This window comes from Chryseosolibacter indicum, assembly GCF_018598585.1.
Lineage (GTDB): Bacteria > Bacteroidota > Bacteroidia > Cytophagales > Cyclobacteriaceae > Chryseosolibacter > Chryseosolibacter indicus.
Genome location: NZ_JAHESD010000031.1, coordinates 1 through 57,671 on the forward strand (window position 1 = coordinate 1; position 57,671 = coordinate 57,671).

Annotated in this window: 50 protein-coding genes (1 of these 50 running past the window's edge); 21 read left to right on the plus strand and 29 right to left on the minus strand. The window is 40.2% G+C overall.

Annotation, left to right across the window (positions count from 1 at the left end; translation table 11 throughout):
* Positions 1 to 560: 560 nt before the first annotated feature.
* Positions 561 to 1,799: a nucleoside permease gene (locus tag KK060_RS13980; protein WP_254154373.1), complete on the plus strand. Its 1,239-nt coding sequence runs from the start codon at positions 561 to 563 to the stop codon at positions 1,797 to 1,799.
* A 92-nt stretch (positions 1,800 to 1,891) separates the two neighbouring features.
* Here the strand turns inward: KK060_RS13980 and KK060_RS13985 are convergent, their stop codons facing one another.
* Complete coding sequence (locus KK060_RS13985; protein WP_254154374.1) at positions 1,892 to 4,867, minus strand: ELWxxDGT repeat protein; 2,976 nt, start codon at positions 4,865 to 4,867, stop codon at positions 1,892 to 1,894.
* Between the two features lie 322 nt (positions 4,868 to 5,189).
* Here KK060_RS13985 and KK060_RS13990 point away from each other — a divergent pair, with 322 nt between their 5' ends.
* A complete protein-coding gene (locus KK060_RS13990) occupies positions 5,190 to 7,742 on the plus strand; it encodes a cation-translocating P-type ATPase (RefSeq protein WP_254154375.1) in 2,553 nt (850 codons plus the stop codon).
* A 73-nt stretch (positions 7,743 to 7,815) separates the two neighbouring features.
* Here KK060_RS13990 and KK060_RS13995 read toward each other — a convergent pair whose 3' ends face one another.
* From KK060_RS13995 to KK060_RS25355, 9 genes are all read right to left on the minus strand, one after another.
* On the minus strand, positions 7,816 to 9,762 hold the full coding sequence (locus KK060_RS13995) for a KUP/HAK/KT family potassium transporter (protein ID WP_254154376.1): 1,947 nt from the start codon (positions 9,760 to 9,762) through the stop codon (positions 7,816 to 7,818).
* A 14-nt stretch (positions 9,763 to 9,776) separates the two neighbouring features.
* On the minus strand, positions 9,777 to 10,472 hold the full coding sequence (locus tag KK060_RS14000) for a response regulator (protein WP_254154377.1): 696 nt from the start codon (positions 10,470 to 10,472) through the stop codon (positions 9,777 to 9,779).
* A complete protein-coding gene (locus tag KK060_RS14005) occupies positions 10,465 to 11,544 on the minus strand; it encodes a sensor histidine kinase (protein ID WP_254154378.1) in 1,080 nt (359 codons plus the stop codon). Before KK060_RS14005 ends, KK060_RS14000 begins: the two co-directional genes overlap by 8 nt.
* A gap of 106 nt (positions 11,545 to 11,650) precedes the next feature.
* Entirely contained in the window at positions 11,651 to 12,016 is a 366-nt protein-coding gene (locus tag KK060_RS14010) for a DUF4180 domain-containing protein (RefSeq protein ID WP_254154379.1), read from the minus strand.
* A gap of 337 nt (positions 12,017 to 12,353) precedes the next feature.
* On the minus strand, positions 12,354 to 13,256 hold the full coding sequence (locus KK060_RS14015; RefSeq protein ID WP_254154380.1) for a transporter family protein: 903 nt from the start codon (positions 13,254 to 13,256) through the stop codon (positions 12,354 to 12,356).
* A gap of 2 nt (positions 13,257 to 13,258) precedes the next feature.
* Positions 13,259 to 14,347, minus strand: coding sequence for a cytochrome-c peroxidase (locus KK060_RS14020; protein ID WP_254154381.1), 1,089 nt, complete (start codon positions 14,345 to 14,347; stop codon positions 13,259 to 13,261).
* Positions 14,328 to 15,110, minus strand: a complete 783-nt coding sequence (locus tag KK060_RS14025; protein ID WP_254154382.1) for an MbnP family protein — start codon at positions 15,108 to 15,110, stop codon at positions 14,328 to 14,330. The genes KK060_RS14020 and KK060_RS14025 overlap by 20 nt, the downstream gene beginning before the upstream one ends.
* A gap of 112 nt (positions 15,111 to 15,222) precedes the next feature.
* Positions 15,223 to 15,603: a hypothetical protein gene (locus KK060_RS14030; protein WP_254154383.1), complete on the minus strand. Its 381-nt coding sequence runs from the start codon at positions 15,601 to 15,603 to the stop codon at positions 15,223 to 15,225.
* A gap of 556 nt (positions 15,604 to 16,159) precedes the next feature.
* Positions 16,160 to 16,861, minus strand: a complete 702-nt coding sequence (locus KK060_RS25355) for a DUF8692 domain-containing protein (protein WP_496196142.1) — start codon at positions 16,859 to 16,861, stop codon at positions 16,160 to 16,162.
* A gap of 250 nt (positions 16,862 to 17,111) precedes the next feature.
* On the opposite strand from KK060_RS25355, the gene KK060_RS14040 reads away from it, so the two are divergent.
* Entirely contained in the window at positions 17,112 to 18,038 is a 927-nt protein-coding gene (locus tag KK060_RS14040) for a ribose-phosphate diphosphokinase (protein WP_254154385.1), read from the plus strand.
* 647 nt (positions 18,039 to 18,685) lie between these two features.
* Here the strand turns inward: KK060_RS14040 and KK060_RS14045 are convergent.
* On the minus strand, positions 18,686 to 18,892 hold the full coding sequence (locus tag KK060_RS14045; RefSeq protein WP_254154386.1) for a hypothetical protein: 207 nt from the start codon (positions 18,890 to 18,892) through the stop codon (positions 18,686 to 18,688).
* 336 nt (positions 18,893 to 19,228) lie between these two features.
* Here KK060_RS14045 and KK060_RS14050 point away from each other — a divergent pair, with 336 nt between their 5' ends.
* Positions 19,229 to 19,663, plus strand: a complete 435-nt coding sequence (locus KK060_RS14050; protein WP_254154387.1) for a LytR/AlgR family response regulator transcription factor — start codon at positions 19,229 to 19,231, stop codon at positions 19,661 to 19,663.
* A 51-nt stretch (positions 19,664 to 19,714) separates the two neighbouring features.
* Here the strand turns inward: KK060_RS14050 and KK060_RS14055 are convergent, their stop codons facing one another.
* Both KK060_RS14055 and KK060_RS14060 read right to left on the minus strand, forming a co-directional pair.
* A complete protein-coding gene (locus KK060_RS14055) occupies positions 19,715 to 20,620 on the minus strand; it encodes a CE1 family esterase (RefSeq protein ID WP_254154388.1) in 906 nt (301 codons plus the stop codon).
* A 7-nt stretch (positions 20,621 to 20,627) separates the two neighbouring features.
* Positions 20,628 to 21,002: a hypothetical protein gene (locus KK060_RS14060; protein ID WP_254154389.1), complete on the minus strand. Its 375-nt coding sequence runs from the start codon at positions 21,000 to 21,002 to the stop codon at positions 20,628 to 20,630.
* A 236-nt stretch (positions 21,003 to 21,238) separates the two neighbouring features.
* Between KK060_RS14060 and KK060_RS14065 the strand changes: the two genes are divergently transcribed.
* Together KK060_RS14065 and KK060_RS14070 are read left to right on the plus strand one after the other, a co-directional pair.
* Positions 21,239 to 22,216, plus strand: coding sequence for a hypothetical protein (locus KK060_RS14065; RefSeq protein WP_254154390.1), 978 nt, complete (start codon positions 21,239 to 21,241; stop codon positions 22,214 to 22,216).
* 434 nt (positions 22,217 to 22,650) lie between these two features.
* Positions 22,651 to 23,580, plus strand: a complete 930-nt coding sequence (locus tag KK060_RS14070) for an SDR family NAD(P)-dependent oxidoreductase (protein WP_254154391.1) — start codon at positions 22,651 to 22,653, stop codon at positions 23,578 to 23,580.
* 53 nt (positions 23,581 to 23,633) lie between these two features.
* Here the strand turns inward: KK060_RS14070 and KK060_RS14075 are convergent, their stop codons facing one another.
* Entirely contained in the window at positions 23,634 to 24,788 is a 1,155-nt protein-coding gene (locus KK060_RS14075; RefSeq protein ID WP_254154392.1) for a sensor histidine kinase, read from the minus strand.
* Positions 24,789 to 25,425: 637 nt separating this feature from the next.
* Between KK060_RS14075 and KK060_RS14080 the strand changes: the two genes are divergently transcribed.
* Positions 25,426 to 26,154 carry a YoaK family protein gene (locus tag KK060_RS14080; RefSeq protein ID WP_254154393.1) on the plus strand — a complete coding sequence of 243 codons (729 nt, stop codon included), beginning with the start codon at positions 25,426 to 25,428 and terminating at the stop codon, positions 26,152 to 26,154.
* 545 nt (positions 26,155 to 26,699) lie between these two features.
* On the plus strand, positions 26,700 to 29,669 hold the full coding sequence (locus KK060_RS14085) for a GAF and PAS domain-containing protein (protein ID WP_254154394.1): 2,970 nt from the start codon (positions 26,700 to 26,702) through the stop codon (positions 29,667 to 29,669).
* A gap of 1,062 nt (positions 29,670 to 30,731) precedes the next feature.
* Here the strand turns inward: KK060_RS14085 and KK060_RS14090 are convergent.
* The gene (locus KK060_RS14090; RefSeq protein WP_254154395.1) at positions 30,732 to 31,115 is read right to left on the minus strand and encodes a winged helix-turn-helix transcriptional regulator; all 384 of its coding nucleotides are present in this window, start codon (positions 31,113 to 31,115) and stop codon (positions 30,732 to 30,734) included.
* Between the two features lie 138 nt (positions 31,116 to 31,253).
* Here KK060_RS14090 and KK060_RS14095 point away from each other — a divergent pair, with 138 nt between their 5' ends.
* Genes KK060_RS14095 through KK060_RS14105 form a run of 3 tightly spaced genes read left to right on the plus strand, consistent with a single transcriptional unit; the run spans position 31,254 to position 32,981 of the window.
* Positions 31,254 to 32,039 carry an SDR family oxidoreductase gene (locus KK060_RS14095; protein ID WP_254154396.1) on the plus strand — a complete coding sequence of 262 codons (786 nt, stop codon included), beginning with the start codon at positions 31,254 to 31,256 and terminating at the stop codon, positions 32,037 to 32,039.
* A gap of 37 nt (positions 32,040 to 32,076) precedes the next feature.
* Positions 32,077 to 32,400 (plus strand): nuclear transport factor 2 family protein, encoded by a 324-nt coding sequence (locus KK060_RS14100; protein ID WP_254154397.1) that lies wholly within the window; start codon positions 32,077 to 32,079, stop codon positions 32,398 to 32,400.
* A 32-nt stretch (positions 32,401 to 32,432) separates the two neighbouring features.
* Positions 32,433 to 32,981 (plus strand): DNA-3-methyladenine glycosylase I, encoded by a 549-nt coding sequence (locus KK060_RS14105; RefSeq protein WP_254154398.1) that lies wholly within the window; start codon positions 32,433 to 32,435, stop codon positions 32,979 to 32,981.
* 532 nt (positions 32,982 to 33,513) lie between these two features.
* On the opposite strand, the gene KK060_RS14110 is transcribed toward KK060_RS14105, so the two are convergent.
* The 3 genes from KK060_RS14110 to KK060_RS14120 all read right to left on the minus strand — a co-directional run bounded on the left by KK060_RS14110 (position 33,514) and on the right by KK060_RS14120 (position 35,803).
* Positions 33,514 to 34,329, minus strand: coding sequence for an AraC family transcriptional regulator (locus tag KK060_RS14110; protein WP_367397490.1), 816 nt, complete (start codon positions 34,327 to 34,329; stop codon positions 33,514 to 33,516).
* 108 nt (positions 34,330 to 34,437) lie between these two features.
* Positions 34,438 to 34,893 carry a RidA family protein gene (locus tag KK060_RS14115; protein ID WP_254154400.1) on the minus strand — a complete coding sequence of 152 codons (456 nt, stop codon included), beginning with the start codon at positions 34,891 to 34,893 and terminating at the stop codon, positions 34,438 to 34,440.
* Positions 34,894 to 34,903: 10 nt separating this feature from the next.
* Entirely contained in the window at positions 34,904 to 35,803 is a 900-nt protein-coding gene (locus KK060_RS14120; protein ID WP_254154401.1) for a hypothetical protein, read from the minus strand.
* 172 nt (positions 35,804 to 35,975) lie between these two features.
* On the opposite strand from KK060_RS14120, the gene KK060_RS14125 reads away from it, so the two are divergent.
* Positions 35,976 to 36,824, plus strand: a complete 849-nt coding sequence (locus tag KK060_RS14125; protein ID WP_254154402.1) for a helix-turn-helix transcriptional regulator — start codon at positions 35,976 to 35,978, stop codon at positions 36,822 to 36,824.
* A gap of 664 nt (positions 36,825 to 37,488) precedes the next feature.
* Here KK060_RS14125 and KK060_RS14130 read toward each other — a convergent pair.
* Positions 37,489 to 37,674 carry a hypothetical protein gene (locus tag KK060_RS14130; RefSeq protein ID WP_254154403.1) on the minus strand — a complete coding sequence of 62 codons (186 nt, stop codon included), beginning with the start codon at positions 37,672 to 37,674 and terminating at the stop codon, positions 37,489 to 37,491.
* A 426-nt stretch (positions 37,675 to 38,100) separates the two neighbouring features.
* On the opposite strand from KK060_RS14130, the gene KK060_RS14135 reads away from it, so the two are divergent.
* On the plus strand, positions 38,101 to 40,968 hold the full coding sequence (locus KK060_RS14135; RefSeq protein ID WP_254154404.1) for an NACHT domain-containing protein: 2,868 nt from the start codon (positions 38,101 to 38,103) through the stop codon (positions 40,966 to 40,968).
* 238 nt (positions 40,969 to 41,206) lie between these two features.
* Here KK060_RS14135 and KK060_RS14140 read toward each other — a convergent pair whose 3' ends face one another.
* The 3 genes from KK060_RS14140 to KK060_RS14150 form a co-directional block, all read right to left on the minus strand.
* Positions 41,207 to 41,482, minus strand: coding sequence for a hypothetical protein (locus tag KK060_RS14140; RefSeq protein WP_254154405.1), 276 nt, complete (start codon positions 41,480 to 41,482; stop codon positions 41,207 to 41,209).
* Between the two features lie 43 nt (positions 41,483 to 41,525).
* Positions 41,526 to 41,798 (minus strand): hypothetical protein, encoded by a 273-nt coding sequence (locus KK060_RS14145; RefSeq protein WP_254154406.1) that lies wholly within the window; start codon positions 41,796 to 41,798, stop codon positions 41,526 to 41,528.
* Between the two features lie 82 nt (positions 41,799 to 41,880).
* A complete protein-coding gene (locus KK060_RS14150) occupies positions 41,881 to 42,447 on the minus strand; it encodes an RNA polymerase sigma factor (RefSeq protein ID WP_254154407.1) in 567 nt (188 codons plus the stop codon).
* 371 nt (positions 42,448 to 42,818) lie between these two features.
* On the opposite strand from KK060_RS14150, the gene KK060_RS14155 reads away from it, so the two are divergent.
* Positions 42,819 to 43,073, plus strand: coding sequence for a helix-turn-helix transcriptional regulator (locus KK060_RS14155; RefSeq protein ID WP_254154408.1), 255 nt, complete (start codon positions 42,819 to 42,821; stop codon positions 43,071 to 43,073).
* Between the two features lie 7 nt (positions 43,074 to 43,080).
* Here the strand turns inward: KK060_RS14155 and KK060_RS14160 are convergent, their stop codons facing one another.
* The gene (locus KK060_RS14160) at positions 43,081 to 43,938 is read right to left on the minus strand and encodes a HEPN domain-containing protein (RefSeq protein ID WP_254154409.1); all 858 of its coding nucleotides are present in this window, start codon (positions 43,936 to 43,938) and stop codon (positions 43,081 to 43,083) included.
* Positions 43,939 to 44,201: 263 nt separating this feature from the next.
* Between KK060_RS14160 and KK060_RS14165 the strand changes: the two genes are divergently transcribed.
* From KK060_RS14165 to KK060_RS14175, 3 genes are read left to right on the plus strand one after another with little or no spacing between them, the layout of a single operon-like run.
* A complete protein-coding gene (locus KK060_RS14165; RefSeq protein ID WP_254154410.1) occupies positions 44,202 to 44,384 on the plus strand; it encodes a hypothetical protein in 183 nt (60 codons plus the stop codon).
* Positions 44,385 to 44,391: 7 nt separating this feature from the next.
* Positions 44,392 to 45,087: a DUF3800 domain-containing protein gene (locus KK060_RS14170; RefSeq protein ID WP_254154411.1), complete on the plus strand. Its 696-nt coding sequence runs from the start codon at positions 44,392 to 44,394 to the stop codon at positions 45,085 to 45,087.
* 29 nt (positions 45,088 to 45,116) lie between these two features.
* Positions 45,117 to 45,563, plus strand: a complete 447-nt coding sequence (locus tag KK060_RS14175) for a hypothetical protein (protein WP_254154412.1) — start codon at positions 45,117 to 45,119, stop codon at positions 45,561 to 45,563.
* Between the two features lie 1,325 nt (positions 45,564 to 46,888).
* Here KK060_RS14175 and KK060_RS14180 read toward each other — a convergent pair.
* From KK060_RS14180 to KK060_RS14190, 3 genes are all read right to left on the minus strand, one after another.
* Positions 46,889 to 47,347, minus strand: coding sequence for a thioesterase domain-containing protein (locus tag KK060_RS14180; RefSeq protein ID WP_254154413.1), 459 nt, complete (start codon positions 47,345 to 47,347; stop codon positions 46,889 to 46,891).
* A gap of 92 nt (positions 47,348 to 47,439) precedes the next feature.
* Positions 47,440 to 47,739 carry an RHS repeat domain-containing protein gene (locus KK060_RS14185; RefSeq protein ID WP_254154414.1) on the minus strand — a complete coding sequence of 100 codons (300 nt, stop codon included), beginning with the start codon at positions 47,737 to 47,739 and terminating at the stop codon, positions 47,440 to 47,442.
* Between the two features lie 340 nt (positions 47,740 to 48,079).
* Positions 48,080 to 48,298, minus strand: a complete 219-nt coding sequence (locus tag KK060_RS14190; RefSeq protein ID WP_254154415.1) for a hypothetical protein — start codon at positions 48,296 to 48,298, stop codon at positions 48,080 to 48,082.
* Positions 48,299 to 48,446: 148 nt separating this feature from the next.
* On the opposite strand from KK060_RS14190, the gene KK060_RS14195 reads away from it, so the two are divergent.
* From KK060_RS14195 to KK060_RS14210, 4 genes are all read left to right on the plus strand, one after another.
* Positions 48,447 to 49,385 carry a FecR family protein gene (locus KK060_RS14195; protein WP_254154416.1) on the plus strand — a complete coding sequence of 313 codons (939 nt, stop codon included), beginning with the start codon at positions 48,447 to 48,449 and terminating at the stop codon, positions 49,383 to 49,385.
* Positions 49,386 to 49,573: 188 nt separating this feature from the next.
* Positions 49,574 to 52,945 (plus strand): SusC/RagA family TonB-linked outer membrane protein, encoded by a 3,372-nt coding sequence (locus KK060_RS14200; protein WP_254154417.1) that lies wholly within the window; start codon positions 49,574 to 49,576, stop codon positions 52,943 to 52,945.
* A 10-nt stretch (positions 52,946 to 52,955) separates the two neighbouring features.
* Positions 52,956 to 54,362, plus strand: a complete 1,407-nt coding sequence (locus KK060_RS14205; protein WP_254154418.1) for a RagB/SusD family nutrient uptake outer membrane protein — start codon at positions 52,956 to 52,958, stop codon at positions 54,360 to 54,362.
* Positions 54,363 to 54,425: 63 nt separating this feature from the next.
* Positions 54,426 to 55,916: a redoxin domain-containing protein gene (locus KK060_RS14210; RefSeq protein ID WP_254154419.1), complete on the plus strand. Its 1,491-nt coding sequence runs from the start codon at positions 54,426 to 54,428 to the stop codon at positions 55,914 to 55,916.
* Here the strand turns inward: KK060_RS14210 and KK060_RS14215 are convergent.
* The 3 genes from KK060_RS14215 to KK060_RS25205 form a co-directional block, all read right to left on the minus strand.
* Positions 55,876 to 56,958 (minus strand): hypothetical protein, encoded by a 1,083-nt coding sequence (locus KK060_RS14215; protein WP_254154420.1) that lies wholly within the window; start codon positions 56,956 to 56,958, stop codon positions 55,876 to 55,878. The genes KK060_RS14210 and KK060_RS14215 overlap by 41 nt on opposite strands.
* Positions 56,959 to 57,006: 48 nt before the next feature.
* A complete protein-coding gene (locus KK060_RS14220; protein ID WP_254154421.1) occupies positions 57,007 to 57,282 on the minus strand; it encodes a DUF6520 family protein in 276 nt (91 codons plus the stop codon).
* Positions 57,283 to 57,437: 155 nt separating this feature from the next.
* Positions 57,438 to 57,671, minus strand: partial view of a MauE/DoxX family redox-associated membrane protein gene (locus KK060_RS25205; protein ID WP_367397489.1) — the 3' portion only. It continues 129 nt past the right edge of the window; 234 of the gene's 363 nt are visible here — the last part of the coding sequence; its start codon lies beyond the right edge, outside the window; it ends in the stop codon at positions 57,438 to 57,440.

Below are 57,671 nucleotides of genomic sequence, written 5' to 3' on the forward strand. Positions count from 1 at the left end.
GTAAGGGAAATTTACAGTTTTTTTCATACCGCAACTTTACAAATCTGGTTTTTAAGTTGAAAGCAGATTGCCATTAAAGGATGATTAAAGAATCCTTTTTCAGCCGACTACAAGCAATCAACAAGTCATCGGTAAGAACGGATCTGATATCTGTCAAACTGTCACCGAAATAATTTGAAGAAATTATTGAAGAAAAAGAAGGCCTGCAGTTTACTCTCTGCACCAACCTCGTTTTGACTTAAATCTCTTACAGCGATTGTAAGTTTAAAATTGATTTAATTCAAAAAGGGGAATTGATAAAGGAAACTCTCTCACGGAGAGATTTGGTGGAAGAATTGGAAAGGACCTGCTTATGTGAAGACGAGTCGTGTATGCTTAGTCCCTCTCCTGAACAGAGAAGGACTTTTTTATTTTACGAATCAGCATTGCTCGACAAGATTGCTTTCTATAATCTGGTTGCCGGCACTTTAATGTATTACTAAAATAAAAAAACTAAGAAAGTAAGTGTTATTTTGCTGCAATATGCAGAACGCATAGACTTACAATCCTAAACCAAATACATGAGTAATCTGAAGATACGCCTTACCGTAATGAATTTTCTTGAATTCTTCGTTTGGGGAGCGTGGTTGATTTCGTTAGGCGGCTATATGATCGTAACACTGAAGTTTTCAGGATCTGAAGTGGGTAGTATTTATGCTACCATGGGTGTAGCTTCGTTGTTTATGCCCCCTGTAATGGGCATTATAGCAGACCGGTGGATGAATGCAGAAAGGGTTTTGGGTATTTGTCATATTATAGGCGCAATTCTCTTGCTTTTCGCTGCCCAGGTAAAGGATTATCCAACAATGTATCTGGTGATGTTGCTTAACTCCATGTTTTATATGCCGACGATTGCGTTAAACAATTCAGTTTCGTACGCTGTACTTCACAGCCAGCAAATAGATGTAGTTAAGTTTTTTCCTGGAATCCGCGTTTGGGGAACCGTGGGATTTGTTGCAGCCATGTGGGTGATTGACCTGGGAAAATGGACCCTTAGTCCCGTTCAATTGTACGTGAGTGCTGCAGCGGGCCTTGTACTGGGATTCTACGCTTTTACATTGCCGGCATGTCCTCCATCTAAAGTAAGAGGAGCAGGTTCCTTTTCTGCAAGACTTGGGTTGGACGCTTTTGTTCTTTTCAAAAGAAGCAGGATGGCGGTATTCTTTATTTTTGCGATGTTCCTTGGAGCTGCACTTCAGATCACCAATACTTTTGGCGAAGCCTTTTTACATGACTTCGCTTCTTCTTACCCTGATTCATTTGCCGTTAAACATCCAAGTATATTAATGTCCGTTTCACAGATTTCGGAGACACTGTTTATTCTTACGATACCGTTTTTTCTGAAGCGCTTCGGTATTAAACAGGTGATGTTGATGAGTATGGTTGCGTGGGTGTTACGATTCGGACTCTTTGCTTTTGGCAATCCAGGAGAAGGATTCGTGCTGTTGGTGATGTCAATGATCATCTATGGTATGGCCTTCGACTTTTTTAATATCTCTGGATCACTGTTTGTGAGACAGGAAGCACATGGTTCTATTCTTTCAAGCGCACAAGGTTTGTTTATGCTGATGACCAATGGTATTGGAGCATTTGTAGGTGGCACCATCAGTGGCTGGGTTGTAGATTACTTTACTACAGGAGGGGCCAGGGACTGGCAGAATATCTGGCTTTCTTTTGCAGGTTATGCACTGATACTGGCACTTGTTTTCCCTTTTGTTTTCAGGTACAAGGAAAAGGAAACCCTGGCGAGTACTATTTGATCTACTTAAGAGGCTGTCACAAAAGTCTAAAAAGTACTGCAATGACAATAGACCTTTGAGACAGCTTCTTGCATAGAGCGGATTGGGTAGTTTTATTTCTTAACTATCGTATGGGAGGAAATCGTGCCCCCCTTATTGATCTTTACAATATACATCCCCTTCGGCCAGTTGGCCCCTATATCGGTATATTCAGTGTTCGTTCTGATATCCTTTAGTTGATCTACCGGAAGACCTGTAGCACTATATACCTGAATTTCTGCCACCTCATCATCCTTGCCTTCTATGCGCAATGTAAACTGATTGGTAAAAGGATTAGGATAAGGGGTAAAGATTGGAGATGTTGTTGCCTCTTGTTGTAGCGTAACATCCATTAGAGCAAGCGTTTCAGTACAAGGTGAACTGGTGGGAATATTCTCATATATGTATGGCTCATAACCTGTATAATTATCTCGGGAACCGAATATGAGATGATTACCTAATGGCGCCATACCAAAAGCAACCACCTTACCTGTAGGAACTGGTTCGGCACAAATACCATCGGTTTTCCATAAGCTACTTGAGTATTCGGACCCAAAGAACATTGCATCGCCGATGATGGCATATGCGATTGGTGTCTCCCAAAACTGACCGAAATTCAAATACATCAAATTCATTTGTACTGTGCCATTTTCAGTTCCATCTGTTGACCAAACTTCGTGGTAGTTGTTGTATTCATTTGCAAAAGGAAATACAATAAGCCTTCCGTTGTGCTCCACCATTAAATCGGGCTTGCCGTTGAAGTTATAAAAGCGTTCGAGTGTTGCACTACCCGTTGCTTTGTATAGTGTGCCCGTTCCCATATTGTTACCTGACCCTACATATAACTGACCCTGGTAGGAGCCCATCTTATGGACATCTAAAACACCCAGCTCACCTTCACTAAGGTTGGTCATTTTAAAAGTGCCGGAAGCAGTACCATCGCTTCTCCATACTTCATCGCCGCCAATAGAAGGATTGCTTAATGTAAAATATGAGATATTGCCAATACTCGTAGCAGGTATAACGCCTGCACGCACACTGCCGGGCAGTGTTTTTACTTTTACCACAGTTGTTGGCGTGGTTTTCCAAAGTTCCAATCGGCCGGCATTGGTAACAATGAGAAAGGCTGTACCCCCAGCGTTATTGATATCATGTACCTGGTCAAATTTCCTCAACCTGCCTGTAATATGTCCTTCTCCCTGTGCTTCGCTCTTCCAAATTCCTCCTTCGTTGTCGTGATAGAATAGGGCATTTCCGACAGCGGTCATATCACGGGGGAAGTTTAAAACTATTCCTCCGTTATCATCTATCACTACCTTAGTCGTAGCTTGTGTCCCTTTTGTTTTCCATAGCTGCCAGCTCCAATGTCCGTTTACAAATCCCAGCGCAGTATAGTAGAGCAAATCACCAACTATAGCCCACTCGTGTTCGTAATCCGTCTGCGCAAGCTCACGTGTTCCGGCAGTTGTTCCATCGGTTGCCCAGATATGTTTTACATCAGACATGTAACCAGCCCCCTTTATAAAAACATATTTATTACTAAGAGAAACCATTTCTCTGGGATCGCTTCCAAAAGTAGAGACAAAGGCATCTTTAAGAATAACAGTACCTTCTGATGTTCCATCTGACTTTATTAATTTGTACACGTTCTCTTCGCCTGACTCTTCATCATATAGCCTGCCATAAGTATACAGCGAATTGTTGAAGGCGATCATTTCCTGGTGGTAGTTGGTGTAATAGTCATCAGATAGTAAAAATCTTTTTATTCTAATTGGCGTAGTTCCGTTGTAGTCCATTGACATCAGGTAAAAATCATGATAGTCATTACTCATCTGATTCATGAAGTACACTTTTCCGTTGAGATAGGTGAAGTCAGGATCTGGTGGGTTGATGTTAGCACCTCGGGCAATAGTTATAGGAAAGGTACCCGCTTCTGTGCCATCGCTGCGGTAGATATAGTCAGTATTTCCCTTAGAGGCTATGAAATATAGTATTCCATTAATGTTCTTGAATTTACCCATAGGCAGATTAAAGGGATCTGTGCTGTTACTCCCACCTCTGCCGGGGTTCATATCTTTTACCAGAACAGTGCCTTGGTCCGTTCCATCACTTTTCCAAAGCTCTTCGCCGGTGATCCCATCACTGGCCGTAAAGAACAGTGTTCCGTTAACGTCGGTCGTATTCCTGATGCCAGAACTGGTGGCTCCTGAGCGGATATCTTTAACGCGAACAGTACCTGCCGCCGTCCCATTGCTTTTCCAAAGCTCGCTACCCGAAGAATTGTCTGTAGCAGCAAAGAACAAAGTACCGTTTACGTTAACAAAATTGTGAGGGGAACTGCTAACCTTGTGACCTGTTCTTATATCTTTTACCATCACAGTACCCGCGGCTGTGCCATTAGACTTCCAAAGTTCGTAGCCATTTTGCCCATCGCTTGCTGAAAAATAAATGGTACCGTTTACATTGGTCAGATTTTCCGGCTTACTACTTCCTGATACTTTCAGAATATCTTTAACCAATACAGTTCCGGCGGCTGTTCCATTGCTTTTCCAAAGCTCATTCCCATTGACATTGTTATTGGCAACAAAGAAAAGAATACCATCGGCAGCCGTGAGGTTGTAGGGCGATGAACTGCCAGCACCGGGAACAATATCTCTTATTCGTACGGTACTGGAAGGTGTGCCATCACTTCTCCATAGTTCTGTACCACTGCTCCCGTCGTCTGCAATAAAGTAAACCCTGTTACCTACAGCAGTAAGCTTAGCAATGGAGTTGAATTTCTTTAATGCCTGTGTGTTAGCAGTAGTGCCATCACTTTTCCAAAGCTCGTTATGGCTGATGAAGTAGAAGAGGTTGTTTGTCTTGATTATTTCGGAATACTCGTTGTAGTAAGGCTCTTCAAAAACGCCTAGGTTCTTCAGCAATTTCGCTTGGGCAATTACATCAGCAGATAAGAATGAAATGAGAATGATGCTTAAGACAGTTACGCGCGCAAAACCTTTCAATGGACTAGCAACATTGAAATTGAGAGAGAGTAGTTTTTTTCTCATAATAAGTAATTTGAGTTTTAAGAGTACCTTCTTATCAATTGTTTAAATCAGTCTCGTGCTGATAATACCTAAAGAGGGGTGAAGATCGGCTCGCATAATTTAATGGTTGATAAAAAGAGGACTGACTCAAGTACAGCCGAAAAAGTGCATGCCATTCGACGATATAAAACGCACATTATCCTTATATAAATCAGTTCGTCTATAAGTGTAGGTTGCCGGTAGGGCTAGTGCCATGCGGGTATTATAATTAGTCAAAATAACTAATGAGAAGAGCAATTATAGTTGGTACCTTATATCGAGAGACCGTTTAAACTTATAGTACATGAGATGGTGGCAATTGGAAACAGATAATATCTTACAAAAGTTAGAATCAACGAATGATGGCTTGAGTGAAGAGTTTGCAAGGCGAAAGCTTCGTGAGGTTGGTGCTAATGAACTGGAGGAAAAGAAGAGGAAAACACAGGTAGAAATCTTCTTTAATCAGTTTAAGGATTTTATGATTGTTGTTCTTCTGGTTGCTGCTGTTATTGCAGGTGTTGCAGGAGATTTAACAGATACAATTATCATTGCTGTAATTGTTGTACTCAACGCAGTTGTTGGCTTTGTTCAGGAGAATAAGGCTGAGAAAGCGATGGAAGCCCTGAAGAAAATTTCTGCTTTGCAGGCGCATGTAAGGAGAGACGGAAAGCTTATTACCCTTCCTTCATCAGAGTTGGTACCCGGCGACATTATTGAACTTGAAGCTGGCAACGTTGTGCCTGCAGATATCAGGGTGTTGGAGGCGCATTCCCTTAAAGTAAATGAATCTGCATTAACAGGCGAATCAGTACCTGCAGAAAAAACACAGAAATCTTTAATGCAGGAGGAGCTTGCGCTGGGCGACAGGGCGAACATGGCTTTTAAAAGTACGCTCATTACCAATGGACGTGCAAAGGGAATTGTGGTAGCTACGGGAATGGGAACAGAGATTGGCGCCATTGCTAAAATGCTCCAACAGCAGGATGAGACCACTCCTTTGCAAAGGCGCATGGCTGATTTTGGCAGGAAGCTTTCTTACCTGGTAATTCTTATCTGTATCCTGTTTTTTGCAGTTGGATATTTAATGAAAGAAGAGCCGCTGAATCTCCTGCTTACATCCATTTCGTTGGCGGTTGCTGCCATTCCCGAAGCATTGCCTGCTCTGATAACAGTGGCGCTCGCTGCAGGAGCCAAGCGCCTCGTGCGTAAAAATGCGTTGATCAGAAAATTATCTGCAGTGGAGACATTAGGATCTGTAACTTTTATTTGTTCTGATAAGACAGGAACCCTCACGCTGAATAAAATGAAAGTGGTGCGCTCCCAGTCTTATCGCACCGGTTTAATTAATGATCTCGATGCGCTTGAATGCTGTATCGCTTTAAATCATGATATTAAAAGATCACACGAAAGGAAGTTAATCGGTGATCCTACTGAAATTGCACTGATCGAATATTTCATAGAGAAATCGTCAGATAATAATCTGGCTCAATTGCAAAATCAATTGCCAAGAATAGCAGAACTTCCTTTTGACTCCGAGCGGAAGTTAATGACTACTGTTCACAGGTTGGATAACCGGTTTTTGATAACGTGTAAAGGCGCGATAGAATCAATAACTAATATTCTTGCCGATCGGCGTGATGCTAACCTGATGCTTGCACAGGCAGATGACATGGCGAAAGAGGGAATGCGCGTACTGGCTTATGGCTATAAGATTGTCTCCATTATGCCTGATCCTTTTACGATAGAAGCAGTTGAAACAGATTTGGTGTTTGCAGGGTTGGTGGGCATGATCGATCCCCCGCGAGAGGAGGTAAAAGTTGCTATCGCGGAATGTAAGACCGCCGGAATTACTACGGTAATGATTACAGGAGATCATCCGGCAACAGCTTCCGCAATAGCAAAGGAACTGGGGATTCTGTCTCATGGTGATATGGTAGTAACGGGAAAGGAACTTCAGTCCATGAGCGATGATGAATTTCAAAAAGACGTAGAAAAGATTCGTGTATATGCTAGGGTTTCACCTGAGCAGAAGTTAAAAATTGTAAAGGCATTGCAGGCAAAGGGCCACTTTGTATCCATGACAGGTGATGGTGTAAATGATGCACCTTCACTAAAGGCATCAGATATTGGCGTAGCCATGGGCATAACCGGTACTGATGTAAGTAAGGAGTCTTCTGACATGATATTGCTTGACGACAACTTTGCGACGATAGTAAAGGCTGTAAAAGAAGGAAGGCACATCTATGATAACATACGCAAGTTCGTCAAGTACATTATGACTTGCAACAGTGCGGAGATTCTGACTATGTTTCTTGCGCCTATCCTGGGGCTGCCTATACCTCTTTTACCGATTCACATTCTCTGGATCAATCTTGTTACAGATGGCTTACCGGGCTTAGCGTTGGGAAGCGAACGTGCTGAAGAAGACATCATGAGAAGACGGCCCAGGAAGTCAAGTGAGAGTCTTTTTTCTGATGGTATTGGTGTTCACATTGCGTGGGTGGGGTTTTTAATGGCTGTCGTTACATTAGGAACTGAGGCCTGGGCTATTCAACAGGAGATGCCACACTGGCAAACGATGGTGTTTACGGTGTTGTCCATATCACAACTGGGACACGTAATGGGTATCCGAAGTGACAGGCGGTCGTTGTTTAGGTTAGGCTTATTCAGTAACAAACCACTGTTGGGTGCTGTAGTGCTCACCTTATTGTTGCAACTGGGTGTTGTTTATCTTCCTTTTGCGAACAAAATTTTCAGAACACAACCTTTAACATTGAGTGAACTTGCTATTTGTATCCTGATATCACTTGTAGTTCTCATTGGTGTGGAAATTGAGAAGGGAATAAAGAGATCGTAAAAATATGTACTTGCCTATACATAAAGTTTCTGACTTAAAGTGGTATACAAGTCCTGCTGTCATTTAAGGTCGCTTATTCAAGTTCCCGTTTGATTCTTACCCGTGCAATAGGACCAACAAGTATCGGTACCTTTTCGATCTCAATATTGGCTGCTTCAAGGCCATACATCTCTTCAGTTGATAAACTGAAGGATTTAATCGTTCTGTATCCGGCAATGATAAAGCGTTCAAATGTTGAGATCTCACTATCGGCGGATGCCCATGAATGAAGCGATATGAATTTGAAATCGCTCATCATGCAGTGTTTTCGCAATGAAGGATATGGACTAATCAAATCAATCTCTCCTTTATCAGCCATCTCGTGTATGATTTTGTTGAAGAGCGCATTTACCCGGTGAGGTGTTTTGAATCCGAGTTTAATGCTGACGAAGAACGCCTTCTGCGGGATGATCGTATCAACTTTGTATTTACTGGCGAAAGGACTATCTATTGTATCTACATGAAGAAACCAGTATACATCTGCGCGTTTCGGTCTTTTCTTAAATATCGAGTAGATAATGTTGGAGTCGATGTATCTTCTGCTGTCTGCAACAGACAGGTAGACCAGGTTAGTAGCTTCTTTGGGTACGGCTGTATCCTGTTGCAGATCCTTGAGCATTCCTTCATAGTGACGTAAGTCTACAAACTCTGTATGCCTTTGTCTTAACATTCTTGCTTTCAGGAAAATGAACATGAGTACGAAGAACATGAAAGCGATCAGAAAGGTGAACCATCCGCCGTGTTCGAACTTGTGAAGGTTGGAGGCAAGGAATAAACCTTCCAGCGTAAAGAACATGCAGGCAAGAAGGAATGATCGGAAGGTTGATTTTTTAACAGTAGTAAAATAGTATACAAGCAGAGAAGTAGTCATAAGCATGTTTACCGTGATGGCAAGACCATATGCACCTTCCATAGCTGATGACTCCTCGAAAATCCATACAACAAGGATGCTTCCGATCATCAAGGTCCAGTTCATTACCGGTATATACATTTGTCCCATTGACTCGCTTGGATATCTGACCCGCGATATTGGCCATAGCTTCAACTTCATTGCTTCGCTGATGAGCGAGAACGTTCCTGAAATCAGGGCCTGGCTTGCAATAATTGTAGCCATTGTGGCTATGATTATTCCAAAGATCAAAAACCATTCGGGCATGATAGCATAGAAGGGAATATAATCTCCCAGTTGTTGCCCTTGCTGCTTTAAAAGCCACGCACCCTGGCCGAAGTAATTTAAAAGCAGGCATATTTTTACGAAGCCCCAGCTTACCCTGATGTTTTCTTTGCCACAGTGCCCGAGGTCTGAGTAAAGCGCTTCTGCCCCTGTTGTACATAGAAATACTCCGCTTAGTAAAACAAAACCTCCTGGAGAATGTATAATTAAATTATATGCGTAGACGGGATTAATAGCTTTAAGTATAATGGGATTTTGCAACAACTGATTCAATCCAAGGATAGCCAGCGTGATAAACCAGGCAGACATGATGGGGCCAAAGGTGCGCCCTACTACCGAAGAACCAAATTGCTGAAATACAAAAACACATAACAGAATTGCCACTACAATGCTTGTGGTAGGAATCTCCGGATAAATTAATCTCAACCCTTCCACCGCTGACGACACGCTTATCGCAGGTGTTATAAATCCATCGGCTACCAGGGTACAACATCCGATAATTGCGGGATAAATAACCCAACTTGCTTTGAATCTTCTAACCAATGCATAAAGTGCGAAAATTCCACCCTCGCCTTTGTTATCAGCATTCAGGGCTAGGTAGATGTATTTGATTGTTGTGATCAGTGTAAGCGTCCAAAGAACACAAGAGACTCCTCCGACTACAAGGGATTCCGTTATTTGTCTGTTGCCAATAATAAATTTCATGGTGTAGATCGGTGATGTTCCGATGTCGCCATAAATGATTCCAAGTGCAATGAGAATTCCGGCTGCCGAGAGCTGATGGTTTTTACTATTAACTGAGTTCATTTGTATTCCTTCTACTATAGCAATGTCTTGTTTCCTGTGAATCGGTATCCTATACCAGATTCTGTGTTAATGTATGATGGCCTGTTAGGATCACTTTCAATTTTCTTTCTGAGCTGCGCGATGAAAACACGCAGGTATTGAGATTCATTCTGGTGCGATGACCCCCAAATCTGTTTAAGAAGATATTGATGTGTAAGAACTTTTCCATCGTTTCTGGCGAGCAGAGACAAAAGCGCATATTCTGTGGCTGTAAGTTTTACTACAATGTTGTTTTTCTTGACAATTCGATTGGCAAAGTCAATGGAGAGATCGGTAAAGGCTGCGACAGAAATATTAGGTTCTCCTCCTGCCTTCCGCAAGGCAGACCGTATCCGTGCCAGCAACTCACCGGTTCTGAATGGTTTTACGAGGTAGTCATTGGCTCCATTATCGAGTGCCTGAATGATATCTTCTTCGTGGGTTTGAACGGAGATAATGATAATGGGATTAGTGTACCACTCACGCAAGTGTTTAAGAATAACATGACCGCTCTCATCAGGCAAACCCAAATCAAGTAACACGAGGTCCGGTACTTTTGTTGAAACAAGCGCTATCCCCTCCTTGCCTGAAGCAGCTTCAATCACCTGGAATTTATGGGAGTGAAGGGTTATGGTCAGCAATTTCCTGATCTGCACCTCATCATCAATAATAAGAATCAAATGACTATTCATTATGCATTCCGTTTACAAAACTTTTCTCGGTAGGTATTAGAATAGTAAATTTTGATCCGCCTTGAGATAGATTCTCCAGCGTTATTGATCCATTGTGTGCTTCAATAAATCCTTTTACGATGGAAAGACCAAGTCCGGTTCCACCTGTTGGAGAACCTTTAAGTCTGTAGAACTTTTCAAACGCTCTGTGTATTTCATTCTCCCTAAATCCATTGCCATTATCGGTAACGGATAACATGAGTTTATTATGAATACATTCTGCTTGAATAATTATCCGGGTGCCTTCAGGCGTATGTTGGGTAACATTAAGGATCAGGTTGAAGATGACTTGTTCCATTAGTCCAAAATCGAGCTTGAACAATGGGAGCTGTTCCGATATTTCTACCGAAACGCTGTATTTCGCTAAATTAGAGTCAAGCCGTTGCAATGTTTTATATACGAGGTCACTGATGTCACACCAGTCTTTCTTTATCTGGATAATACCAGATTCAAGCCTGGACATATTAAGGAGGTTCTCAACCTGTTGATTTAGTCGTATAGCTGCAATAGAGATTTCGCTGATAAGCTCAACTTTGTCTTTTTCGGATAGCTGGTTAGAGTTGGCCTGTAGATTATCGGTAGAACCAATAATTGTTGTAATAGGTGTTCTGAGTTCGTGTGATAATGAATTTAATAATGTATTGTAGAAGAGTACCGATTTCTCCTTTTCGTCTTTGTCTTGTATCGATTTCTCCATCCGCCTGATTTTATTCGTTAATACGGCGTTGATCAATGCCACAATGAAATACATAAGGAGATGAAGTCGGTCTTCGGGCGTTCCTACGGTAATTGTGAACCGCGGGGGTATAAAGAAGAAGTCCCAGATCAATGCACTGAGAAAAGCCGCCAACAACACAGGAACTATGTCAAGAAACATAGCCAGCACGGAAACGCCGACCAGAAACATAAAGGCAACTACTCGGTATCCAATAAAATGATGTAAGCAAAGAGCAATTACAGTAATACTAAGTACTACCGTAATTGTTATAATGAACTGCTTTTGAGTATCCGTCTTGAAAAGGAATTGCTTCACTTTGCCTTTTGATACCCAAAATTAATCTTTATGTTATAAAGATTTTATAAAGATCTGGATGCTTGTAAAGATTTATAAAGCCCTATAATTTCCGTTCTGTCTGTTCTTAAAGAAAAACACTGCTGAATCGTCGTAATGCCTCTTCTGGCGTGTTTACAAATACAATGCTGTTCCCTTTATTACTTTCGTAAATGAAATCTCGGAGACTCTTGCTTTCGTAAATTGTAAAGTCTCCAACGATAGCAAGTCGCCTTCGGTAAGTGGCAGCTTTCTGTAATATTTCCCCGGCAATCCCGGTCCTTAAATTAAAAAAGCCCTCATCGAAGTTCTCTTTATAAAGCACAATAGTATCTGAGGGCAGATTAAATACAACATCAAGAAATTGCTGCGCATCTCTTATAACGAGTGTTTTATCTGCTATTTCTACGATAGCTACTCCATTGAGTTCGTGAATCTGGTGTTGTGTTGTCATACTACTCGCTTCTTGTATAATTCCGTTATCCAGCATTTCTGTACTACGTGCACAGTTAACACCGTCTGTACAGTGTAGCTGGATAATATCTTTAAATATTTAATGCATTTGATAAAGGGTATTAAAAACAAAAGCCCCGGACAAACTGCCCGGGGCTCATGTTATTATTTATTTGATTTATTGATAACATTTTCTTCCAGGCCTGGTATACCATTTCTTATCGTAGATCTGCTGACAAGATTTATTCATGGACATGTTTAGACCGGATTTCATTACTCGTTTTTTGCAGTAACGGATAACCATGGTGATAGTTTCATCTTTTATTAAAAAATTTAAGTCAGAACATAAAAGTAAGGTGAACCGAAACCCTGTCATTGGCAGTTACCTTTTCACTAAATAACTTTTGTTTTCCAGGATGTGTATAGGAGATGCCAAAAGCGAAATTGCGATAATAAGATTCTACACCCATGTTGTAAAACATGGCCCATCCTCCGGTGTCTTCAAAGGGCTGGTTGTACTGCCTGTTGTCTTGAAAAGTTTCCATACTTACACCTGCATTTGGCATTATGGTAAACCCTCCTGTCGTGGGAACGTAGAATGCCGTTATGCTACTTCGCGTTGTATTTCCAAACCTGTATTTATCACGGTTCGTGGTGTTATAGTTATAGGTGAATTCGGTATTAAGGCCTGCTTTTTTATAACGCAATGTATAAATGATATTGAAGAGCAGGTCTGTACTTCCGGTGCCCAATTGAAAGTTTTGGTTTACTGTTAAGCCATCTTCAACTTTTTGAAACTGCCCTGTCGGGAGTTTAACTCCGCCACCAATGAGAAGATTGTGCTTCCATTGGGTATCCGCACTATCGTAAGTATTAATTAGGTTGTAATTGGCACTTATTACAATGTCGCCCAAGCCATTAAGATGTGTGATCTTATCGCCTTCTTTCCTTTCGTTAAAGTTAAAGGGCACAAATAGAAATACCTGCATTCTATTTACAGGATAGAATCTTCCCCATAGTTCAGTGCTTTGAAAAGTTTCATATGAATATGGGGCAAAATGTCCTTCTTCAAGTTGAGATACATAGGAGCGATATCGGTAGCGTATTCCTAAAAAGTTTTTTTGGAACTGCGGCAGAATTCCGTAATGATAGTTGGCAACGCCACATCCACAAGTATTACATGCAAAAACATCGGATGTAAAAGTGAGGATAATTATTGTTGTATAGATATATCTTTTCATATTTAGAATTCAGAGAATTTTCTGTCACCTACATATTGTTCATCAGTTAAGGTCTTTAGAAAAGCAATTATATTTTGTTTTTCTGTAGCTGTAAGTTGAATACCTGGTTTCTCCTCAGATCGAAGAAGAGAATCGAGCGTGGGTGTCTCATGAACACCCGATGAATAGAAGTTAAGCACTTCTTCCAGTGTTTGAAGTTTGCCATTGTGCATATAAGGCGCAGTGTATTCCACGTTCCGCAAACTGGGTACTTTAAACTTCCCCCGATCTTCAGGGTTAAGTGTTATCTCTTCGCGTCCGCTATCCCGGCCAAGGTCCGCAGGCGAGCTGAAACCATTATTACGATACGTCTGGTCTGTAAAAAGATCAGTAGCATGGCACCCCGCGCATTTTTGCTTAAATAATTCCAGGCCTTTTAATTCTGACTCCGACAATGTAACGCCCCGTTCTTTGCGGATATACATATCGTAGGTACTGTTAGCCGAGATCATAGTTGCCAGAAATTGTGATAGCGCCTGAAGAAATTTAGTGCTTGTTATCTCTTCTGATTTGAATGCCGCCTTAAACATCTTTTTGTACGCTGCATCGTTTTCGAGTTTTGCCAGTATGTGGGGTACGTTCTCATCCATTTCAACGGCATTGGTAATTGCATTTAGTGCAACAAGGTCAAGGTTGTGAACGCCCCCATCCCAAAAGAATGTTTTGTAGAATAACAGGTTTTGAATGGGAAGGGAATTTCTTCTTCCAAGCTTATCGTCAATACCATGACTCACATCATGTCCATGATGTGTAAATGCAGTTTGCTGTTGGTGGCAGAATCCGCAAGAGATGGTGTTGTTCCTTGAAAGCCTTGTGTCGTAAAAAATCTTTTTCCCGAGTTCGATACCTTCTTGAGTAACAGGGTTACTTCCTAAATCATAAACGACAGGGGGAAAATTGGAGGGTAAATCAATCCTAACAGGTGCCGGATCTTTTATAACGTCCTCTTCATTCTGCTCGTCTTGAGTACAGGCTAAACAGGATATAAATAACATCGTCAATAAACTGTTTACCATTACCTGCATTGCTCTTTTAGTTATGTACATGATCATACTTAAACATGTTTACATAGTTAGCAGAAATGGTCTTTGAGAAATCAGCAAACATTACGTTAGGATGTTCCGCTATTGTTATTGAAGGAGTAAAAAATTGCAGTATGTCGACATGCAAGTGTAATTGGGGCACTTTGCCTGATTTAACCTCCGCCCTTGCACTACCCATGCTTATGGTTGCCTTACGGATATTATTAAGAGTAGGGGAGTTGTAGCCACCAAAGCCACCGATGTGGTAGTAGAATTTGTTTTCCTGGTCTGCAGGTGCTGAAGGAGATATGCCTTCCATCTTAAAGAAGATGTAGCCCGAGTTCCAGCTCCAGTACATGCCATCCTGCGGCTGGGCAGGATCAAGCACACCCGTTCTTTTGCTGATATCCATTGTGCTTCGTAATGAATCGACACCGATCGTGAATGTAACTTCATTGTAGCTGCCTGATGGTATGTTATTGATTCTTACTTTTTGTGATTCAGGATCATCTTCAAGAATAAGAAAGTAACTCGAATCCTGTGGTACTTTAAATGCTTTTCCATTAATATCCCTGAGTTCAATATTCGAGATATAATAATGGAGCTTTGTAAGATTGAATGTTTCTCCGTTGGTGTTGATGTAGTCTTTATACAATTCCAGGTTTGTGTTGCCAACACGGTTGTCAAATTCAATCACAATAGATCCTTTCTCGCCAGGAGTGACGTCGTCATCACTGCAACTCATCATTAAAAATGATAGTAATATGATATTTATTAAATAAATGGTTTTCATCGTTCTTGTTTTTTTGCGAATAAGGTATGGAAGACCTCAAAAGTTGAGGCAGTATGTACGTAATTCAGGTGCTTAGCACTGAATAGTACAGAAATTACTTAGGGATGCTTACTTAAGCGGGAGGATGAAATATGGTAAGGATAGGGGGCGCATAGGCAACCTCTAACGAAATGGTATTGTGTTTTAATGGATGTTCGTTCACCCGTGACGAGAAGGGTTTGTTCGAAGATTCAACGAAAAGAATAATTTCGTTCGCTGTCGGAAAATGAGCAGGAGGCATTTGCTTATCGTGGTCCGCGGCATCAGCAATGGTTAAGGGAGCCTGTTTAGAAAAATAATCACCATTACACATAGAAATAGGTACTTGGGTGATCAGGCCAATACTGTAAGCGATGTTATGCCGCTTATTATAAAGGTAGGAAAGAACGCCAAGCCTGCTAGCGCAATGTAGCACCATACTTAAAAGTATAAGCAAGCAAATAGCCCTTTTCATATTCGCTGCAATTTAATGCGGAAGGTTAAGGTTTTGAATTGCTTGAGATTATTATTTTTTAAGGCGGATTTTATTCAATGTAATTTCGCTCGTCATTGTTAAGATAATTCCTCAAGAGGATTCAAAAGCGGATGATTTTTGGTAGAATATCGGGATGAACAGAAAGTATCCTGAAAAACAAAAGGGAGGAAGACAAAAATAAAATCCCCCAGAAACCGAATCCTGGAGGATTATTACCTGTTTTTGATCAGAAACAATGTAAGTTTAAGTGCAAATGCTTTCGAGGGTTAGAAAAATACACTTACTTTGAACCATAGTCCGTACGGTTTTTTAGAGAGGGTCTTTACCGTACAACTTAAGCAGTGGCATCAGATGGATGCGCTGCTTTTTTTGTTTCTAATCTTTATCAAAGCTAGGGCTATTTGATAAGGCTATCAATACTCCTTTTTGAGTAATTTTAATCAACTATTGAAAAAATGGTGATTTAAGGACAAAATGCTGGTTAAAAGGCACAATTTTTTTTTCAATAGGCCCTCCCGCCTGTAAATGGGAACATTTATACTTCTTTCTTCAGGCTGTTGTAATAGAATAAAAAGGTGTTGATAAATAAAATAGAGCCAATCATCTGAAAAAGGCTTTCTCCGGTCTTTATCAACATAAGCAAAAGATTCAGCTTTCCTTCAACTACAAAATAATAGGTGCCGGCAAGTTCCAGAAAAACGGCACCAAAAAGAAAAAGTAAGGCAGCCACGGCAATCTGTCTTCTGACCTTCACAGCTATGCTGGATGAGTAAATTATCACCTTTAAGATCAAAAATCCAAAAACGAGGAAGTAAGGAATTATCCACAAGTAGTGGGACAGCGCCCGCTGATCGTAACTCGCTATCCTGCCGAAAGTGCTCATTTTTATCCTAAAATGTAGATCAAACATGGCATCCACAGAGAAAAGAAGAAAAGTAATCCCAAGAAATTTCCAGAAAGCATGTTGTTGTGGCTTCAGTGATTGCATTCGCATGATTTTATAAAGGAAGTAAAGGCAGATCAACAAAAGACAGATTGAAAAGTAAAAGGGAATATTTAAGCGTTGATCAAAATAAAAATGCTTTGCAAACGAGTACGTATAGTCATGCGCTAGTTTAAAATAAATTATATGGAGATTAATGAAGAGCAGGGTAAGTGTAATGAAGGAAAGGCTCGCAGTCAATACGAAAGACTCTCCCCGAAATCTCATAGTATACGAATCTGATTTTTGAATCATTAAAATCTATTACCGGCTTAAAAGTTCTGTGACAGACAAGTAAACAGTCGTGCCAATGATACTCGTAAATTTCCTATTATCCAGTCTTACTTATCGATAACAGGAAGAATAAGTTTGCATGTCATGTAAAGATAAAATAATCATTCTTGCATGTCCGCTGCGGCCAGAAATTAAATGCCATATTTGGTCTGTTATTTTTATTTAATGATATTAATTCGAGAGGTCGAAGAACCTCCTGTTAACGAACAAAATGGAATCAAACATTAAGCTTTACGCTACCTCTACTGCATTAAATTTAGGTGAACAAATTGCTAATCATTTAGGGCAGCCTTTATATAAAATTCACGCAGAGAAATTTTCTGATGGTGAGTTGTTTGTTCGGTTTAATGAAAGTGTGAGGGGGCAGGTCTTGTTTATCATATCCAAGATAAATATGCCTTATGAAAATCTTTTTGAACTCATCCTTGCAGTAGATGCCGCACGCAGATCATCAGCAAAAGAGGTAGTACTCGTTATTCCTTACCTTCCTCACAGCAGGCAGGAACGTCGCGATGGTCAACGTACTTCTATAGCTTCCCGCATTGTTGCAGATATGATCCAATTAATGGGAGCTGATCGCATTATTACCTTGGAGCTTCATACAAACGCTATCGAAGGTTTCTATAAAATTCCTGTCGACCCCCTGTCTTCTCACAGGCTTTTTGTTGAATCCATCAAGTCTTCCAACCTTGAAAACCTTTGTTTATGTAGTCCTGATTTCGGTGGAATAAAACGTTTAAAAGTTTACAAGCAATTCATTGAAGCAGATATGGCTGTTATTAACAAAGAACGGCTGAAGCCAAATCAGGTAGCACATATGGAGATTATTGGAGATGTAAAAGGTAAAAATGTAGTTATTATCGATGATCTTGTAGATACGGCAGGTACGCTCTGTAAAGCGGCAGATCTTTTAATGGAAGAAGGCGCCACTTCCGTTCAGGCTTACTGTACCCATGGTGTTCTGAGTGGCAGTGCATTAAACAATATTCAAAGATCTCAGCTGAAACACATCTGTATTTCAGACACGGTAAGAGACACATTGGATGATAGCAAGATTAAAATTGTGAGTTGTGCTCCGCTACTTGCGAAAGCGATAGAGAATTTAATCAATAACAGAAGCTTAAGCCAGTTGGGTTGATCCTAAGTATAATCGAAATGCTTTTAATGATATAGGGTTAGGTGACACTTAATCGCTCTGTTATGCTATTGCATTCAAGTAACAACTGTTGTATCTTTTAATCAAAAGAACTTATGGGCTACTTACCTTTTGTAATACATATAATTATTGTGGCGAGCGTAATTATACTCAGTACTTGCTTATTAAAGAAACATTTAATGCAAGGATACCAGTATATTCAAAAAAGGTACTCGCACTTTACAATTGGCAGCATTAATCTCGTCCTCCTTTTTTATTTGATGACTGCATTTATCCTTATTCCTAAAAGTGCTGCGCATATAATCATTTATCTGGTTGAGCATAAGACACCTGATATGATACAAACTTCTTATACTTCTGTACTCTACTCAAGCGCATTTGTTCTTTCCGTTTATATTCTGAGATGCTTTCCATTTGAAGCAAAAATTGGATGAAGAATTAATAAAGCGTTGGAGCGGTTATTACCGTTATACTAGAGACTAAAACCAACATTGAATTGGTAGGATAAATTTTGTTAAACCATCATATGCCAACACCTATAGGAAGCTCTAAAGTACGAGGCTCTTCACCCGGGTAATTTTAGTTTAAAACCTGGTGAGATTTGAGAATAGAAAAAATCTTTGCAAAAATTACTTCTCTCTCGACGTATTGAAGTGAGTGCCGTATGAAATTTTATGATCTTTCAGAATTCCTAAAAAATCAAAAAGTTTTCCTGTGTGCGGACTGCAGATTAAGGCACCATCAACTTCGTTTATCTGCGCCATAGCATGGAGAAGTTGCATGAGGTCTGCCTTACCCTTAAACTCAGCTTTAAAAATTGTAATGACTACATCCATGTGCGGCAAAGTTTATCATAAAAGATATTCGGGCCAACAATAAGTTTTATTTTTTATGCCAGCGGTAGTTCAATTGTAGAAAAATGCCACAGTTATAATGATTGATTTAGGTTGTGAGTTTGATTTGAGAGCGAATCAGGGGGAGCCGCCATCTATACATCATTTTGCTGAAGCAAAAAGAAATGTCTCCCATTTAAACCTTTACACATGGCTATTGTCTAAGGCCAACGAAACTGGCTGGGTGAATACATCCTTTGAAGTGGATTACAATCCCTTCAGATATCCAGTCTTCAGAAAATAGAACAGGCGAAACTGTACAATTGAAATTTCCTAAAAATGAGTTCATTGGCTACGCTGTTAACGGAAGAGAATACACATGCTTCTTTATCCCTTTTGCAAAAGACTACACAACAGGGAGAAGCAGCTATTCGCATTTCGACTTTCTTAGTACATAGAAAACATAAGATTTTACCTCTTCCGGTTCAGGATATTGCACTTTTCTACATCACTGAGGTGGGTATACACGTGCGTACATTCGGGCAGGAGGATTACATGATGTCGCAGACGCTTGACGAATTGGAAGCCATTATTTCACCGGTCGCATTTTTTCGCGTTAATCGCCAGCACATTATTCACCGCAAAGCTGTAAAAGATTTGGAAGTTTATTTCAATGGCCGGCTCTTACTCAATTGCTCATCTTTTGATAAGCCTATTATCATAAGCAAGGCTCGTGTAGGCGTATTTAAGAATTGGCTCATGATGGGTGAGTAGTTTCAGGCGTAGCCACTACATATGTTCGTTTCTACGCCTGAAAAAACATTACTATTCGTGAACGTGCTCTGAGAAAAAATTCCAGATCACATCGTTGCCATTTATGGCAACAGAAGGCTCATCCGCGGCATGCCGTGCTTTCTTACTTCCCGGCCATGCATGGCCTCCGTCCTCGGTAACATAGAGCTGAACAGGAGCAAGACAACCCTCAGATCGAAACACGGAGTACAAACCATAGTCCTCTTCAGCCATCGGTTGTGCACAACCGTTAATGGCAGACCATGTTTGCACCGAAAGTTCAACGGGTGTGTAGTTGTAACCTCCAAGTCCTTTGCCACCAGCAAACGGCACCTTCTCATCCTTGATGGAATGTAGGTGAAGAACAGGAACAGGGGTCGTGGCATCACAAGGCTCGCTCACCATCAAGGTTCCACTTACCACAGCAATGGCGGCAAAGCGCTCGGACATTTCACAGGCGAGTCGATAAGCAAACATTCCTCCATTAGACATACCCGCTACGAAAATTCTTGACTCATCAATACGGTAGGTGTCGGTGAGGTGCGTTAATAACGTTCTGATAAAACCGACGTCATCAATGTTTTGCTCCATAGAATAATCACAGCAATTTCCTGCATTCCAAAAGCGCAGTTTTAGCGGACCCGTACTGTTAACACCATCAGGAAATACTGCAATAGCTCCCGCGCCATTTACTTTTGTTTGAAGTTCATAGTCTTTTTCAAACTGTAAACCACTTCCGCCCGCACCATGTAGTCCGATCACCAGTGCGCGGTCCGCGTCGTTATCATAATAGTCTCCGGGCAAGTTGATCAGGAATGTACGTACGATTCCTTGTACCTTAATTGACTGTTCAAGACGAAGTGCCTGCGCTGATGAACCATCATCAGAGCAGGAGCTATAGGTTAGTATGGCGAGTAGTAAAAAGATAAATATTCTCATGGTAGTCCTAGTGATTTCTTCGGCGGTTTTCTTTAAACTCCTCCTTCATCTCTTTTTGAAAATCCTGGTATTTCTTGTACTGTTCGTCATCTAACACCTCCTTCATACGACCGTCTTTTTCGTCTCGCAAGCTTTTATACTTTTTGTATTTGCTAAGCCTGCTGTCAGGAGAAGCCCTTAACGCAGCTAATCCCTCGAAAAATGAACGGTTGATCGCTTCCACTTGTGACTGTTGCGCTTCAGTAAGATTCAGTGCTGTTTTGTATTGCTCGTAACGTTCGCGCATTTCCTGCCTTTGCTCCTCCGTCATACGATTTTGAGCTTGTACTACAAAAGCAGTAACACATAGGGTAGCGATAATAAATAGTTTTTTTGCAGTCATAAATATATTTTTCTACTAGATACGAGAATGTATCACGAATTGCGCAGTAAGATAAGCGAACCGAATAAAATAGCGCCTGAACTGGCTTCCTTATGCAATGAATTTTTCCGTGGTTTCACGATTTTATACCGCGATACTTTTTTTAGATACAGGACATTCGACCTTTCTTTTGAAGTATTGACTATACGTGATACGGGATTAAACTTTAAGATTAAATTGCAACCAAAAATTTCTACATGAAAGAAAAAAAGTATCCCTATTCTCTTCTTCAATGCATTGTGTTAGCGTTTTTGTTGCCGTTCAGTCTGTATGCACAAATAGATAAAAAAGAATCAGCATCCAGTGATAAACATAATAGCAGAATTAATAAGTGCAATCAGGAATGGGATTTCCTGGCCTTGGTAAGCAAAACACCTGCGGATGTTATCGAACTTTTTCAAAAGGCAGGAATGCACCCCGAAGAGCATAAATTAACGTTGAAGGAGCAGGCTATAGTTACGGAGGCATTTTCAAAACTGCCACCATTACACAAAAAAATATTGAAGGAGCATTTGAAGAGCATAAGCTTCCTCGACAACATGCCGAACACGGCACTCACGTCAACGCTAAACCCGGACGATGAATTTAAGACCTTTCATATAGCATTCAGGGCAGGCATTCTTCATCAAACTGCTTCTGAATGGCTCACTGAAAAGGAACGTAAAACATTCATTTATGATGACTCATCGTATTCCATAACGATGGAAGGAGGAGACCTCCCGGCTTTCCTGTACGTCCTTATTCATGAAGGTACACATGTGGTTGATGGCTCGCTCGGGTTACTCGCAGATAAGAAGCAAAATACAAAGCCCGATTCATCTGCGTTTTCATTTACCAAAGGTGTCTGGCAGGAGAGAACGGTATTTACAAAAGCAATTAATGATTCGCTGTTTTTAAAAAATGGGTTCAGGCGCGGAGGTGAAGCAACTTCCGTAAAAAATGCCGTTAAACTATATACACTATTAAAGACTACGCCGCTTCTGTCTTTGTACAGCTCCAGCAGCTGGCATGAAGACCTCGCCGAGTATATAACGGTTTATCACCTCACACAACGACTTAAACAGCCTTTCAGGATAGTTGTTCATAAGGATGGAAAAAAGGTGTTCAGGTACGACCCGATGACTAACAAATCGGTACTCAATCGAAAGGGTATTGCATCAATCTTTTATTCATAACGTGTTAATTCTTCCAAATCAATGCAGAGAAGATAACAGCCGGAAGAAGAAGAAGCAACATGGAATCCAATACAAGGGGGTTGCAGGTACGTGCTGCTTTTCTTCTCTGCCTGCCCGGTACATCATCAAAGACAAAGTGAAGTAGATAATCAACTGCTTGGTAAAAGTGGATTTTTATACTGATATTTCAACCTGCTCTACAAGTAGCTCGTCCGTTATTGCTTTCAACTGCTTCTTGCAACATAACTTTTATCAGGGTAGTAATAAATTAATTTAAACAAAAGCACATGGAGGCATATTCTTTTCATGGCATTTTTTCCTTGCGAAAAATGAATTTAGGATAAGGAATTGCTGTATGAGCCGCTCTTTCGATCAGGTAATCTTTTTCCTGGCATGTGTTTATTCGCCTCGCGGTTAAACAACAGAGACACCTGATGGAAAATCGATATGTATTGGTAACAGGAGCCAGCACTGGCATTGGTTACGAATTGGCAAAGCTGTTTGCAAAGAATGGCCATAATCTGATTATAGTTGCTCGCGCTGAAGGCGATCTGAACAAAGCCGCGGCGGAGTTTGAAAGTGAAGGCGTGGCTGTATTTCCAATGATCAAAGATCTTTTTGAACCCAAAGCGCCCTTCGAGTTATATGAAGAGATCAAATCAAAAGGCCTTACTGTCGATATTTTAGTAAACAATGCCGGCCAGGGAGAATACGGAACGTTTATCGATACCGATATTGAAAGACAGCTAAGTATTATTCAGCTGAATATTGCTTCGCTAACTGCGCTTACCCATCTCTTCTTGAAAGACATGGTTGCGAGAAATCAAGGCAAGATACTGCAACTCGCTTCTATTGGATCAAATTTCCCAGGTCCATACCAATCCGTATATCACGCTACTAAATCATACGTGCTGTCATTTACAGAAGCGCTTGTTAACGAATTGAAAGATACAGATGTAACCATTACGGCACTTCAACCTGGTGTTACTGATACCGACTTCTTCAATAAGGCAGGAGCGCAAAATTCGAAACTTGTCGAAGACAAAAGTAAAATGGCTGATCCTGCAAAAGTTGCAAAAGATGGGTTTGAGGCTTTAATGAAAGGTAAAGACAAAATTGTATCCGGACTCAAAAACAAGACAATGGTTGGTATGAGCCACATGATGCCGGATACCTTAAAGGCGGAGCAAATCCGGATGATGTCCAAAGAACAGGACGATACTGACAGCAAGTCAAAGTCACTTACGCTTCCTGTTTTATCTACACTTTTGCTGGCAGGACTCGGCGCCAGCCTTTGGTATGTGAGTAACAAAAACAAAGCAACTTCTTTGATTGATGAAATAACAGAAACTGCTAAAGTGTAAAGGCCGAGGAATTTCCTCAATAGACTGGATGTTCTGCAAAGGGGCTCTTTATTTTAAGTAATCGGTAACAACACATGAAATACCGATCCAACGTCAACCGCAGATGTAGCATAAATATGTCCATTGTGATTGGCCACTACCTTCTTGCATAGCGCCAGGCCAACGCCTGTTCCAGGGTATTCATCCCTGCGATGCAGTCTTTGAAAAATTGCGAATATTTGTTCTGATTGCTTCGACTCGAATCCAATACCGTTATCTGAAAAGCGCAAGAATAAATAAGATGTATCCCGGCGAAGATTTTCGTAGGGAAGTGTTGATCCTTCTACGACAGATGACTTTATGCTAATATCAGGAGTCACATTTTTCTTGCTGTACTTTATAGAATTACTAATAAGGTTGAAAAATAACTGTCTGATTTGTTCCCGGATACACCTGATGGTAGGCAGGTATTCCGATTGTAGCAAGACTCCCCGTTCCTGGATTTCTAATTCAAGATCCTTTTTAACGTCCTCTAATACACCATTCAGGTCAGTAGTTGTAAAAAGCGTCTCATCCTTCCTTACCTTCGAAAGATCAAGCAATTCATTGATGAGCACATTCATCCGATTTGCCGCATCTTTAATCTTGTCAACAAACTTTACCGCTTCATGTGGCTTAGATAAAAGTAAATCGCTGTAAACAAGGATTTTCCTTATCGGTTCTTTCATATCATGAGAAGAAGCGTAAGCAAATTGCTCCAACTCCTGGTTCGATCGTTTTGATTCTGTGATTGCTTGCTTAAGTTCCTCGGTTCTTCTTTCTACTATATGTTCTAGTTGCTCTTCTGCCTGCTTTTTGTCGTTAATATCAATGCAAGACCCAATATATCCTGCAAAATCGCCAGTAGAGGTATACCTGGGTACGCCATGATCTAAAATCCACCGATAGATACCATCGTGCCTTTTAAGGCGATAATCCATCTTAAATTCAACTCTCTTATCAAACGATGTAATATAAATCTCCAGGCACCTGTTCAAATCATCGGGATGAACCCCTTCAGCCCAGCCATTTCCGTACTCTTGTTCCATAGTTTTTCCGGTAAACCTCAGCCATCCCTCGTTGAAAAAGTAACACTGCTTGTCCGTTCCTGAGATCCAGATCATCACTGGGGCCGTATCAGCCATTATTCTGAATTGTTCTTCTATTTGAATAGGTTGTGTCAGAGCCATATTTGGGCAAAATAGCAAGAAACAAATAAGATAAATTTAAATGGTATTAATGCAGGGCATGATTTTTACCAGGCGAGAAAAATTTAAATTTTATAGTCATAATGTTATTTGAAGTTGTAAAAGCGGTCTTCCCCGCAATAAAAATAACGTAACAAGTGTATGCAAGGCGACTAAGCTATGCCCCACAAGTCAAGCCGAGTGTATATGTTACCACAACTTCATGAGGCCGTCTATGCACAGTATAGCTTTGGGAAAGCGCTTGGCCAGTTATACGAGGGAGGTATTGTACGTACGCTTTGCTTATTCGCTCTGGTAATGAGGAGGGGGGTCAGATAGTTACGTAAGAGTCGCAGATACTTATTTTTATTATAAGGCCGGAGGGCTAGGTGTTTAGAACCACCACCTAAGATTGCTGACTTGGATTGATTTGAAGGAAAGGAGTTCTTTATTTTTTTTTAAAAAATCCAGTCAGTTCAGAGGTAAAAATTAATTGTGGCACAAACAAGCAAATCCATGCTAGATGAAGTAAGTCATAAACATACATTGGGTAGGTTGTGCCAATAATGCTCTTCCAAATTGAATCACCGACGTGTCATTGTGTGACAAAATTGTTAGAATAGCAGATATTAATACATGAATGTTCAGACACCGGGGAAAGGCAAGAACTATAAAACATAACTTGAGAGTAGCCTCTTTATTGTCTTTTGTCGTTGGATTGGTAAATGTTTGTGGTTTGTTGGCGGTGCAGCGCTTGACAACAAATATTACCGGCCATTTTGCCTTCCTGATTGATGAGGTTTTCAGTCTTGATTTTTTGCAGGCACTTGCTTATTTTCTGTATATCTTCTTCTTTCTTCTCGGGTCATTCATTTCTAATTTTCTTGTGGAATTGCTTTATAAAGCAAGGAAGAAAAGTTTTGTTTACCTGGTTCCGGTAACAATCGAAAGTTTAATACTGATCGGTGTTGCATGGTTTGGGGAAGCGCTGAGAACGAACAATCCTGATCTACTGGCATATCTTCTGCTTTTCGCCATGGGCATGCAAAACTCGCTTGTTACATCAATATCAAATGCTGTCGTGCGCACAACTCATTTAACCGGACTTTTCACCGACCTGGGCATAGAGTTGTCTCAACTGTTTTTTTATAGGCTAAAAGAACAAAGGCAGAGACTATTATCTTCAATGAAGTTAAGAATAACAATTATTAGCTTCTTCTTTTTCGGCGGAATTGCAGGTGGTATACTATATCCTGTTGTTCAACTCCATGCCTTACTCCTTGGAGGCCTTGCTTTGCTATTGGGTATTACTTTTGATTACATCAAACTCAGACTCATTTTAATAAAGAGAAGATATCAGAATAGTTAGATTCGTGCAATAGCAAAAGTATATCGGCAAGCCGGCAGCTCGACGTCATTTCCCAGTCTAGGCATATGCAGGAGCGACGCGATGTTACCAACCGCACAGGGTAAAGGAGTCCCCTCATACCACGCAGTACACGCACACCTTCGGTTTCTCTTTTTTTGGCTTACCTGTTTCCCTAAAGTAACGGCAAGCAAAAGGAAAATAAGCGCTCCTGTTATTCTCAAACCAATAATTACTGGGCTTGCTTTCAGTTTTATTACACATCTTACATCATCACGCAACACGATAAGTGCTTCTCTGGTTACGTGGAACTACTTTAATATTCCTACGCATATCTACTTAGTACGTTTCCTGTTGATTTTTAAAAACGGATTACATGAGCAAATACAAATTTCTTTACTCAAAGAAATATTATCCTTCAATGCACATTTTTTCAATGTGGTTCACTTTTCTGACAAGCGTACTTCCTACCTAGGGCTACTCAGTAATAGTTTTTATACGATTATATCTTTGTTTAGGCGTTTTCAAGCTAAAATAACACCGGCATTATGCAACACCCCACTACTTCTCCGAAGAAGGCTAGAGATCGTTTCATCGTGAATCACTTGATTAGTGTTTCGCTTTCCATGCTACTCATTTTGTATCTTTCACTGGTTATTATTCAACAAACTGAAACCATCAATACTACGCCCTTAATTATAAGTTCTGCAGTATTATTGGCAATAGCCATTTCAATCTGCTACTCGCTCACCTTTTCATTGAGTATAACTCAGAAGGTTAATGAAATAAACGAACGATTATCCTTACTTGCTGAAGGTAGAATCCCAGGAAAAATTAAAATTACGAATAGTGACAAACACATTTCAGGGGTAGCACTTAATAACCTTATCGACCAGATTAAAACAGCTTCTGATGTTGCTGAACGAATTGGTAGGGGAGAATTGGACATAATGTACGATCAACAACAAGATAATAATATCTTGTTGCGGTCATTAAAGTCAATGCATGAAAAGCTTAGCAGCTCGGCTATGGAAAGTAACAGAAGAAACTGGATTACCACAGGCCTTGCTAATTTTGGTGATATTGTTCGTACCGGTAATTCCAACCTGAATGAATTATGTCAGCGTGTGCTCAGTAACCTTATCAAATATATAAAGGCTAGTCAGGGACAGTTATTCATAATAAAAAATGAAAATGGAGAGGAGTACCTGGAGTTGACAGCAACCTATGCATGGGATAAGATAAAGTATGATGATAAAAAAATACAGAAGGGTGATGGATTGGCAGGTCAGGCATGGATTGAAGCAAGTACAATTTACCTGAAAGAAGTGCCTGGTGATTACATGAAAATTACTTCCGGTCTAGGCCAGGCATTACCAGGCCATCTTCTTATTGTGCCTTTAAGATTGAGCGAAGAGGTATTTGGTCTTGTTGAGATTGCATCATTTAACAAGATGGAAGCGCATGAAATAGAATTTGTTGAAAAGCTTGGAGAGATGCTCGCCTCCACGTTCTCTTCCCTTCAGGTTAGTGAAAGAACCAAAGGCCTTCTTGAACAATCACAACAACACGCAGAAGAGTTAAGAGCCCAGGAGGAGGAGATGCGTCAGAGTATGGAAGAGCTTACAGCCATTCAGGAAGAGATGGCCAGAAAAGACATGGAGATGAGTGGTCAGTTAATGGCAATAAATAATTCAATGGCATCTATTGAATTTTCTATGGATGGATACGTAATAACTGCTAATGAAAGATTTTTACGATTCACAGGATACGCATTGGATGAAATCAGAGGAAAGCATCATCGGTTCTTTATTGATGAAGAATATGCGAGTTCTGTTGACTACGCTGATTTCTGGAAGAAACTAAAAAATGGTCTGGCGCAAAGTGGTGAATTTAAACGTAGAGTTAAAAACCATAAAACAGTATGGATAAGCGCAAGCTATACTGTTGTCACAGATAAATATGGCGCACCTTGCAAGGTGATAAAATTTGCACTAGATATTACTGCTCAAAAATTAAAGGCATTGGACTTCGAAGGTCAAATCAACGCTGTAAACCGGACAATGGCAGTTATTGAATTTGATACACAGGGAAATGTTCTCTCTGCAAATGATGCGTTTTTAAATACCATGGACTACGCCAGCAATCAAGTTGTTGGTGCCCACCATAGAATATTTATGGATGCAAAAGAAGTTGAAAACGATGAGTATAAAAAGTTTTGGAGTGACTTAAAGAAAGGTGTTGCAAAAACGGGTGAGTTTAAAAGATTCGCAAGAAACGGTAACCCAGTCTGGATCAATGCAAGCTATACGCCGATTAAAGATACCGAAGGAGTTGTGTATAAAGTAGTGAAGTTTGCACAGGATATAACCAAAGAAAAATTAAAAGCGGTAGAGTTCGAAGGTCAGGCCAGTGCGATCGATAGAACCATGGCTGCAATAGAGTTTGACCTTAATGGCAAGATCTTAAATGCAAATGAGAATTTTCTACAAATTACCGGATATTTAAAAGACCAGGTGGTAGGAAATCATCATAGTATATTTGTTCATCCGTTAGAAAAAGAGTCGGGTGAATACAGAGAATTCTGGTATAATTTAAGAGCAGGTATTCCTCAGGTTGGTGAGTTCAGACGTTTTGGAAAATCAGGTAAAACAATATGGATTAGTGCAAGTTATACGCCGATTAAAGATGCATCAGGAAAGGTCAGTAAGGTTATAAAGTTTGCCCAGGATATTACCAGGGATAAAATTAGATCAGTAGATTTTGAAGGACAAATTCATGCCGTTAATAATACCATGGCAGCGATTGAATTTAACTTACAGGGCGAAATTGTTCATGCCAATTCCAATTTCCTTACAACGATGGGTTATAGCTTGAGTGAGATAACAGGCAAGCACCACAGAATGTTTGTGGAACCCGCTCTTGCCGATTCTCAGGAATACAGAATGTTTTGGAACGACCTACGCAACGGAAAGGCACGCACAGGGGAGTTTAAGCGGTACGGGAAAAATCAGAAGGAAGTATGGATAAACGCCAGCTATACTCCAATTAAAGACCTCGAAGGCAACGTTTATAAAATAATGAAGTTCGCGCAAGATGTAACAGAGGAGAAATTAGACGCTGTTAATTTCGCGGGTCAGATAAATGCTATTCGCAAATCCAATGCGGTAATTGAATTTGACATGGAGGGAAAAATTCTGTTTGCTAACGACATTTTTCTGGAAGCAATGGGTTATAAAAATGCTGATGAGGTTCTTAATAAGCACCACAGTATTTTTGTTCCTGATTTTGAAGTGCAATCAAGAGAGTATAAAAAGTTCTGGGAGAGATTAGAATCAGGTGAATTTTTTTCAGGGGAGTTTAAAAGAAAAAAAGCGAATGGTGAGAGTATTTGGATCTACGGAAGTTATAATCCCATACTATCGCTGGAGGGAAGACCGTATAAGGTTGTTAAGTACGCACAGATTGTCAGGAAGAGTGAGCAGGAGATTTCACATGAAAGCTTAGTAACATCCTAGGCTCGTTAAGTCTAATGTTCCGGGAAGAAGATACCTCAGTTAACCATTTCTTTTATCTAGAAATAGCCTTCAGTTATAAATAACAAACAAGCCTTAAACAAGGTGTAAAAACTTTTATGGTCTTCTGCTAGTTCTCTAGTTTTTAGGAGGCTAAAAAAGGCGACCCTTGGTGTTCAGCAGATACGAATTGTCCCTGTAATTTGTAAGTTCAATTAGATTTTACAAGTTAGTAAATTCAACTCAGGCTCAGACCTGTAACCTGCCACCCAGTTTCTCTAGTTTGGTATTGCAGTCATAATGATCTTTTTAAATAAAGACCGGATGCCTCTATTGAAGAAATTCTTCTACCTAACCTAAACAGGCTACCCGGTCTTAATAAGCCAGTAATGGACTTACCAATTTATAATGACGTAGGATAGAGAAAGGTGGATGTTTCGGAGACTAAATTTTAAAGAATAGTAAAACTGCTTCGGCGATTGATATAGAAATAATAACAGATATTATTAAGGGTATTAGTTTGCAGTGTCTCTCAATTTAATACGCTTAAATCTGATACCACGTCAACCTTAGCTGTGGAGGAGAGAATCTCAATCACCTTTTATTTTGAAATTCATGAATCCATGGGGGATATCCATCCTTGTAATCTGGTACATTTCCATTTCCGGTGATGAGCAGGGCCGTCGAAAGCTTTTGCGCACAAATTTCAACCCACTTAAATAAGACAAGTACGGCAATAGAAATGAGCACATGTTCACGTAGCTGTGTCTGGCAGTTGTAAAACTTATCATATGTTTCTATCTGTTTGAATAAGATTTTAAAGCACTACTTCTGTGTCGCGAACGATTTGATCATCTCCATTTGCAGAATGATAATAGAACTTTAAAAATCTTCCTAAAGTTACTACCGGATACTACGGCGAGGCAACGTTATCTGACCTACAGGGAGTGTCGTTTGTAATGTATCATAGAGAATAAAGAGTTAAAGAGCCGGCCGGATAATTTGGCCGGGAAAAATCGGATGGTCTCGTTGAGCTTCATGCATGGTTATTAAATTATCTCAATCTCATCCTTCCTTCGATACTTCAACATTGAATTGTTGCTGCGCCAGGATTAAAGAACGCAACCGCTCCTCATTACGATCGCCCCATTGGCCAATTGCACCAATTACAGGTATTAAACTTTCCCCGAATTCGGTAAGATGATATTCAACTTTTGGTGGGACAACTGCATAAACAACTTTTGAAATCAACTCGTGATCTTCCAATTCCTTTAATTGGACATTTAATACTCTCCTTGAAGCATCTGGAATTTTGCGTTGCAATTCACTCGGTCGCTTATGGCCCTGTTTAATAAACCATAACAGGCGCATCTTCCATTTGCCATACAGCACTTCGCCTACCAGGTCCAGCCCACAATTCAGATTCAATGGAATTTTTCGGTTTTTCATAGATCAAAAATACCCTAATGCATTGCAATGTGCCATAGGGGATAAAATTATCCCTATGCAATTAAAATCTCCCTACTTGTGCCAAGTGATCATACACTCCACTTTTGCCCATATAAATTTCAACAAAAAGAGTAACAAATGGAAAATTACTTCAGCAATGAGTTATCTGGCAAAATTGCCTTGGTGACCGGTGGGACAAAAGGCCTAGGAAAAGCAATTGCAGATCGATTAGAGGCAGCAGGTGCAAAAGTTATTATCACTGCCAGGAACAAACCTGAAGGTAATGAAAACAGGCATTTCATTTCCGCGGACTTAAGCACTGCAAGCGGAACGGAAAAAGTGATTAAGGAAGTCTTATCAACATTCGGTCAATTAGATATTCTGATCAACAGCATGGGTGGCTCTGATACGCCAGCAGGTGGTTTTGCAGCTCTGGCAGATGAAGACTGGGAGAAAATTATTCAAACGAATCTAATAGCGTCTGTGCGGTTGGACAGAGGTTTCTTACCACAAATGCTAGCGCGTAAAAATGGCGTTATTATTCACGTTGCCTCAATTCAAGGTAGGCTACCGCTTCACGAATCTACCTTGCCTTACGCTGCTGCAAAAGCAGGGCTAATTAATTACAGCAAAGGTTTGTCTAAGGAAGTTTCTCCAAAAGGTGTCCGGGTATTAACTGTTTCACCTGGCTGGATAAACACCGCTGCAGTAAAGGCGTTCTTGGAAGAGATCTCAGCAACTTCGAAGATAACAGTTGAGGAAGCGAAAAAGAGTGTGATGGACGCACTAGGTGGGATTCCATTTGGCAGACCTGCACAACCGGAAGAGATCGCTGAGTTTATCGGTTTTTTAGTATCTCCTAGAGCTAGTTACCTCACAGGGACAGAATATGTCGTCGATGGAGGTACAATTCCAACCATTTAACCATTATAATAAACTAATGAATAAACCAACAAACAATATGAAATTACCAAACGTAGTACAAGAATTAATCAAAGCACAAAACAACTTTGACAGTGTAGCTTATGCAAATCTTTTTTCTGAAACTAGTGTAGTGTATGATGAGGGCAAAACGCATACGGGAAGAAAAGAGATTCAAAAGTGGATTGCTGAAGCGAACGAAAAGTACAAATCAGTAATGGAGGCTGTTGACTATAAAGAGACGGGGACTAAGGGCATTTTATCAGCGAAAGTATCAGGCACATTTGAGGGAAGCCCTGCAGTGCTGAAATTTAATTTTGAAATGAATGAGGGACTGATTAAATCATTGAAAATAACTGGATGAGTAGATTAAAAACATCCCTAGCCAAATAATTTATGAGTTACTGCTCCGCAATAAAGCAAATGCCACCAGGCGATAGAAAAACGCTCCATAAAAACTATCACGATCATCACTATGGGTTTCCTATTCACAATGACAATGAACTGTTTGGAAGATTGGTTCTGGAGATTAATCAGGCAGGGCTGAGTTGGGAGATGATCTTAAAGAAGGAGGAGACGTTTCGGAAAGCTTATCACAATTTTAACATCAAGAAAGTAGCAGGTTATACAGAAGCGGACCGTGCGCGGCTCTTAGCGGATGCGGGAATAATCCGCAACCGGTTAAAGATAAACGCAGCCATAGAGAATGCTAAAACAATCCTCGCTTTACAAAAACAATTTGGCTCGTTTGAAAAGTGGCTAGAGCACAACCATCCAAAAACAAAAGAAGAGTGGATAAAAGTTTTTAAGAAGACTTTCCGTTTCACTGGGGGTGAAATCGTAAATGAATTTCTAATGAGCATCGGTTTTTTACCCGGTGCTCATTCATCAGATTGCGAAATTCATAAGAAGGTTTTGAAAGCAAAACCAATGTGGTTGAAATAACACAACAGGATAGCCTTTGAATGACGTGAAATAGGATTGACAGGCAAACCATTTTCTTAAGCACATTGCTTCGTGTTCAGCAGTCAGTTACGCAAAATCAAAAAAAGGGAAACTGCAAAATCTATTTGCTTGGATTCTTTTTTCGCCTTCTCAATCAGCTTCTCATGAATATGCTGCTGTGCGTTCTCGTAGCCGACTTATTTGCTACACAGTAGTCCTTGATGACATAGACGTAGAGCATAACATTATCTACGCTTCTTTCATGTTATGATTGTCAGGAAGCAACTTAGCTTACTTAAGAAAATTTAGAATATCTTTCTTTCATCAAGAATAACTTAAATGCATCAACGTTCGATTTCAAACGATGCCTTCAGACTCCGCCATGTAAAATCTTTTACCGTAGCAGGTCCTCGTGATTTAAAATATAATGACGCCAGTTTGATGAGTGCGTCCTTCTTGACATTGTCTCTGAAGATGCAACCCTCCTATCAAAAAGAGAACAAGTGACTTTCTTTTGCTTCCTTACAAACCTTTACGCTTCCAGAAGAGATCCGCTTTCTGTGAGCAGTTCGTCCTTTGTAGTGAAGGACAGCGGTGTTGTGCCAGAGAACTCTTTAAACTCTCGATTGAAATGTGACTGATCTGAATAACCTGATTCATAGGCAAGACTTGCAAGAGACCTGTAGTCGCCTTGTTGAATTCTGCAATGGGCCTTTTCAAAACGAACAACTCTTTTATAATAGGAGGGAGTGAACCCGACAGATTGCAGAAACATTCGTTCAAAATGACGCTCACTTATTCCGTAGCCTTTCAGTACACGGCCGTAATGAGCACCGGGACACAACTGTAAAAAATTTAAAACCCGATGATCAATGGTCTTCATCAACCTAAGTTTTTTCAGCAGGTAACTATCAAGGAGTGATATGCGCGTCTTCGTGTGTCGTGCAATTATGATTTTCTCGATAACATTTTTAGAAAAAAAGTTCTGTAAGTCTAAAACGGAATCCATCGTCTCGAAAGCGTCAACGCCAAACAAGGCTTTGACGCCATGCGGAAAAAACGACACTGCTACATGGGAGTAGGCAGGCTCCATCTGAAAAAGCGCAGGTTTCGATGTGATACCTTTCAGGCTGGCAGCATAAATGCAGTTGTAATGAGCGCAATGAAGGGCATTGCTTCCATTCAGACACTGAATGACAATACGCGGAAACCGGTCAGCCATCACCTGGAGATTTAACATTGACTCACAGCGTACATGAATATCCAATGACCAGTAATACCTGACATAAGGTCTTAAAGCAGGATGTGGTTGATATTGTTTTGTTAAAGCTGTGATAACACTGGATATTTAATTTTACAATAAAGCTCTTGAAGAAACGAGCATCTGAACTTGCAGTTATGCTTCAAGTATCATTCCTGATCGTCAGACGCCAGATCATTCATATTGCGCGCAAATCTATCTCGCTGCAATTACCTCAATCTCCAGAAGCCATGCTTCGTGATAAATATCTGAAATGATAATGGTGAGCGCAGGCGAATGATTACCCAGGATTTCCTGTCGGACCTTATAGTTTTGCTCACGATATTTTCGATCTGCCAGGTAGGTAGTTACTTTGACAATGTCTGTTAATTTCATACCACATGCATCAAGTTGTTTTCGTATGTTATCCCAAACGGTTCTGCACTGCTCCTGAAAATCGACAGGCACATCCTCGTTGTTATCACCAACTGGAACTTGCCCACTGATGAAAACGAATCGATGGACATTGGTTACCTCAAACGCTTGTGCGTAAGCGTTTGACGCAGGATTAACTGATCTTAGCTTCGATGGAGCGCAAGCACAAATTGATGACATCGTAACGGCAAGGATGAAAAGGTTTCTGAGATAGTATATTGTAACTCCGCGCATCATTATAATAAACTTAATGGTTGACGATACTTCGTACTGCACGCATGTCCATCCACATGATATCACTTCGACTACTAAAGAAGAAGTACTTGCCATCTGGACTGAAGTAAGGACAATATTCATAGCCCTGGGTATTGATGCGCGCACCGAGATTCTTTGCCGGCATCCAGGTATTTGTTTTGTCAATTGTTGAAAAGTAAAGGTCAGCCTGGCCAAAACCATCGGCTCGGTTCTCCGACTTGAAAACGATCAACTGTTCATTATGCGAAACGCATGGATCATGCTCCGACTCCGGAGTGTTAATGTTTTCGCCAAGATTGGTTGGAGCTGTGTAAGCACCATCTACTAAGCGGCTCACGTAAATATCTTCTTGTCCAAAACCTCCAGGCCGTGATGATCCAAAATAGAGGTTTCCATTATCTGAAAAAGAAATATAGTACTCCGAACTGTCAGAGTTCAGGGACAAAAGGTTTTGCGGATTAGACCATGTTTTTTCATCAGCTGGTTCAACAAACCATATATCATAGTCTTTTCTTATAATGTCATTATTTCTTGGTCTGTTAGAAATGAAGAAGAGCTTTCCGTCAGGTGAGAAGGTGGGGTCTGCCTCCGAATACCTCTCATCGCTGAAAGAAACGCGAATGGGTTTGCTCCATGCCTGCCCTTCGTATGCAGATACAAAGATGTCCCATTGGCCATTGACCGAACGTGAAAAATAGAATGACTGTCCATCGGGTGAGAATGCGGAGTTGAAGTCAAGGCCGTTTACTGACACGAGTCCCGGCAAGAATTTTATTGGCAGTGAATCAGGATGTGGCTTCGGATAAGTGATTCTCAGCTTATCTTTACAATTCAATAACACCGACAGGACTAAAGCGAAGCTTACTGGTACTAAAATGGCTTTCCGTTTCATAATGCAGGATCAGCCGAAAGATAGGCGCATCACGCAGAAGGCGACCTTAAGAATTTTGCCAAACCATTGCCACATCAGAATATAAAGATCGCGCATATCTTAATTTAGCAAGATTATTAAGGTCGTAGTCGATTTTAGTCGATATTTAGCATGCGCAAGAATGTAAACGTGAATGAAAAATCCAGAGACACACTTGACACAACCGAGGCTCGTTAACTACTTGTTTAAATCCGATTTCTATGAGATTAAGAATTGGATACTTGACTTTGATCGTCATACATCATTTGAGCGGGAGTTCAACGATTGCCTGTGCGCCGTGCATATACAACGCGGAACGCTGACAAAAAAAATGTATCAACTCACCACTGGCCATGTCACCTTAGAGCTTCCTGATTTTGAATATCAGCTTCTGCCATCACGCGGTTCATGCACGATTATAAATTTCACCAACAAGTTCTATGCACAACTGCAAGACGAACTACAGATAGACAACCTCTTCAAGAAGCAAGGAAAAAACACCCTGTCTGTCCAGACAAAGGCATCGCCTGAATCAGAATTTGTCTTGTTTACAATATTGAACACCATACAGCACAATGACTGCGTTCAGCTTGATGCACTAGTCCTTGATTTCTTAAACGAGTTTCTGAAGACAACAAGGAGCAGTCCTCAAGAGTCGGTCCTCCACCAATCGCATAATAGACATCATCAGGAAGCAGTGGAGCATGCGAAAGAGTATCTGCAGGCAAATTTTTATAAGTCCATATCACTTGTGGGCTTGTCTCGTTATTGTGGTATAAGCCTTTTTTACCTCAGTCGCCTTTTTAAAAGTTACACAAATTATTCACCACATCAGTACCTTTTAAACGTTCGGCTCAAGCACGGAGAAATGCTATTGAAAGAGACTTCTAAGTCAATTGTGGACATCACCTACGCTTCTGGCTTCACTAGCCCTGAATATTTTTCAACGTTATTTAAAAGAAAATATAATCAGGTACCGAGCAGCTATCGTATGAGAAGATAAAGGTGAGCGTCAGATTACAGGTACAGCAGGAGCTGACAAGGGGTTGGCCTTTGCAACTCGATACCTAAACCATTTAAGAAGACCTTACTGGCCTTTAAACAATCTTTCAATTGATTATGAGCATAGAAGCATTTGTAGACGAACTGATTGAAACACTGGTAGGCAGAATCTTATTCACCCCGATAATCCACTACATGGTTAAATCGTAATCGGGAACAGGTGACTTGTCTCTTGGGTCGTTAAACTTTTGGAGCCAGCGCAGGTCCTTCCTGAATTGATTAAAAGCATCCGGACAGATCAACGAGATCATATGGCACGTGCGCGTTGTTTCTCATGGAGCTCAAGCAACTTGTCATGTAACAATTTGACGTTCAGCTACCTTAGCATATAGTAAGATTGATTGATGCGCTAATGAACCAGCAATACCTGTTTCTTTTCCAGCACGGCAATGAAGGCCTGTAACCTGCCAATCAGTTTCCCTAGTTTGGTATAGTCAGTCATAACGATCTTTTTAAATAAGACCGGATGCCCCATTTGAAGAAATTCTTGTACTTAACCTAACAGACAATCCGGTCTTAATAAGCCAGTGATGGACTTACCAAATCATAATGACACAGGATAGCGAAAGGTGGATGTTTCGGAGATTAAATTTTAAAGCGTAGTATCAAATGTAGTGGTATGATTTGTCCCAGTCGTTCCTGTATTTGTAAATCAGACCGAGATTATAATGGACTGTTGCCCAATCCTCCTTTTCAAATAGAATCCTTTCATATATTCTTATAGCCTCATCCTTATCTCCACTGTCGGATGCTTCAATGGCTTGATCGAGTAGTGACTCTAAATTTTGCATTGTGGCTAATATACGAGCGAGGCTCGGAAAAAAATAGGGGCTTCTCTCCCATTTTTGCGGCTAAAGGTTTACTTGAAGCGTGATCAACCCGAGAAAATTTGAGTTAAGATTAGTAGCGAAGAATCAGTGAGTTATACAAGATTAAGACTGGTGTATCTTTAAAGAGTCTGACCGCCTCCAGGGCCGGCTAGGCCCCGCATGTTCATCCCAGCCTGCACCCTATCCGCACTGGCCACTGCTAGGCCAAAGATAGGCTGAGGTCTGGTATGAACATGCGCGAAGTATAAATCCACTTGCCCTTGATGGGTGATCAATCGTAACCTTAAGAAGTGACTTGACTCGACATATTGGCGTTTCAAAGAGTGGATGGCTATATTTCGGTGCTCAAGGAATGGATAACAAAATTTTTAAAAGCAGAATAGGAATATGGACAACTCAAAGATTGAAAAGATTGAATCTCTGCCGTTAGATCAATTGGTCGAGATAGTTAAATCTATCCTTCCCAACATTGGCTATTCAAGTATAGAAGACTTCACAACGGATACCATTCGGGGCGCTTTTAAGACCGCGCTCAGCACTGACATCCATTATTTTTTTATTAGCCAGATTAAACCGACCGGAGCTGAAGTTGATTTGAGTCTGATACAGCCCCATATATCTGCAATTGAAAAGCAAAGGGCCTCGTTGTTATATTTCGTATCTCCATTCTATATTTCAGAAGGTTTCAAATCAAAGGTTTCAAATCTTAGTAGAGCGCTAAAGGTTAATTTCATTGGCCGTGACGAAGTCATTCAACTAATTGATCACCATAACCCTGGATATTGGAGGCACTCTGACACCGTCCTATTGGATTATGAGAAATCCTATTGTGCAGAAATTGTTAAAGACTCTCAACTTAAAAAGCTTCCAATTTTTAATGATAAATACGAGAAGGTTTTGAATATCTTTATCGAGCCGCGTATTTATCACTTATCACAGGAGCTGGAGACGAACACGCCTACGCGCAAGCGTGTCAGCTTAGAACAAATTATCGAAGGTGCAAAGCCTGCCTTAATTACTGGCGATCCTGGTACCGGAAAATCTACGTCACTAAAAAAAATCGGTGAGCAAATTGTTCACAGCAATCGTGATTCAAAAATTAAAGGGTTACCGTTATACTTTTCTGTCGTTGAAGTCTTCGAAGCGGATTACGATGTCTCAAGACTAATCAACAATAAATTAACACCTTATTTCGGTGCCATAAATGACGATTTTTTCGAGCAGTATAAATTGACTCTCTTAGTCGATTCATTGGATGAATTAGAAGAGCAAAACCAAAGGCGGGTGGTTGAGCAGCTTAAGCAGCTATTTGCCGACAAAGGGGTTAAGTTCATTATCGGTACCCGCAATGATGATAAGCTTCAAATCAACACAGGTTTAGCAGAATACAATTCATATAAGATTGAGCGTTTTAATCAAGATCAGATTAAAAGATTTATAACAAGCTTCTTTCCGTCTCATGAAACGAAGGCTGAAAAGCTAATAGAAGCTTTGAAGGACAATCGGATAATTGAAAAGCTACCCCTTACACCATTAACACTGTCGTTGATCTCAATTCTTTTTGAAGAAAATGATTTAGAAATACCGGCAACAATCACTGATATCTTCGACAACTTTAATTCTCTGCTGATTGGAAAAGCAACTGTATCAAGCAGAATTGAATTTGTTGATGTGAGCTTTAAAGAAAGAATACTCTCCTTATATGCATATCAGTTGCTTAAAACTCATCAACACTCGCCCTATACACGTGAAGAATTTTATAATTTTTTTAAAGAGTATTTTTTTGAAAAAACAATTCCTCTTGGGAAAGGCTCTCTAGAAGAAGCCCTTGATTACCTAATAAATAATACAGGAATTTTGACGTTAAAGAATAACAAATACGTCAAGTTTAGCCATGACTCCTTTCTGGAATACTATGCAGCACTGGAGATCTTTAAACACAGACGCGAAGATCAACTGCTCCTAGTTGACAACTTTTTTGAGAATAACTGGCAGAATGCTGCCATTTTCTATGCCGGCAAATCGAAAGACATGCCTAAATTCTTGGAGGAAGTTTTGTTAAAACTGGATTCAGCTAACCGCTTAAACGACCTGCTCTCTGCAGTAATGGGAGCTGGGTTTCTACTACAAGCGCTTTACCAAACCGACAACAAACTAAGAAGGGACACTATCCTAAAATCCATCGACTTAAACCTTAAAATCCACGAGATATATTCAAAGCTTTTCTCTGATGAAACACTAAAATTGAAAAACTATAAAATGCCAATCTTATGGTTGATGAATGTTATATACTTCCATGAAAGTTTCAACTCCGTGACTTTGAAGGAGCCGCTTAAATTAGCCTTTTGGTCCCTTTCAAAGGAGTATATGGAAAACAAAAAGACCTTAAGTGGATATAAGGCATTGCAAGTCGCATTGACATTGGATTCTAGGCGTATCAATGAAGGCAATGAATTGCAAACGCTCATCTTTGATTCCAATTTAACTAACGATGCTATTTTGTGCATGTTGGCTGATTTTTCTGTCGAGATTATAAAAGGTGCCAACTACGAACTTTTAAAGAAAGAGTTAAAAAAAGAGATAAAACGTTTAAGAGAACCGCTTAAAACATTAACGTCTCAATCGATATCAAGATTGCGTTTTTCTGCGCTTGATCTAATTCGATTGGATAGAAAGATAAAGCTAATAACAGAAGGAAAAACGGACGCGGAACTTTTAGAGCACGCATTCATGGTTCTGATGGATGGGAACTTACCTTATTGGGAAGTCTTCCCGGTGGGCAAGGAAGAAGGTGGCGGAGCAAGCAAATTAAGAGATGCGCTTCGGCATGCAATATCTTTTAATAATGATGAAGAGGTTATAATAGGTATCTTCGACCATGATAGTGCCGGGTTACAGCACTTCAATGGCCTTCAGTTTCCTGAGGTTAGACCTAAGATGGTCAAAAAGCTCAACGAGCTAAATATATTTGCAATATCCTTGCCCGTCCCTGGACACCTATCACATTATATTGAAAAAGATCAAAATTTGAACTTCTTCGAAATTGAACATTACTTCGACATCGAGTTTCTGCGCGCACATGACATGCTTGAGACTACTTCGATTCCGAACGTGTACAAAATCAGTGAAAAGAAAAAATCAGCTTTTGTAAAAGCTGTGAAAAAAAACAATGATCCCGCCACATTCAAGAACTTCAAGCTGCTATTTGAATGTATCGATAACATAAACGAAATTGATTTAAACTACAATGCTTAATAGTTGTATTATGGGAGTTCGAAAGATCATGTAGATCGCAAGCTTTATAGAAATCAAAAATCTCTCTTGCAATCTATGAAGTTCGTGAGCATTTCATAAAATATAAGCCAGAACAAGTGTCACGTAAACTGCAGTAACAATCTTTTTTAAATCGACTTTTTTTTGCGAATAAGCTTCATATCAAATTAGAGGAAGATAATTTTTTTGATATCTCACAACGTCATTGCTTTGAAAATGCTTATGCAAATTGTTCCTTTGATAGAACGAAGAAATTAGCGGTCGAATAGGTGTTCTTCTCAACTTTACGCAAAAAACCTAGATAATTTACTATCCTCAAAAAAGCTCTGAATGCTTTATCACAATACCCAATTCCAATGCCAATGCGATCTAGCGATGCGGCATTTATTATGCTGCCCATAATATGCTTTTTGGTACTTGTATTTTCTATTTCTATTGCAAGTAAACAACGAGCATTTGGATTTTGGCTAATAGCCTCTTCAAAACTAAATTCCATGTAGTCGGTGTAAAGTTCGACATTCATATTCGTCCGGTGAGTTTCATACGTCTTTTAAGAATGAAATAAGGTTTGAATCATTGTACACAATATTGGTGTATACGGGCATTAAATTATATGGAGCATAGTCATCATTGAAAGGGCCGATAGCAATGTCAACTTCCGGAGAATACCTGTAAATATTAAAGTCTTGAAATGCCCTCCAGTCGATTTTTACTTTGTAATCGTCATTATATCGGAGGAGAATTGCCTTTGAACTTTCCGCAAGCTCATGCTGATAAGTTTGGGATTGTTGCTCTTGTTGCCTGCTAGACAAAGAGTGTAATTTATGAACGCCTTGCGTAGAATACTTGGCTAACTAAGTCGGAATAAGCGTTTGGAAATATAAATGAAAGTGGTTAGCGGCGAGATTTATAGACAGGCGAATGAAGCCTACGGAAATAATTCAATGCCGAAGTCATGTACCGTTTCACTGTAGCTTTATCAATGTTCATCCTTTTGGCAATATCTCCGTTGGAAAGGTTCTCCTCTATTCTCAATTGGACGACCATGCGACATCGTTCCGGTAGTCCCTCCATGCTGCCCTTTAGGATGGTGCGAAGGTTTTCAATTTCCTCCTCTTCACCAGGAATCTCTTCTATCATTGCTTCAAACCTTATGAAGTAATCGTGATATTTTTTTTTAACCTGGTTGTGCTGATAATACCGAATGATCTTGTACTTAACCATCCTGTAGAGATAAGCTTCCAGAACGGTTACATGAGAAAGCTCAGCATGTCGAACCCAGATCGATTCAAAAACTTCGTGGATGATTTCAAAGCAATCATCTTTGTTGGCGATCCGTCTTCGTGCATAAAGCGTAAGCGCTTTTACATACCTGGAATAGATAACCTCGAAGGCTTTGTCTTCTCCCTGTAGCAGGGCAGCCATCAGTTCCGCATCAGTATGGTTTTGATACGGGTTCATACAATCGGTATTTCAGGAATAGCATTGTTCACACCCTGGTGGATGGGCAGGCCAGGATGGAACAAGCACCGGTTCGGGTGCCTCCAATTATGTATAAAAAAAAGCGCGGGGCTTTGCTTACCGTCATTACTGAGGCGTGAGAAAATGCCCGGGTATGCAAATGAGCAAAGCGGTCCCGCACTTTGTGTCTTGAATATCGTTTGTGATTGTCCCATCTCTCATTACTTTCTGTTTCTCACGCATCAGCAATGGTAAATGGAAGCAACAGTTAAGTGTCTTAATCAAAGATAAATTAACAATTAATATTCTCCTAATTAGGAGTATCTTATTTAGGAGTAATACACCTCTGCTTGAATGGCTTATTTTATTCCATGAAGGCAAAGCAGTCAGGTTCAGTCGAGCAAGATCCCGAGGAAGTCATTAAGAAAGTCGGGAAGAAAATGGCCATGTTGAGAAAGAAATTAGGATACAAAAACAGTGACGATTTTGCTTACGACAATGACGTGAATAGATCTCAGTATGGCAAATATGAAGCTGGGAGCCAGGATCTTCGCCTAAAGAGCCTTATAAAAATGGTGAATAAGCTTGGAATGACAATTGAGGAATTTTTCGGAAAGGGCTTGTAAAATCGCCTTATACAAAAGACTCAATCTTGTCTTTGCAAATCCGCTCAACTAAAAGAACCATCTTTGTAATCCGCTGGATAAGAGCTGCGAGTTCTTCTTTAGTGATGACGTAGTCTGTTCTATATCTGGCATCTACATATCCGCGTTTTAGCAAATCAAAAAGATGCTCTTCATGTTTATCGGTTTCAGCTCGAAAAATTTGAAATAGTTCTTTAGAATAAGGCTTTGTCTTTTTTCGAAGCTTCCACAGGTTGTGAGTCTTGGGTTTATAGTCGGTGAAGACCAATAGAGTCGCATAATAGAGACTTTCAGTTGCTTGATGCAATTCGAAAGCACTTTTATTTAAACTGTCTCGATTAAATGCATGATTACAGTCAATTATAAATTCATTTGCCTGGGGGAACCAGGTTTTAAAATATCTTTCTGCTTTCTGTTTCTTTTCCGCTGGCGTTAAATCTTTTGGAGAGGCAAATTGCAAATAATTTTTATCGTAAAGTAAGATGCCTTCTCTAATGATATCAACGAAAAAGTACTCGGCCTCCTCCAGTCCTTTGTTAATGTAATCTAACCCGTGTATCTCAAGGTTCACAGGCGGCTCATATCGATCAACGCGATCCATTATTTTCGATTCCTGTGAGTAGGTTTTTTCTGGATTCTGCCTTGTAACTACAAGGAAATCATAGTCGCTGATGTATTCATATCGGGTTCCATGCTTGTCAGTGTAGCGGTCTTCCACCCATGTCCCTTTAGCATAACTTCCGAAAAGAATGATTTTTTCCGGATTAACAACTTCCTTAATAATATCAGTGATGCGCTGGAACTCATGCTGTTTATTTTCTGGAAGATGTGAAAGGGATGTTTTCATTTGCAAAAGTCAAATTTATGCAAAAAGTAGGGGTATTTTAGAAGCCAGACTTAAATTTACATCTAACCGGATAGCGTTGATCTTATTCTTGGAGTCACTAACAAAGGGGATTTATTCTAAACATCTTAATACACACAATTAGAATATGGATGCATCCACAGAAACACAACAAACCAGAAGGGTATGGGTATATTTGTAAGTATCCTTATAAGTTTCTGGTCGGGCTTTAAAAGGGTTGGGCGAATTATGAACTTGATAGAATCATGACTAAATCATTAACTGGCGAACAAGTTGGTTTGCCAATCTGGCATAATATCACAAAAAAGGAAGTGATTGATTTCCCTCCTTCATTAGCTGATAAGCTCGTGAGAAATACGTCTGCTTACACGGTGGAGGAGATTGCCAATGAAATAGCTGAAGTAATCAGAGAAAATGTAGTTAAATAAGATACTTATGGATTTTGAAGTATACTGTGATGAGAGTGGTTTAGAATCTTTAACACGAAAGGATGCCCATCTTTTCACAGGTATCGGTGGAATTTGGTTTCCTGCAGAGTACCGAGATCACTTTAAAGAGCAGGTATCCCTGATAAAAGAAAAGCATAAGGTTCACGGTGAATTGAAATGGAAAAAAGTATCGCCCAGGTATTTTGACCTGTACAAGGACGTAATTGATTTCTTTTTCTTAACTGGATATTTAAGATTCAGAGTTGTTCTTATCGAATCATCGAAGGTTGATAATATCAAATTTAACAACGAGGATGCGGAGCTTGGATTCTATAAGTTCTATTATCAACTCCTTCATCATTGGATATTTGACTTCAATACGTATGATGTCTTTCTTGATCTTAAGATAAATCGTAACAAAGGGAGGCTTAAGGAATTAGAAAGAGTATTGGATCTTTCAAATCTCACATCAGACATAAAGCAAGTACAGGGGCTGCCTTCAGAACAATCAATAGGTATTCAATTGGCTGATGTGCTGACCGGCCTCGTCACCACGAAATTCAATAAGGAAGCGAAGGGTTCAGCAAAGCTTGGACTTATTCAGCACATCGAAGAAAAGTTTCTTGGAAAACCAATTGCACCAACGTCAAAATGGGATGAGAAGTTCAACGTGTTCAAGATCAACTTAAAAGGCGGTTGGTAATGACTTACAAGAAAATTAAATCCCATAAAATGACGGAAGCTGAACTCCGGCGGCTTTGGAAGGATGAGTATTGTGATCCAGGAAAGGCAATACTCACTTTCGACAACGTCCAAGTAAAATTTTATGAGAACATGTTTGATCACGTATTTTTCGAAAGCGCAAATCGAAAATTCAGAGACAAATCAATTCTTTCGCTCAATCGACTGGAGAAGATGCTATGGATCAAAGATACTCTTCAAGACCCTACGGCTGTGCTAAAGCAAGGGTGGGATCGGGATACCAAAACGTATGACAATGGAAGGCGAGTAGCACTTGTCAAAGACGGGTATGTCGTAGTTATTCGATTTACCGGTTTACTCAAGGCCTCCTTTGTGACGGCATATGAACTAACAGATGAGGAAGGAAACAATAATAAAATTTTGACGAGCCCCGATTGGATTAGAGATGAGCAATATGTTGGAAAGGCCCAAGAATAAAAAGAACGCTGATTTGGGTTCAGCGTTCGAGACCTTTGTAGGTTCCCTACCAAAGGTAAAGAACAATTCAAAACTATCATCTAGAACGGAATTATCCAAAAATAGTTCGCGCCTTTACAAACCGCAGGAAAACATGCATAGAAAAAGGTCATTTTCTAAAACGTGTAGAAAATAAGGCTTCCATAGCTCATCGAGAAAGCGTCTATTTTCTCCATAACGCCCAGCAGAATTCTCCAAAAAACAGTCTCGATTGATCATAAAAATACTGATATACAGATATTTGATACTAATTCTGGTTTTCGCCTTTTCTCCAAAATAGGTTTTAGCCCCTCACCATAATCCGAGCATTATCTATGGAAACACCTAATTTTAAAGAAGATCTCATTAGCTAGATTCCAGCGCTTCAGCTTCTTGTGAAGTTGGGTTTACCTACCGCCCGCTGAGGCCCAGCGGCTACGCCAGGGCAAAACCAGCAACGGATTGTTGGAAGACGTACTACCTAGTCAGAATCTCGCCTTCCTTTACGAAACGGGCGAGCTGGTTTTTCAGTGCCGCATCAGTCGCAGGAATAGCTACCTTCAAATTCAGGAAAAGAAAAGGCATATTGCTAGACAGAAAGCGGCTTTATAATAAAATCCGACATACTCGGTTAATACTTTTCCATCGTACCAGCATAGGTCCCTTTCCCCAAGTAGATGCTTCTTTTAGTTGACGATCAGAAATCCACCATACTTTTTTAAAGCACCGACTATTCTCTTATTATTTAAAATCTCTTGATGTCGTTCTTCAAATACTGAGCTATTCTTTTAAAATGATCTATATACTGTTTAGAAGAATAAATTCGAAATCATACCTGATAACTCTATCGAGAGGAATCACAGTAACGTTTTACTCATACGCATATCGAATATTGTATTGATATGGAACCAATTTCAAGCTGCTTCCCCCATAACTGCTCTAATGAGCGCAGTAGCCCAAACCGTACCACTTGCCAAAAAAACTCCTCCAAAGAACCGATGAACAAAATTTTTAAATTTCATTATAAGCAAAATGCCAAGAAATATTAACATCGGAGCACAGAAAAAAACTCTTGTGGTCACAAAGATGTCATCCGCATATAGACCTGTATTCCATACAAAAACAACCCAGTATCTAAGTATTGCAAAAAGAAAAAATGCAGCTGAGATGTAAATCAAAAGAAGTATCAACCAATTATTTTGCCTCGTCCTCATTTTTTAATCAGTTTTTGTAAAATTTCATGTATGACCTCTCCAGCCGTTAGTTCATCTATTGTATCATCTGTGACTCGTCGCTTCTTTCCATTGTTATCGACATATGAAACTTTTATTCGATTGGTAATTCCTTTCTGCGAGCCCATCCGCTCTTTTATTTTCCCCACCCCTTGATCCTAAAATAGAAGAGGTTGGTTGATAAATATTTAGACTTTCAGTTGTGTTCTCAGAAACTATTCGATCAAGCTGGTCACTTTGGTCTCCTGCAGCAGCATCAACGGTTACTAAAAAGTTAACTTTAATCTTATTCTGTTTCAGTCGTTTTTCTAGATGGTGAGCTAGTACACCCCCATAACTATATCCATATACTACTACTCGCCCACCTGAACCGTAATTCTTTAAACCATAATCATATGCTTCTTGTGTGAGCTCCTCCAATTTCCCTTCAGCGATTGTACTTGAAATTCCGGCAACTGAACCATACTGTCCTCCATAAACTTTAGTACTCCAGTATGTGGATGGGAAGTTTTGAACCGATCCACCTCGTATCAAAATATTACTTTCTCAGGCGTAAAGCAATATCACCTGTAGATCCTAAACCACGATTGGATGATAAGTCAGCACCTGCAAAAATCACTGCTACATCACATTCGATCACTTCCCTTAATATCAATAAACCGAATTGGATTATTGAAAGCATAAGCGTATGGTGAAATGGATTCGTATCGTTCCACGCCAGGATGTACGGAATTCCATCTACCTATTTCAGAAAAATACATTCTTGTCCCGTAGTCAGACCAACTCAAACCTAATTCATCCTGCTTTTCTTTGCCATTGTATTGATAAAGATTCTGTATGCTGTTTTCTCTCTTATAAAAGTTGTAAGTCAATCCAAACGGATAGTAGTCTTGCGTCAGTATTACAGCGTACTTAATATGTTCCACTTTAAAATCATCGGAATACACTTCAACAGCACAGTGTTAAAAGCGATCCCAGTTCGATAAACCCATAAAGAAAAACAAGAAGAAGAATGAACTACATAAATAGATAATACGTCTCAAAATATTTTTCCTTAAAATAAAATTGAGTATTCCAGCAACAAAAAGAATGAACATATTAAAAAAAGAAAACACAAAAATGAAGGTCATCAGAAATGGCCATTGCCCTGTAAAGTTCAAATTAATGAGTTCGAACTCCTCCATCAATGCACTCGCTGTGTTAATCAAAAGAACAAAACTTGCTAAATCTAAATAAGTTAAAAGAATACGTTTCATCCTTACTGTATCAATAAATAACAATGTTATTACCTCTTGTGGTCCTTTCCTGAAACCAATCATCCGACTCTGCTAGCTTGTCACGCATATCTTCATTAAAGTGATCATAGTTTATTGTGTTAACTTCAGCACCGTTGATTCCTGAAGCTATCGCTTTGTTCGTTTCAAAAACACCCATTCCACTTGCTAAATTCAATATCCCCTGTATTTCCTCTAAATCTCCTGTCATTTCACTTGTAATTCAAGTAAATTAAAGAATTCCAAAAAAATTTGATTCTCACGCTCCCTCCTTTGGAGGGGTCATGTCATGTATGGAATAAAGAGTCGCCTTTTCTATTGGTTATTAAATTTCAGGAGTATAAAATCATTTAGCGCTCATGGGAAACACAAAGTATGACGATCTTATGAAACGGTGGCTCACAAACCAGGTCACTGAAACCGAACGTATAAAGATCGAGGCATGGCTTGACTCAATAGATGAGGGAGATGCTGATGATCTTGAAATGACTGACCAGGAGGCTGAGGAAATCTTTAACAGAATAACCAGCAACAGCGACAACATCAGGGAGATCCGGTCATTTAAACCTGAAAGCATCCGGAAGAAAAATCGACCACGGTGGATCTTGCAAATCGCTGCCAGTTTGTTTTTAGTTGCTGTGGCCACGTATACGATCTGGACAATTGCTGATCCTCCTGTCGCTGCCATCAAGAAAATAACGCTTAATGACGGATCATTGGTTTGGGTGCGAGGAGACAGTAAGCTCTCCTATTCTGAAAGCGCTGAGGGACGTTTTGCGGACCTGGACGGAGAAGCGCTTTTTGAAGTAGCCAAAGACCCTACGCGACCCTTTACAATTCGCTATAAAGATGTTAATGCCCGTGTGGTGGGCACAAGCTTCAGTTTGAAAACGGGCGACAGCTTACAACTCGTGGTTTTAACCGGGACGGTGAATCTCTCATCAGCAGCAGATAAGGAGGGATTGAATATTCTCATGAATGAGAAAGCCATCTATACAGCTCATTCCGGGATAAAGAAATTTTCACTTCTTCAAAATGAAGCACAAGCCGTGATAGCTGATACAGAGTATAACATGAACTTCACAAACGCCACGTTTGATGAGGTGATTGAAAAGATCGAGCGAAAGTTTGACGTCAGGATTACGCTTTCTGATAATTCAATCGGCGAATGTCACCTGAACCTTGATATTACAGACCATTCGCTGGAAAGCTCGTTGCAGATGATCACATCTGTACTAAACGTAGCGTATCTCATCAATGGAGATCAAATTATATTCACGGGCACTGGCTGCAAGTAAAACCTAAACCCTGATCCTATGAAGAGTCCATCCGCCTCTAATCTCAATACGTCATAAGAAAATAAAACAGGAGTGCGCCAACACTCCCGTTTGTTTGCTCCCAAGAATTTCCACACCCATAGGAGGGGCGAGGCTAGGAGCGCTTTGTCTAAATCCGATCACAGAACCTAAACAAAACATTGAAATTTATGAAGAAAATCTTTACCGAGAAACTTTGGAAGCTTATGAGAATTTGCGCCACCCAAGGGTTATTTGCTGTATTGATTTGTGGGGTATCAATTGCCTTTGATAACCACGGACAAGTGCTGGACAGGGAAATCAGTATCACTGTCTCTGAAGTTTCATTTGATCTGGCCCTTATCGAAATCGCCAACGCGGCGCACGTGAAATTTGCCTACAGCCCGGAACTGCTCAATGTAAAAGACCCAATCAGTTTGAATGTTGAGAACATGACGGTACGTGAAATCTTAAACAACCTCCTCCTTCCAAAACAGATAAGCTACGTGGTGCAAAGGGATAGCGTAACCATTTCTTTAAAACGAATTCCAAAACAAAAAATAACCTTAAATAATACAGATAGTTTGACTGAAACCGATAGATCGTTAAATACAACATTAACCGGGATAGTGATTGATGTAGCCAGCCAGCCCATTGCCGGGGTTAATGTTGTCATAAAGGGATCTACAATTGGAACAACCACTGATGCATCCGGAAGGTTTTCAATTGAGGTTGACAAAAAAGATATTCTTGTATTTTCCTTTATCGGATACGCACCAAAAGAAGTACAAGTAGGAAACCAAACTAATATTGAAGTTATTCTTTTGGAAGACATTCAAAGTTTAGGAGAGGTTGTTGTGAACGCGGGGTATTGGGAGGTTAAAGAGAAGGAACAAACAGGGAGTATTGCAAGAATTACATCAAAGGAAGTTGAGAAACAAAATGTAAACAATCCGCTTCAAGCCCTCCAAGGAAGACTAACGGGGGTCTACATTGAACAAAATACCGGCATGCCGGGTGGGGGTTTTAATATCCTGGTACGTGGACAAAATAGTTTGAGAACCGGCTCAGGTAATACGGTCAACGGGAATCTACCGCTTTATTTAATTGATGGAGTTCCTTTTACATCAACCTCTTTGACCTCTTCATCAATAAGCTCAAGTAACCTAAAGGGCGGAAATCCCCTAAGCACAATAAATCCGGGTGACATAGAAAGCATTGAGGTCTTAAAGGACGCAGACGCAACTGCTATTTACGGTTCCAGAGGGGCAAACGGAGTAATTTTAATAACCACGAAAAAAGCAAAAGCGGGGAAAGCCTCTATTAATTTTGACTTCAATCAGGGGTTCTCTCAGATCGGTAACACAATGGATTTGCTGAGTACGCAGCAATATGTAACCATGAGGAAAGAGGCCATAAAGAATGATGGGCTAAGTGATTTAATTGGTGATTCTGAGTACGATGCATACTGGCCGGACTTAACCTTATGGGATACGGCACGGTATACAGACTGGCAGAAGGAACTGATTGGGAATACAGGTCGTATTACCAACGCCCAGCTATCGATTTCGGGTGGAACTCATAAAACACAATTTTTATTTGGTGGAGGGTATTACCGTGAAACCACAGTCTTCCCTGGTACCAATTCATTCAATCGAAGTACCGGGAAACTGCAGATCAATCACCAATCTGAAAACAGCAAATTCAAAATTTCAGGATCAGCGAATTATAGCGCTAGTGTAAGCAGTATACCAAGCGTTGATTTCACCTCGCTTGCTGTCTCACTATCGCCAAATGCTCCCAGCCTGTATAACGAAAATGGTGATCTGAATTGGGAAGAAAGTACCTGGTCCAATCCTATCGCCCTTCTGAGACGAAAATATTCAAGTTCAATTGAGAATTTTGTCAGCAATGCATCCTTAAGCTATGAAGTCATTGAACACCTGAATCTTAAGTCAACCATGGGATTTACCAGTATGACGGTCGATGAAATTTCGACCAATCCCTTATCCGCTTATGATCCAAATGATTTAAAGGGCAGAACAGGTTCCTCAAGTTTTGGTGACAGTAATTTGCAAACCTGGATTGCCGAGCCTCAGATAGATTATTTCCGGACCATTGCAAACGGCGTGCTAACCGCCCTGGTAGGAACAACTTTTCAGCAGACTGTACAATCTGGTAAATCAATACGTGCAACGGGGTATACAAATGATGCACTTTTAGAAAACATTGACGCAGCCACTGGCATCGATGTAGTAAATGCAAGCTATTCGCAATATAGGTACAGTGCATTGTTCGCGCGAATAAACTACAACTGGCGGGAGAAATATATCTTAAATCTTACAGGCAGACGGGATGGATCAAGTCGTTTCGGGCGAGGTCGGCGTTTTGCAAACTTTGGAGCAATTGGCGCGGCATGGATTTTCTCTAACGAGAATTTTCTTCAATCACTTTTTCCAATTATCTCGTTTGGAAAACTGAGAACAAGTTACGGATCAACGGGTAGTGATGCAATTGGAAACTACCAGTATCTCGATACATTCTCTCCAACGCAATATCCCTATAATGGATCCACTGGTCTTGTATTGGCCAGACTTTCGAACCCGGATTATTCATGGGAAAAAAATAACAAATGGGAAGCAGCGTTTGAGCTTGGTCTGCTTGAAAACAAAATATTTCTGTCAGCAGCTCACTATATAAACCGATCATCGGGTCAACTGGTTGGCCTTCCATTACCAGTGATGACTGGCCAATCTACTGTCCAGTTCAACCTCCCAGCAGTAGTGGAAAATAAGGGATGGGAATTTCAGGTCTCTTCTTCCAACATTAATTCGAATAGGTTTCAGTGGACAAGCTCCTTTAATATCACAATTCCTGCAAATCGTTTAGTGAAGTTTCCTGATATTCAAAACTTCCCAGCCTACGACAGTCGATACGTGGTTGGTAAATCATTGTTCATAGCAAAGAATTTTCAATTCGATCAGGTTGATCCTGAAACGGGTCTTTATGCTTTCATTGACTTGAATGGTGATGATAATATTAGCAGCACCCTCGATTTGGTGGGACGAAAAGAAGTTACACAACAGTATTATGGAGGTGTTGGTAACACACTAAAATACAAAGGACTTCAATTGGATTTTTTCTTTCAGTACGTTAAACAAACTGGCTATGGATACCACAGATCTTTTACCATGCCGGGTGACTTGTCAAATCAGCCTGTTGAAGTAATGAAACGGTGGCAACATCCGGGTGAGGTAACTAACGTTCAAAAATTCTCATTCGCAGACCCGGACGCAAGTGTTGGTACGGCATTCAGCAGAAATTTATCATCCGATAATATTATTTCCGATGCTTCTTTTATTCGTTTGAAAACTGTTTCCCTTTCCTGGCAGCTTCCCGAAAAATGGAGCAAGAAGATAAAACAGGCATCAGGTCGAATTTACATTCAGGGACAGAACCTGGTGACCTTTACAAACTACCTGGGGCTTGATCCCGAAAACCAAAACTCGCAGTCATTACCTCCTTTAAGAATGCTTACAGTTGGATTACAAGTGGCCTTTTAAACCTAGCAACATGAAAAATTATAAAACCATATTTAACCGTATAGCAAGTAAATTGCTCTTAACGAGTGCAGCCGTGTATGGATTCTCGTGTGAAGTGTTTATTGACGTAGATACTCCCAAAACAGAAATCATAAGTCAAACTGTTTTTACAAGTGATGCATCGGCAATGTCCGCTGTTAGAGGTATATACAGTCTGATGGCATCGAATTTAAGTTTTACAAAAGGTGGCATTGAAGAACTTACTGGCATTGCCTGCGATGAATTAGTCAATTATGCAGTGAGGCCCGATCAAGTTCAATTCTACCAAAATTCGTTAACCTCCATTAATTCTGATGTGAACGGCATCTTTTGGAAAGAGGCTTTTAAATATATTGTTAATGCCAATGCAATTTTAGAAGGATTGAACATTGCTACCGGGATGACCTCACGGGGAAAGCGCGTTGTGGAAGGTGAGGCTAAGTTTATTCGGGCATTCTGTTATTTCTATCTTGTTAATCTATTCGGCGATGTGCCCTATCTGGAGACTACCGATTACAGGAAAAATGCTACAGCTTCACGCCACGCAAAAGCAGAAGTCTACGCATTCATTGAGAAAGATCTTCTCGATGCTCAAGAACTTTTGCCGGAAGACTTTTCATCTTCAAATGGTGAAAGAACGCAACCTAACAAAGCTGCCGCTATTGCTTTACTTGCACGCGTTTATCTCTATCAGGAAAATTGGCCAAAAGCAGAAGAATCATCCAGCTTGGTAATTGGCAATGAATTGTACGCTCTTCATACGGATTTAGACAAAATTTTCCTGGCAAACAGTTCCGAAGCAATTTGGCAACTCAAACCTGTTGTTCCGGGCACTAATACACCGTACGGCACTTTGTTTATACTTACATCAGCCCCAAATGCTACATCCAGAAGGGTATCATTAACCAATGAACTAAGAGTTGCCTTTGAAGCTAATGATTTGCGAAGGAACAAATGGGTAGGCATGTTCTCCAACGCATCTGGTACTTGGTATTTTCCATATAAATACAAAGTGGCGTTGAACCCTGTGGTAACAGAGTACTCAATGGTCTTACGTTTAGCGGAGCAATATTTGATCCGTGCCGAGGCAAGAGCACATCTTGAAAACTTTGACGGTGCTTTATCCGACATTAATGTCATCAGAGATCGCGCTGGTCTAGAGGCATTGAATATTCTTGACCAGCCAGCCTTGCTACTTGCAATCGAACAAGAAAGAAGAGTTGAACTATTTACGGAATGGGGACACAGGTGGTTGGATCTTAACAGAACCGGCCGGTCCAACGACATCCTTGCGCCTATCAAGAGTGACTGGCAAACTACAGATATGCTTTTACCAATTCCCGAATCCGAGCGATTGCTTAATCCGAATCTGTCGCAAAATCTTGGCTACAGCTACTGAATGTGACATTCTCAATTGATAACATGAATGCACCTCTTTCGAGGTGTATCAAAACATTTTTCTATGAAAAAGATAACCACTTTAGTTTTTACAATTTTAATGTCTATAAATGTCTCCATTGGGCAAACTCCGGGTTTGAATATTGGCGATGAAGCTCCCTTGTTATCGGTTTACAAGTGGATAAGAGGAACGCCTACTTGTGAATATACCGAAGGAAGAATTTATGTGATTGAGTTTGGCGCAACGTGGTGCACTCCGTGCGCAGCAGCAATCCCGGTGTTATCCGACGTTTCGAATAAATATAGAAATGAGGTTTCTGTTATAAGCGTATTTGTAAAAGAAAATTTTTATTCATCAAATAAAAATGACACCTCATACATAGATAAAGTAAAGAAATATGTTGATAAGAAATCTGATCAAATTCATTACTCCGTTGCCATCGATGACCCTCTTGGTAGAACAGGCAATGCCTGGCTTAAAGGGCGTGATGGAATCCCACATATTTTTATAGTAGATAAACAGGGTAAGATTTCTTTTATTGGGAGCAACCCAAAAGACATCTATAAAGTGCTTGAGAAAATACGATCCGACAGTTACAATATTAAAGATTATACAACGTCACAGCGCAATGTCCAGGCCAATCGGGTCAAATTTGATCCTGCTAAACTGTTACTCATCGATGGAAATGGTGGACGCGAGGATAGTTTCTTATGGCGTTCGATCTTGACCAGGTATGACGGTGAAATTCATGCCACCAATCCCGAATTTATCTCAAGCTACTACTGGGCAGTACCGGGCTCGAAATACTTCTCATACAAAGACAGGGTTCAGCTTATTGGGGTCTCACTCTCCAAATTGTATTACTTAGCATACGGAGATACCCTCTCTAACGTAGTGCATTTTCGAGGAATGAATTGGGAATTTCCCGATACTGTAGCAATGCCCCATTTAAAAACTTCTTATGGAAAATACTGGCACGAGCCTGTTCTTGAGGTTAACGATCAAAAACCTTTTATAGCTGAGAAAAGTAACATTCAAAACAGGTACAACTATAGTCTAAAGGTCCCCAAAGGCAAAGGAACTTCCCAGGCAATGCAGAACGCCCTTCGCAATGATCTTGAAACTTACTTTGGATATGACGTTTCTGTAGAAGTCAGAATGATGCCGTACTGGAGATTAACAGCTCCTGACAGGAAATTTGCTTCATCAAAGCTACTCTCGAAAGATCAAAACGAAAAAATTCAGGTAACTGATTCCGAAGCACCATTTGTATTCAGGAATGCCAAGATGCGTGATGTAATTACTATGCTGGCATCTACTTTTGGCTATGGTTTACTAGACTTTGGAAAATTACCTTTAACTGAGCAGGCTCCGTTTATTGACGAAACAGGGATTGCCGAAGACATTGATTTTATATTTGACAAGCGAGCCACGTTTGATGAAGCAAAAGAGCACTTGAAGAAACTTGGACTCGATTTATCGAAGTCCACTAAGCCAATGAAAGTGGTAGTTATTAAAAATTCCGTGGAAGGGATAAAGAACCAGAATCAATAGGTACACTAGTCTGTTTCATGTTTAGCCTGTGTAGCAATAAATAGTTGTCTTGTATAGAATAGATGATATTGTCAATAACAAAGAAGTGTCGCAATTTATTGGTGCTAATCCGGGGAACGTAAAAACTCTTCAGATATTTGCCTGTACGCAGATCGTAAATGTCAAGCACATTCATGGCTTCAAATGTTTTCTGCTCCTCGTTGTCTGCCCTGATATTAGAGTTAATGAAAAGCAGGTTTTTCGATACATAGGCTCTTCGGTTGACAATATGAGGTGGAGAAGACATGGCTGAATAACTTGACATGTATACTTTAGCAACTGACATCTTCGCATGCCTTGTCGTGTCAATCGTATTGCCCCTGTATATCGGCCTCAGGCTGGTATCGGCACATATGAACTGATTTCTATAAAAATATGTGTAAACCAGGGTTCCGGAAGAATCATCGAATTTTAAAACACCGTCTGTGCAGAATATGCCATCGATTTGCTTTTCAAGTAAGCTTGATTTTTTTAAACCAAAATTGGTAGCGTTCCTTTTGGCAAGAATGAGTTCCGTTTTTTCATCATTAAATAGTCTGAGAAAAACGGAGTGATTTGCGGGTAAGTATTCAGTAAAAAACAATTTATGATGAACCACTTCATGGCAAGACCAGTCAGCGGTTTCACCGCGATAAATATTGTAGTTTTCGAGATCCGCCAAGTAGAAATGTGGATACTCAATTATAACTTTTCCCATACGAACAGAATCAGCAAGCGAACGCTTAATGTGTATAATCTCTTTGGTATCTCCAGTTATTTTCAAAAGATGAAATGGTGATGTAGTAACTCCAAAATATAGAACTTCACCAATCCTGCCTGCAAAATAGTACCCACTTGACTGAAGGTCTATCCTGGAAACCAATGCGAGTTCACGGGTGCCTATGAAGTCTCGGGTAAATCCACCATGAGCCATTTTATCGCTACCCGAAATTAGAAATGCAGTCAGGACGAATAACATACTCACAAGGATAACGACTCCTAAACCTAGTATTTTCTTTTTCATGTGGCTTTTATTTAAAAGGGGACCGAACATTCCGGCCCCTTTGTGCTACTAATCGTTCCATTTTAGCTGGTCATCAGCAATTGAATTTTCTGCCCCATCTTCCGTTTCGTAAGCAATGCGACTTCCTACCATACAGAGGTGTTCTGTATTCGATGTAAGACAGGGATTTACATCCGTGTTGCTGGGTACCGTAATTACTCCGGTTGTTACATCCTCGCCAATTGGCTTATAAAAAGCTTCTTGCTGAGGAACAGAGTTCGAAGCAAATGCACACGCAATTGCGATGACTACTGCCAGAAGAGATAAAAACAATTTACTTTTCATCTTTTTTACTGCTTTTGTAAATCAAAAAGCAATTGAAAAACTTTGGTTAAACATTCGAACAGTGTGTTCATTCTTTGCAACCAGGTGAACACGTCTGACAGGTAGTTGCAATTCCTGTCATTATCGTAATGCCTATTATGTCGCAATTTCCTTTGCTAGGTTATGCTGATGTCACTTGTCAGGTCCTTGTCGAAGTGTATCAGTACGGCGATAACTGCAGTAACTATAAAAGCAATATTTAATATTATATGTTGATCCCAATTGAGACTTTGAATTACCCCGCCACATGCACAAGGAACATATTCACTAAACCTGGAAACCAAAATGATATAAGTGGTGAACATAGTCATCAGTGAAAGTGAAGCGTACAATCCACTCAATCGCGTTCG

Coding starts and splice junctions, on each gene's coding strand:
- KK060_RS14025 (WP_254154382.1), bottom strand. CDS start 15,110: ATGAAAACCATTTATTTAATAAATATCATATTACTATCATTTTTAATG.
- KK060_RS14000 (WP_254154377.1), bottom strand. CDS start 10,472: ATGAATAGTCATTTGATTCTTATTATTGATGATGAGGTGCAGATCAGG.
- KK060_RS14200 (WP_254154417.1), top strand. CDS start 49,574: ATGAAGAAAATCTTTACCGAGAAACTTTGGAAGCTTATGAGAATTTGC.
- KK060_RS14040 (WP_254154385.1), top strand. CDS start 17,112: ATGGAATCAAACATTAAGCTTTACGCTACCTCTACTGCATTAAATTTA.
- KK060_RS14120 (WP_254154401.1), bottom strand. CDS start 35,803: ATGAAACGGAAAGCCATTTTAGTACCAGTAAGCTTCGCTTTAGTCCTG.
- KK060_RS14215 (WP_254154420.1), bottom strand. CDS start 56,958: ATGAAAAAGAAAATACTAGGTTTAGGAGTCGTTATCCTTGTGAGTATG.
- KK060_RS14070 (WP_254154391.1), top strand. CDS start 22,651: ATGGAAAATCGATATGTATTGGTAACAGGAGCCAGCACTGGCATTGGT.
- KK060_RS13995 (WP_254154376.1), bottom strand. CDS start 9,762: ATGAACTCAGTTAATAGTAAAAACCATCAGCTCTCGGCAGCCGGAATT.
- KK060_RS14050 (WP_254154387.1), top strand. CDS start 19,229: ATGAGTTCATTGGCTACGCTGTTAACGGAAGAGAATACACATGCTTCT.
- KK060_RS14065 (WP_254154390.1), top strand. CDS start 21,239: ATGAAAGAAAAAAAGTATCCCTATTCTCTTCTTCAATGCATTGTGTTA.
- KK060_RS14115 (WP_254154400.1), bottom strand. CDS start 34,893: ATGATGCGCGGAGTTACAATATACTATCTCAGAAACCTTTTCATCCTT.
- KK060_RS14010 (WP_254154379.1), bottom strand. CDS start 12,016: ATGACAACACAACACCAGATTCACGAACTCAATGGAGTAGCTATCGTA.
- KK060_RS13980 (WP_254154373.1), top strand. CDS start 561: ATGAGTAATCTGAAGATACGCCTTACCGTAATGAATTTTCTTGAATTC.
- KK060_RS14175 (WP_254154412.1), top strand. CDS start 45,117: ATGACGGAAGCTGAACTCCGGCGGCTTTGGAAGGATGAGTATTGTGAT.
- KK060_RS13990 (WP_254154375.1), top strand. CDS start 5,190: ATGAGATGGTGGCAATTGGAAACAGATAATATCTTACAAAAGTTAGAA.
- KK060_RS14100 (WP_254154397.1), top strand. CDS start 32,077: ATGAAATTACCAAACGTAGTACAAGAATTAATCAAAGCACAAAACAAC.
- KK060_RS14170 (WP_254154411.1), top strand. CDS start 44,392: ATGGATTTTGAAGTATACTGTGATGAGAGTGGTTTAGAATCTTTAACA.
- KK060_RS25355 (WP_496196142.1), bottom strand. CDS start 16,861: ATGATTCAAAAATCAGATTCGTATACTATGAGATTTCGGGGAGAGTCT.
- KK060_RS14080 (WP_254154393.1), top strand. CDS start 25,426: ATGTTCAGACACCGGGGAAAGGCAAGAACTATAAAACATAACTTGAGA.
- KK060_RS14105 (WP_254154398.1), top strand. CDS start 32,433: ATGAGTTACTGCTCCGCAATAAAGCAAATGCCACCAGGCGATAGAAAA.
- KK060_RS14095 (WP_254154396.1), top strand. CDS start 31,254: ATGGAAAATTACTTCAGCAATGAGTTATCTGGCAAAATTGCCTTGGTG.
- KK060_RS14150 (WP_254154407.1), bottom strand. CDS start 42,447: ATGAACCCGTATCAAAACCATACTGATGCGGAACTGATGGCTGCCCTG.
- KK060_RS14090 (WP_254154395.1), bottom strand. CDS start 31,115: ATGAAAAACCGAAAAATTCCATTGAATCTGAATTGTGGGCTGGACCTG.
- KK060_RS14160 (WP_254154409.1), bottom strand. CDS start 43,938: ATGAAAACATCCCTTTCACATCTTCCAGAAAATAAACAGCATGAGTTC.
- KK060_RS14055 (WP_254154388.1), bottom strand. CDS start 20,620: ATGAGAATATTTATCTTTTTACTACTCGCCATACTAACCTATAGCTCC.
- KK060_RS14020 (WP_254154381.1), bottom strand. CDS start 14,347: ATGATCATGTACATAACTAAAAGAGCAATGCAGGTAATGGTAAACAGT.
- KK060_RS14135 (WP_254154404.1), top strand. CDS start 38,101: ATGGACAACTCAAAGATTGAAAAGATTGAATCTCTGCCGTTAGATCAA.
- KK060_RS14130 (WP_254154403.1), bottom strand. CDS start 37,674: ATGCAAAATTTAGAGTCACTACTCGATCAAGCCATTGAAGCATCCGAC.
- KK060_RS14060 (WP_254154389.1), bottom strand. CDS start 21,002: ATGACTGCAAAAAAACTATTTATTATCGCTACCCTATGTGTTACTGCT.
- KK060_RS14075 (WP_254154392.1), bottom strand. CDS start 24,788: ATGGCTCTGACACAACCTATTCAAATAGAAGAACAATTCAGAATAATG.
- KK060_RS14155 (WP_254154408.1), top strand. CDS start 42,819: ATGAAGGCAAAGCAGTCAGGTTCAGTCGAGCAAGATCCCGAGGAAGTC.
- KK060_RS14165 (WP_254154410.1), top strand. CDS start 44,202: ATGACTAAATCATTAACTGGCGAACAAGTTGGTTTGCCAATCTGGCAT.
- KK060_RS14210 (WP_254154419.1), top strand. CDS start 54,426: ATGAAAAAGATAACCACTTTAGTTTTTACAATTTTAATGTCTATAAAT.
- KK060_RS14220 (WP_254154421.1), bottom strand. CDS start 57,282: ATGAAAAGTAAATTGTTTTTATCTCTTCTGGCAGTAGTCATCGCAATT.
- KK060_RS14085 (WP_254154394.1), top strand. CDS start 26,700: ATGCAACACCCCACTACTTCTCCGAAGAAGGCTAGAGATCGTTTCATC.
- KK060_RS14030 (WP_254154383.1), bottom strand. CDS start 15,603: ATGAAAAGGGCTATTTGCTTGCTTATACTTTTAAGTATGGTGCTACAT.
- KK060_RS14140 (WP_254154405.1), bottom strand. CDS start 41,482: ATGGAATTTAGTTTTGAAGAGGCTATTAGCCAAAATCCAAATGCTCGT.
- KK060_RS14125 (WP_254154402.1), top strand. CDS start 35,976: ATGAAAAATCCAGAGACACACTTGACACAACCGAGGCTCGTTAACTAC.
- KK060_RS14205 (WP_254154418.1), top strand. CDS start 52,956: ATGAAAAATTATAAAACCATATTTAACCGTATAGCAAGTAAATTGCTC.
- KK060_RS14045 (WP_254154386.1), bottom strand. CDS start 18,892: ATGGATGTAGTCATTACAATTTTTAAAGCTGAGTTTAAGGGTAAGGCA.
- KK060_RS14190 (WP_254154415.1), bottom strand. CDS start 48,298: ATGACAGGAGATTTAGAGGAAATACAGGGGATATTGAATTTAGCAAGT.
- KK060_RS14195 (WP_254154416.1), top strand. CDS start 48,447: ATGGGAAACACAAAGTATGACGATCTTATGAAACGGTGGCTCACAAAC.
- KK060_RS13985 (WP_254154374.1), bottom strand. CDS start 4,867: ATGAGAAAAAAACTACTCTCTCTCAATTTCAATGTTGCTAGTCCATTG.
- KK060_RS14015 (WP_254154380.1), bottom strand. CDS start 13,256: ATGAAAAGATATATCTATACAACAATAATTATCCTCACTTTTACATCC.